This window comes from Pontibacter cellulosilyticus (genome assembly GCF_014306105.1).
GTDB classification, from domain to species: Bacteria; Bacteroidota; Bacteroidia; order Cytophagales; family Hymenobacteraceae; genus Pontibacter; species Pontibacter cellulosilyticus.
In genome coordinates, this window is the sequence record NZ_JACRVF010000001.1 from 1,217,454 (window position 1) to 1,275,124 (window position 57,671).

41 protein-coding genes (2 of these 41 cut by a window edge) are annotated in these 57,671 nt (G+C 46.6%); 17 read left to right on the forward strand and 24 right to left on the reverse strand.

Features of this window, described 5'->3' with window-relative positions; genetic code table 11:
- Positions 1 to 353 carry the 5' end (the start) of a PAS domain-containing sensor histidine kinase gene (locus tag H8S84_RS05275; protein ID WP_187066197.1) on the reverse strand. 1,915 nt of this gene lie to the left of the window's left edge, so only the first 353 of its 2,268 coding nucleotides appear in the window; it begins with the start codon at positions 351 to 353; its stop codon lies off the left edge, out of view.
- A gap of 402 nt (positions 354 to 755) precedes the next feature.
- Complete coding sequence (locus H8S84_RS05280) at positions 756 to 1,676, reverse strand: lytic transglycosylase domain-containing protein (RefSeq protein WP_187066198.1); 921 nt, start codon at positions 1,674 to 1,676, stop codon at positions 756 to 758.
- Between the two features lie 502 nt (positions 1,677 to 2,178).
- Here H8S84_RS05280 and H8S84_RS20085 point away from each other — a divergent pair.
- The gene (locus H8S84_RS20085; protein WP_230407046.1) at positions 2,179 to 4,041 is read left to right on the forward strand and encodes a DNA/RNA non-specific endonuclease; all 1,863 of its coding nucleotides are present in this window, start codon (positions 2,179 to 2,181) and stop codon (positions 4,039 to 4,041) included.
- A 101-nt stretch (positions 4,042 to 4,142) separates the two neighbouring features.
- On the opposite strand, the gene H8S84_RS05290 is transcribed toward H8S84_RS20085, so the two are convergent.
- The 3 genes from H8S84_RS05290 to H8S84_RS05300 form a co-directional block, all read right to left on the reverse strand.
- Positions 4,143 to 4,688, reverse strand: coding sequence for a serine acetyltransferase (locus tag H8S84_RS05290; RefSeq protein WP_187066199.1), 546 nt, complete (start codon positions 4,686 to 4,688; stop codon positions 4,143 to 4,145).
- Positions 4,689 to 4,809: 121 nt separating this feature from the next.
- Entirely contained in the window at positions 4,810 to 6,360 is a 1,551-nt protein-coding gene (locus tag H8S84_RS05295; protein WP_394367990.1) for a malate:quinone oxidoreductase, read from the reverse strand.
- Between the two features lie 143 nt (positions 6,361 to 6,503).
- Positions 6,504 to 7,418, reverse strand: a complete 915-nt coding sequence (locus tag H8S84_RS05300; RefSeq protein WP_187066200.1) for a pirin family protein — start codon at positions 7,416 to 7,418, stop codon at positions 6,504 to 6,506.
- Between the two features lie 146 nt (positions 7,419 to 7,564).
- Here H8S84_RS05300 and H8S84_RS05305 point away from each other — a divergent pair, with 146 nt between their 5' ends.
- Complete coding sequence (locus tag H8S84_RS05305) at positions 7,565 to 9,163, forward strand: hypothetical protein (RefSeq protein WP_187066201.1); 1,599 nt, start codon at positions 7,565 to 7,567, stop codon at positions 9,161 to 9,163.
- Between the two features lie 71 nt (positions 9,164 to 9,234).
- Here H8S84_RS05305 and H8S84_RS05310 read toward each other — a convergent pair whose 3' ends face one another.
- Positions 9,235 to 10,335 (reverse strand): porin, encoded by a 1,101-nt coding sequence (locus H8S84_RS05310; RefSeq protein ID WP_187066202.1) that lies wholly within the window; start codon positions 10,333 to 10,335, stop codon positions 9,235 to 9,237.
- Positions 10,336 to 10,484: 149 nt separating this feature from the next.
- Positions 10,485 to 11,531, reverse strand: a complete 1,047-nt coding sequence (locus H8S84_RS05315) for a chemotaxis protein CheB (protein WP_187066203.1) — start codon at positions 11,529 to 11,531, stop codon at positions 10,485 to 10,487.
- Positions 11,532 to 11,765: 234 nt separating this feature from the next.
- Here H8S84_RS05315 and H8S84_RS05320 point away from each other — a divergent pair, with 234 nt between their 5' ends.
- Complete coding sequence (locus tag H8S84_RS05320) at positions 11,766 to 15,725, forward strand: chemotaxis protein CheB (RefSeq protein ID WP_187066204.1); 3,960 nt, start codon at positions 11,766 to 11,768, stop codon at positions 15,723 to 15,725.
- Positions 15,726 to 16,036: 311 nt separating this feature from the next.
- Positions 16,037 to 16,342, forward strand: a complete 306-nt coding sequence (locus tag H8S84_RS05325) for a hypothetical protein (RefSeq protein WP_187066205.1) — start codon at positions 16,037 to 16,039, stop codon at positions 16,340 to 16,342.
- 28 nt (positions 16,343 to 16,370) lie between these two features.
- On the opposite strand, the gene H8S84_RS05330 is transcribed toward H8S84_RS05325, so the two are convergent.
- From H8S84_RS05330 to H8S84_RS05360, 7 genes are all read right to left on the reverse strand, one after another.
- On the reverse strand, positions 16,371 to 17,045 hold the full coding sequence (locus tag H8S84_RS05330; RefSeq protein WP_187066206.1) for a response regulator transcription factor: 675 nt from the start codon (positions 17,043 to 17,045) through the stop codon (positions 16,371 to 16,373).
- Positions 17,046 to 17,533: 488 nt separating this feature from the next.
- Positions 17,534 to 20,701: a transglycosylase domain-containing protein gene (locus H8S84_RS05335; RefSeq protein ID WP_187066207.1), complete on the reverse strand. Its 3,168-nt coding sequence runs from the start codon at positions 20,699 to 20,701 to the stop codon at positions 17,534 to 17,536.
- A 542-nt stretch (positions 20,702 to 21,243) separates the two neighbouring features.
- Positions 21,244 to 25,347, reverse strand: a complete 4,104-nt coding sequence (locus H8S84_RS05340) for a chemotaxis protein CheB (protein ID WP_187066208.1) — start codon at positions 25,345 to 25,347, stop codon at positions 21,244 to 21,246.
- Between the two features lie 63 nt (positions 25,348 to 25,410).
- Positions 25,411 to 26,964, reverse strand: a complete 1,554-nt coding sequence (locus H8S84_RS05345; RefSeq protein ID WP_187066209.1) for a GAF domain-containing protein — start codon at positions 26,962 to 26,964, stop codon at positions 25,411 to 25,413.
- 185 nt (positions 26,965 to 27,149) lie between these two features.
- Positions 27,150 to 27,449, reverse strand: a complete 300-nt coding sequence (locus H8S84_RS05350; RefSeq protein ID WP_187066210.1) for a hypothetical protein — start codon at positions 27,447 to 27,449, stop codon at positions 27,150 to 27,152.
- 492 nt (positions 27,450 to 27,941) lie between these two features.
- The gene (locus H8S84_RS05355) at positions 27,942 to 28,583 is read right to left on the reverse strand and encodes a response regulator (RefSeq protein WP_187066211.1); all 642 of its coding nucleotides are present in this window, start codon (positions 28,581 to 28,583) and stop codon (positions 27,942 to 27,944) included.
- Positions 28,584 to 28,600: 17 nt separating this feature from the next.
- Positions 28,601 to 32,434, reverse strand: coding sequence for an ATP-binding protein (locus H8S84_RS05360; protein WP_187066212.1), 3,834 nt, complete (start codon positions 32,432 to 32,434; stop codon positions 28,601 to 28,603).
- A gap of 457 nt (positions 32,435 to 32,891) precedes the next feature.
- Between H8S84_RS05360 and H8S84_RS05365 the strand changes: the two genes are divergently transcribed.
- The 4 genes from H8S84_RS05365 (at position 32,892) to H8S84_RS05380 (ending at position 36,811) form a co-directional block, all read left to right on the forward strand.
- Positions 32,892 to 33,797: a hypothetical protein gene (locus H8S84_RS05365; protein ID WP_187066213.1), complete on the forward strand. Its 906-nt coding sequence runs from the start codon at positions 32,892 to 32,894 to the stop codon at positions 33,795 to 33,797.
- A gap of 68 nt (positions 33,798 to 33,865) precedes the next feature.
- Positions 33,866 to 34,789, forward strand: coding sequence for a hypothetical protein (locus H8S84_RS05370; RefSeq protein WP_187066214.1), 924 nt, complete (start codon positions 33,866 to 33,868; stop codon positions 34,787 to 34,789).
- 26 nt (positions 34,790 to 34,815) lie between these two features.
- Positions 34,816 to 35,490 (forward strand): response regulator transcription factor, encoded by a 675-nt coding sequence (locus H8S84_RS05375; RefSeq protein ID WP_187066215.1) that lies wholly within the window; start codon positions 34,816 to 34,818, stop codon positions 35,488 to 35,490.
- A gap of 1 nt (position 35,491) precedes the next feature.
- On the forward strand, positions 35,492 to 36,811 hold the full coding sequence (locus H8S84_RS05380; protein WP_187066216.1) for a sensor histidine kinase: 1,320 nt from the start codon (positions 35,492 to 35,494) through the stop codon (positions 36,809 to 36,811).
- A gap of 113 nt (positions 36,812 to 36,924) precedes the next feature.
- Here H8S84_RS05380 and H8S84_RS05385 read toward each other — a convergent pair whose 3' ends face one another.
- Positions 36,925 to 38,331, reverse strand: a complete 1,407-nt coding sequence (locus H8S84_RS05385; protein ID WP_187066217.1) for a S8 family peptidase — start codon at positions 38,329 to 38,331, stop codon at positions 36,925 to 36,927.
- Positions 38,332 to 38,836: 505 nt separating this feature from the next.
- Between H8S84_RS05385 and H8S84_RS05390 the strand changes: the two genes are divergently transcribed.
- The gene (locus H8S84_RS05390) at positions 38,837 to 39,049 is read left to right on the forward strand and encodes a hypothetical protein (protein ID WP_230407047.1); all 213 of its coding nucleotides are present in this window, start codon (positions 38,837 to 38,839) and stop codon (positions 39,047 to 39,049) included.
- A gap of 103 nt (positions 39,050 to 39,152) precedes the next feature.
- On the opposite strand, the gene H8S84_RS05395 is transcribed toward H8S84_RS05390, so the two are convergent.
- Positions 39,153 to 40,301, reverse strand: coding sequence for a PQQ-dependent sugar dehydrogenase (locus H8S84_RS05395; protein ID WP_187066219.1), 1,149 nt, complete (start codon positions 40,299 to 40,301; stop codon positions 39,153 to 39,155).
- Between the two features lie 299 nt (positions 40,302 to 40,600).
- Here H8S84_RS05395 and H8S84_RS05400 point away from each other — a divergent pair, with 299 nt between their 5' ends.
- Positions 40,601 to 41,533, forward strand: a complete 933-nt coding sequence (locus H8S84_RS05400) for a mechanosensitive ion channel family protein (RefSeq protein ID WP_187066220.1) — start codon at positions 40,601 to 40,603, stop codon at positions 41,531 to 41,533.
- Between the two features lie 230 nt (positions 41,534 to 41,763).
- Here the strand turns inward: H8S84_RS05400 and H8S84_RS05405 are convergent, their stop codons facing one another.
- A complete protein-coding gene (locus H8S84_RS05405) occupies positions 41,764 to 42,651 on the reverse strand; it encodes an EF-hand domain-containing protein (protein ID WP_187066221.1) in 888 nt (295 codons plus the stop codon).
- Positions 42,652 to 43,156: 505 nt separating this feature from the next.
- Positions 43,157 to 44,020, reverse strand: coding sequence for a hypothetical protein (locus tag H8S84_RS05410; RefSeq protein ID WP_187066222.1), 864 nt, complete (start codon positions 44,018 to 44,020; stop codon positions 43,157 to 43,159).
- Positions 44,021 to 44,666: 646 nt separating this feature from the next.
- Between H8S84_RS05410 and H8S84_RS05415 the strand changes: the two genes are divergently transcribed.
- A complete protein-coding gene (locus tag H8S84_RS05415) occupies positions 44,667 to 44,837 on the forward strand; it encodes a hypothetical protein (RefSeq protein ID WP_187066223.1) in 171 nt (56 codons plus the stop codon).
- 87 nt (positions 44,838 to 44,924) lie between these two features.
- Here H8S84_RS05415 and H8S84_RS05420 read toward each other — a convergent pair whose 3' ends face one another.
- Positions 44,925 to 46,295 (reverse strand): hypothetical protein, encoded by a 1,371-nt coding sequence (locus tag H8S84_RS05420; protein WP_187066224.1) that lies wholly within the window; start codon positions 46,293 to 46,295, stop codon positions 44,925 to 44,927.
- Positions 46,296 to 46,663: 368 nt separating this feature from the next.
- Here H8S84_RS05420 and H8S84_RS05425 point away from each other — a divergent pair, with 368 nt between their 5' ends.
- The gene (locus tag H8S84_RS05425) at positions 46,664 to 50,137 is read left to right on the forward strand and encodes a class I SAM-dependent DNA methyltransferase (RefSeq protein WP_187066225.1); all 3,474 of its coding nucleotides are present in this window, start codon (positions 46,664 to 46,666) and stop codon (positions 50,135 to 50,137) included.
- A gap of 20 nt (positions 50,138 to 50,157) precedes the next feature.
- Positions 50,158 to 50,961 carry a tetratricopeptide repeat protein gene (locus H8S84_RS05430; RefSeq protein WP_187066226.1) on the forward strand — a complete coding sequence of 268 codons (804 nt, stop codon included), beginning with the start codon at positions 50,158 to 50,160 and terminating at the stop codon, positions 50,959 to 50,961.
- A gap of 143 nt (positions 50,962 to 51,104) precedes the next feature.
- On the opposite strand, the gene H8S84_RS05435 is transcribed toward H8S84_RS05430, so the two are convergent.
- On the reverse strand, positions 51,105 to 51,371 hold the full coding sequence (locus H8S84_RS05435) for a hypothetical protein (protein WP_187066227.1): 267 nt from the start codon (positions 51,369 to 51,371) through the stop codon (positions 51,105 to 51,107).
- A 180-nt stretch (positions 51,372 to 51,551) separates the two neighbouring features.
- Between H8S84_RS05435 and H8S84_RS05440 the strand changes: the two genes are divergently transcribed.
- Together H8S84_RS05440 and H8S84_RS20205 are read left to right on the forward strand one after the other, a co-directional pair.
- Complete coding sequence (locus H8S84_RS05440; protein ID WP_187066228.1) at positions 51,552 to 51,923, forward strand: hypothetical protein; 372 nt, start codon at positions 51,552 to 51,554, stop codon at positions 51,921 to 51,923.
- A gap of 224 nt (positions 51,924 to 52,147) precedes the next feature.
- Positions 52,148 to 52,273: a hypothetical protein gene (locus tag H8S84_RS20205; protein WP_262890224.1), complete on the forward strand. Its 126-nt coding sequence runs from the start codon at positions 52,148 to 52,150 to the stop codon at positions 52,271 to 52,273.
- A 42-nt stretch (positions 52,274 to 52,315) separates the two neighbouring features.
- Here the strand turns inward: H8S84_RS20205 and H8S84_RS05445 are convergent, their stop codons facing one another.
- Complete coding sequence (locus H8S84_RS05445) at positions 52,316 to 52,507, reverse strand: hypothetical protein (protein WP_187066229.1); 192 nt, start codon at positions 52,505 to 52,507, stop codon at positions 52,316 to 52,318.
- 131 nt (positions 52,508 to 52,638) lie between these two features.
- Between H8S84_RS05445 and H8S84_RS05450 the strand changes: the two genes are divergently transcribed.
- Positions 52,639 to 53,640 carry an endonuclease/exonuclease/phosphatase family protein gene (locus H8S84_RS05450; RefSeq protein ID WP_187066230.1) on the forward strand — a complete coding sequence of 334 codons (1,002 nt, stop codon included), beginning with the start codon at positions 52,639 to 52,641 and terminating at the stop codon, positions 53,638 to 53,640.
- Between the two features lie 319 nt (positions 53,641 to 53,959).
- On the opposite strand, the gene H8S84_RS05455 is transcribed toward H8S84_RS05450, so the two are convergent.
- On the reverse strand, positions 53,960 to 54,784 hold the full coding sequence (locus H8S84_RS05455; protein WP_187066231.1) for a formate/nitrite transporter family protein: 825 nt from the start codon (positions 54,782 to 54,784) through the stop codon (positions 53,960 to 53,962).
- Between the two features lie 190 nt (positions 54,785 to 54,974).
- Between H8S84_RS05455 and H8S84_RS05460 the strand changes: the two genes are divergently transcribed.
- Positions 54,975 to 56,333, forward strand: coding sequence for a M24 family metallopeptidase (locus H8S84_RS05460; RefSeq protein WP_187066232.1), 1,359 nt, complete (start codon positions 54,975 to 54,977; stop codon positions 56,331 to 56,333).
- Between the two features lie 119 nt (positions 56,334 to 56,452).
- Here the strand turns inward: H8S84_RS05460 and H8S84_RS05465 are convergent, their stop codons facing one another.
- Together H8S84_RS05465 and H8S84_RS05470 are read right to left on the reverse strand one after the other, a co-directional pair.
- A complete protein-coding gene (locus tag H8S84_RS05465; RefSeq protein ID WP_187066233.1) occupies positions 56,453 to 56,737 on the reverse strand; it encodes a hypothetical protein in 285 nt (94 codons plus the stop codon).
- Positions 56,738 to 57,421: 684 nt separating this feature from the next.
- Positions 57,422 to 57,671, reverse strand: the final stretch of a protein-coding gene (locus H8S84_RS05470; RefSeq protein ID WP_187066234.1) for a DmpA family aminopeptidase. Its footprint extends 887 nt past the window's final position; only the last 250 of its 1,137 coding nucleotides appear in the window; the start codon falls outside the window, past its right edge; it ends in the stop codon at positions 57,422 to 57,424.

Here is a 57,671-nt window from a genome sequence, read left to right on the forward strand (position 1 = left end):
GCAGACCAATAACGCGCCTCAAATACACCTGCTGCATTTAGTACGTCGTAGCGAATAACAGGCATTTGGTCTGGCTGCTTCAGCTCAATCACATTGTTAAGTGATTTTTTCAGGCTGGAGGGGCCTGTTGCCTTTATCGCCTCGGGGTTCTCCGGATACACCTCAAAAACGCTTCTGCCTATTACATTCTCCCTTTTCTTATTTGTAATCCATAGCAAATCATCGCTTACGGCTACAACAGTAAAGTGCGGAGCGTCAGGTTTGAAAATGATAACATTTCCAGGCATGGCGTTCAGGATCAATTCAAAATCCACCGCTGGAGTCTGGTCTGTCTTAGGAGAAGTATAAGGCATAAAGAAAATAGTTATCGAAAGATAAGCAATGCATCGTACAATGTGTAAACAATAATGCCGAAAGTTTGGCAAACGATGCTTAAAAAAGATAAGTTACTCTAAACAAACACCTATCTGTGTTGCTAGTTTGCTAACAGCAACTTCCAAACCATCAAAATGTTTAAGCCTTAAAAACACACCTCCTACTCCAGCACACCCTGAGTTATACTTGCCAAACGTTCTGGAGCACTATATTTAAGCGTAATTACAAATAACTCAAAGCTTTTGCCATCAAACTGAATTAACTTACCACCTATATAAGAAACTTGGGAAGCCAGAGAGACAAAGAGAATGCTATTTCGCTTAATCCGTAATTAAATATTGTAAGCCAGTGCACTGGCGTACAATATTTATACTTATAGATTATTCAGGCATTTGCAGTACGTACTCTCTACCTTGTGGAACTGTTAATTTATAACCCTTTATCCAAGGGTTGTAAAAGCGTAGCGTTTTATAGTTTGTACCATTCTCCAGTGCAAATTCCGGTAAATCGGAGACAGATGCAGTAACTTTTAATGAACGGGCAGCCAGTGGCTGGTAGCCATGCTCCTCAGATAAATCAAAGCCATACTTTTGCGGATTGCCCAGCACTTCTTTCAGGGCCAGTATCCGGAACATATAGCGTGAGGTTTCATCGTTGAGGTGCAGGTCGTAGTATGAATCTACGCCTTGTCTTTCCAGGGCACGATCCAGGCCACCCATGCCTCGGTTGTACGAAGCAGCAGCATTTGTCCAGGACCCGAAGCGTTTCTTTGCTGTTTTCAGGTACCGAACAGCAGCCAGTGTTGCTTTTTCTACATGAAAGCGCTCATCCACTTCCCCGTTCACGATCAGGCCATAGCCACGGGCCGTATCGGGCATCAACTGCCAGAAGCCAGCCGCCCCGGCAGGCGATGTTACATGGCCGAAAAGACTCTCAGCCAATGCCAGGTACACAAAATCTTCCGGGATGTCGTTTTCTTTTAGCAGCGCCCTGATCTCTGGCATATAGCGTTGCATACGCTTTAGCCCGAGCAGCGTGGTAGCGTGTAAGTATGAATTTACCAACAGCTCACGATCCAGGCGTTCTGCCACATCCGGTACATGCAGCGGCACCGGCTCTCCGGCAAACGTCATGGCAGCTGGTAAAGGGGGAGAGCTGATCAGCTGCTTATTTACTTTTATGTCCACATTTTCTGCTTCGGTTGCAAAAGCTTCGTGCCTTGCCTGCTGCTGGCTACACAACTGCAATGCTACAATTATGATTAAAGTAGCCCAAACATACTTCCAGATCTGCTGTGCCATTGTCTTCTCCTTTCTGGTTAGTTTATTTTCAAATTAATAACACGCTTCGCGCCAACTTATTCTTTAAGTTAAGTAAAAATTACAAAATTAGCAGGGCTGGCATGGATATAAACAACATGTTCTTAGTATCTTATCAAAGGCAGCTATCCTATGGCTTGTATATAGATTAACGAATTTCACAGAACTTGTTCTGCATAATAAGCTATAAATCTATTTTTTAGACTCTCTTCTGTTTCTTACGCTCATTTTCTCTCCGTCAGTACTTATTTATTAAGGTGTAATCAATAAGTAAGTGTAATCATACCCCTAACTGTAGCAGTTAGTAAGGCTAGTTAATTGACTACAAACAGCAATAGGAATAAATAAGCAACTTCGTTTCATGGGAACGTCCTACCAATTCTTATAAACATACACCTAATGTTATATTTTTATTAACTATATATAACATATAAAATACTTTGCTTTTATTGCAACGCCTTACTCACCTTTAAATCAACCCAACATGAAACACAGTTACTTTATTAAATGGCTGTTTGTCTTATCAGCCTTCGTCACGTTCTCTTCCTGTAACCTGGAGCAAGAGGATATCAAGCCAAATCCAGGCCTATATGTTTCCCAATCTGCTGCTGTTACTTCCACTCTATTCGTAGAAGGATACGAAACAGCTTACAAAGGGAGCTACGCAGCTGCATCGGTAAGTTTCTCTAACGGCCCTTGGATGCTGCAGGAGGCTCTTACAGGTACCACCTCATCCGACGCAAAAAGCGGCACACAGTCTGTCCGGATCAGAGACCTGGGCAAGGCAAGTATGGAATTCGATTTACCTGACGGAGCCAAGTCTGTAACATTAAGCTACGCCAAATATGGCGGCGACAAAAACTCAAGCTTTGAGGTTTTCTATTCTACTAACGGAGGTACCAGCTGGCAGTCAGCTGGCAGTGCTGTAACTGTAAGTAAAACATCACTGCAGCAGGTTACTTTTCCGCTTAACATTTATGGCGCTATTCGCTTCGAAGTTCGTAAGATAAGCGGTGGCAGCAACCGGATTAACATCGACAACTTCTCTGTTGAGTCTAACCCTGCACCTGTTGCGGCAGACTTTCTGGAAGACTTCGAAAGCGGCTCGAAAGGAAGCTATGCAGCTGCCTCTGTAACACTTGCCTCTGGTAGCTGGTTACTGAACGAAGCCTTGATCGGCACCTTAGAATCTGACAGAAAATCAGGCACTAAATCAGTGCGTATCCGCGACTTGGGCACTCTGGAAATGCAGTTTGACCAAAACGGAGCACAAACTGTAAGTATAAGCCACGCTGTGTACGGAACTGACGGATCTAGTACCTGGGAGCTACAGTCATCTACTGACGGTGGCGCTACATGGATAAAGCAAGGCAGTACTATTACCTCCTCTTCTACTACGTTAGAAACAGTATCTTTTAGCGTTGCCATTTCTTCTTCTGTAAGGTTCAGAGTTGTAAAGCTGAGCGGCAGCGGAAATCGCATTAACATCGACGACTTTACCATCAGCGGTACCAGCACTGGCACCGGAGGCAGCACAGGCGGAGGTTCTGACGATGGCGGAACTGGTGGCAGTACAGGTGGCGATACCGGCAACACGTCAGGTTCTGTTCACCTAACAATGGGTAACCCATCGGGTGCCATCACAGATGTAAATGCGCCAAACAATTACCTGCTGCTGAAGAATCAGTTTGTAATGTCGTATAGCCGCGACAAAGGAACGGCAAACTGGGTAAGCTGGCACCTGGACGAATCGTGGTTGGGCAGCACACCGCGCCAGGACGACTTCCGTGCCGATAACACCTTGCCATCTGGCTGGTACCAGGTAAGCGCAACAGATTATTCTTACAGCGGTTTTGACCGAGGCCATATGTGCCCATCTGCAGACAGAACCCTAACTGTAACAGATAACTCGATGACCTTCCTGATGACGAACATGATTCCGCAGGCACCTAACAACAATCGTTTGGGTTGGGCAAGTTTAGAGAGCTACTGCCGCTCGTTGCTTTCAGGTGGTTATGAGATATACATTATCTCTGGTGGCTATGGTGTGGGCGGTACAGGCTCTAACGGTTATGCAACTACTATCGCTAACGGTAAAGTAACAGTTCCGGCATCTACCTGGAAAGTTATACTTATCATACCTGACGGCGACAACGATGCAAGCCGTGTAACTACAAGTGCCAGAGTAATTGCAGTGGACATGCCAAACGACAATAGTGTATCCTCAGACTGGAAGCTGTATAAAACTTCTGTAGACGCTATAGAAGCGAAGACAGGCTATGATTTCTTTAGCCTGGTAGCCGATGATGTAGAAACTATTATCGAGGCAACAGTAGATAATCAGTAAATAAAGTATAACTTATCTCGTGAGTAAGGCAAAAGAGGCACGCTAGTCACAGCGTGCCTCTTTCTTTTTGTGGCTTATACTTCAGTTTATACCTGGCTGGATCAACCAGGCTCACAGGCTAGTTGCTCCTGAACTACTTTCTGCCCTATCGGCTGTAGTTGCTTTATCACACGTGCTGGGTTTCCGACGGCAATTGAGTTATCCGGAATATCTTTTACTACCACAGATCCGGCACCGATCCTGACGTTGTTTCCTACCCTTATTTCCCCAATAATACACACATTGGAACCCAGCTCTACGTTGTTTCCGATTACAGGAGAACCAGAGTAAGAACCATCCTCGCGGCGGATGTTACCCAAGGTGGTGGAGTGCCTGAAAAAGCAATTCTCCCCGATAACAGTACAGCCGTTTACTACCAGTGCATGACCATGCCCCAGGTAAAAATTCTTGCCTACTTTAGTCCAGTGGGGCAGTTCGATGCACATAAACCACTCCACAAATACCTTATAAAAAGCCAGGTAGGGTAACCAGATCACCCTGAGCAACGGATGGAGAGAAGCAGGTCGGGCAAGCCGGAACAGCACCATTACCAGGCGGCCTTTCAGGTTACCTTTGTTCGCATCCCAATCCTGAAAAATATATGACATAAATTTATACTTGCGTTTGTGTTTCGGTGTGGCTTTACGGCGAGGCTATACCTGGCGTTGCACAACCATAGTTTATAATAGCCACCTGGCTGCACCTAATTTAATTGTATTTACTATTGGTTTATTTCCTGATTTGCTGCACCGACTCCAGCTCGAGCACCTCCGATGTATAAGCTCTTACTTCGTGAAGCAATGCCTCGTTCTCAGCCAAAGACTGCCCATAAGAAGGTATCATCTCGCGCAGCTTGTTCGTCCATTCCGGTGTTCGCACTTTTTCGGGGAAGCACTTTTCGAGCAGGCTCAGCATGATGGACACTGCCGTAGAGGCACCCGGCGATGCGCCCAGCAAGGCTGCCAGTGTGCCATCCGCAGAACTGATCACCTCTGTTCCGAACTCCAATACGCCCACATGGTCGGGATGCTTTTTGATAACCTGCACTCGCTTGCCTGCATGTTCCAATACCCAGTCTTCCTGTTTTGCTTGAGGCATGTACTCACGCAGCGACACCATTCTGTCTTCGGGTGTCTGGAGCACCTGGTTTACAAGATACTTTGTAAGCGGAATATTACGCAGGCCAGCCGCCACCATCGGACGCAGGTTGCCCAGCTTTACGGACATAGGCAAATCTAGGAAAGAGCCCTGCTTTAGGAACCTGGTGGTAAAGCCGGCATAAGGTCCAAAAAGCAACTCTCTTTTGCCGTTGATAAAACGCGAATCCAGGTGCGGCACCGACATTGGCGGAGAACCCACTGCTGCCTTACCGTATACTTTGCCATAATGTTTTTCGATCACCTCAGGGTTTGTGCACTTTAGCCACTGGCCGCTTACCGGAAATCCGCCGTAGCCCTCCCCTTCCGGTATGCCCGACTTCATGAGCAAAGGCAACGCACCGCCGCCAGCACCAATAAACACAAAGCGGGTACGTACTTTTATACTTTCATCTGTGTTAACATTTCTGATCTTCAGGCGCCAGCTCGAATCGCTTTTCTGGCGCAGCTTGCGCACCTCGTGGCAGAAATGCAGTGTAACTCCCGGCTGCTGCTGTAGATACCGGATCATGCCACGGGTAAGAGCTCCGAAGTTAACGTCTGTACCGATGGGCATGTAAGTGGCAGCAACTTTCTCGGTTATGGTACGGCCATCCATGATCAGGGGCATCCAACGCAACAACTGCTGCGGGTCTTCGGAATATTGCATGCCTCTGAAGAGGTGGCTCTGCTGCATTGCCTCGTAACGTTTCCTAAGGAAGTCTACGTTTTTGTCTCCCCACACAAAGCTCATGTGCGGAACACTGTTGATGAAATCCAAGGGCAGGTTTATTAGGTGGTTCCCCACCATATGTGCCCAGAACTGCCTCGAAATATCAAATGATTCTGAGATCCGGATGGCTTTAGAGATATCAATGCTACCGTCGGCCTGCTCGGGGGTGTAGTTGAGTTCGCAAAATGCTGCGTGCCCTGTACCTGCGTTGTTCCAGGCATCAGAACTTTCTGCGGCTGCCTCATCCAAACGCTCATATATCTCAATAGTAAGGGTGGGGTCCAGTTGCTTGAGCAGCATACCAAGCGTTGCACTCATTATACCGGCTCCTATCAATACTACATCAGGTTCTTTGTCTTTGCTTTTTCCGAACATACTATAAACTTTATTCAGGTAATGAAATGCTGCCATACTTAAGCAGGTACTAACAGCAATTTCATCAGGGTTAAACACGCATATATTTCTGCCACTTAAGCTATACTTCAGCAGGCTTAAATGGATTGTTTGATAAAACGTAGATTTTACCTTTTAGGTGGATGTTTTTCGTTTAATTCTCAGGATAGCGCTTGCGGAGGCGGGTCTCCGGCAGGCTTGGTTTTGTCTTCGGGCAGCGGCACGAACTCTTCATTGTCAGTGGGTGGAAGTATGATCCGGCCTTCCTTCCAGTCGGCCTTTGCCTGCTCAATCCGCTCCTTCCGCGACGAGACGAAATTCCACCAGATATACCGTTCGCCCAGCGGCTCGCCACCCAGCAGCATCAGCGTGGCTTTCTCTTTTGCACGGATAACCGGGTGCGCGTTTTTATTGAAGACCAGCATTTGCCCGGCTGAATAGGTTTTGCCAGAAACTTCGATGCTGCCTTTTACTACATAGATACCTCGCTCTGTGTGTTCTTTGGGTAAGCCAAATTTTGCACCTTGGTCCAGCACTACATGCAGGTAAAACAACGGAGAGTGCGTCTTCACGTTGCTCACCAGGCCGTAGGCGTCTCCGGCTATTAGTCTCATCCAGACCCCGGTGTCGGTAAAAACGTGGAGTTGCTCGGGCTTGTAATTGTTAAAAGTAGGCGCAGCTTCTTCTTCTTTTTCCGGGAGTGCCACCCAGGTCTGTATCATCTCCAGTGATCCGCCGGCCAGCGTAGCCGGGTCTTCAAATCGTTCGGAATGTGCTATGCCGCTGCCAGCTGTCATCCAGTTTACCTCGCCAGGGCGAATAACCTGCTGCACACCCAGGCTGTCGCGGTGCGTTACCTGCCCCTCAAATAGATAGCTTACCGTAGACAAGCCAATGTGCGGGTGCGGCAGCACATCCATCGAGTACAGTTCCTGTGGCTGCACCTCCACCGGGCCGGCGTGGTCCATAAAAATAAAAGGGCCTACCATCCTGCGCAGCCGGAAAGGAAGTATCCGCTTTACACTCATTCCCGGGCCTATGGATGCCTTCCGGGCTTCAATCACTAAATCAAGCATAGCAAACAGTTAAGGTGTTATACTAAAGCTAAAACGGATTATACATGTAAGCGGCTATTCCCTGACACGATTTTACATCGGTCTGTTTGCCGCCGCTATATAAAGCTTTGGGTATACTTTCTAAAAGCAGTTGCGTTTAAGGAGAGATGCACCTGAAACTCTATAAGCTGATATCATTCATTCGCCCTGCGTACACACTCCCGCTGCTGTTAGTTATACTTATAGGCTGCGCCACGAAAAACTTTTACGCAGAGACGCAGGTGGCTGATCCGGCGGTTTATCAGCAGTTATTGCAGGACCCAACCTCAGTAGACAGTGTAACAGTGAAAGCTGGTAAACACTACCAGCGAGGCCAATTCTATAGGCTGCTGTGGGGCACTCGCCACCGCAATGCCTGGACAGCGCCCGTTATTGTCCCTATCCTGAGATTAGATACAGTGAAGGGTGGCCTGAAAGTAGAGAGAATCGGGGGAGGTATGCAAACGATCAGTGCTACAATGGTAGGAGCTGATGGCATGGTTTACGCACTCCGAACGGTAGACAAACGGCCACAGGTAATGTTGCCCCCCATACTTCAAAACACCATTTTTGCAGATCTGGTACGTGATCAAACGTCGGCCCTTAACCCCTATGGAGCCCTTGTTGTAGCACCGCTTGCCAGAGCAGTCGGAGTACATACGTCTACTCCAACGCTTGTATACATAACACCAAATGAAGATCGCCTGAAAGAACATAAAAAACTATTAAGTGACAGACTTTACCTGCTGGAAGAAAAGTTTAATGACAAACGTAGCCTGGTAGGTGAGCTTTCAGAAGCGTATGATATTTTGAACACCGACGAGGTGCTGGCAAACCGCTACAAGTACAATAATCATGTGATAGACCAACTGGAATTCGCGAAGGCCAGGCTCCTGGACCTGCTCATCGGCGACCGTGACAGGCATGAAGAACAATGGGAATGGGCTGTATTTAAAGAGAACGGACAGCATATTTACCGGCCTCTACCGAAAGACAGAGACAATGCTTTTTTCCGTTACGACGACGGTATACTCTCCTGGCTTATCAGCCGCAAATGGACCAACCGTAAGTTCGAGACTTTTGACAAAAAGTATAAGGACGTAAAAGCGCTGATGATCAAATCTGAATTTATTGATGCACGGGCAATGCCGGATGTGACAGCATACCAGTTCGATTCTCTAGCCAATGATATGAAACAGCGCCTTACCGATCAGGTAATTGCACAGGCCGTCCAAAAGCTTCCGGATTCTGTTTATGAACTGCAGGGAGAAACATTGGAGCAAAATCTCAGAAGCAGAAGAGACAACTTAGATAAAGCTGCCAGAAAATTTTATGAGGTACTCTCAGAAAAAGTGCTAGTGATAGGCACCGACCAGCCAGACGTTTTTAAGGTAAACCGGCTGAATGATAATGAAACCGAAGTAACAGTAAGCAGGTTATCTGATGGCACAAAGATTTACCACCGAATCTTTAACAGAGCTGAAACAGATGCGATTACACTCCATGACCTTGGCGGCGATGACACTATTGAGGTTACTGGAACAGTAGGAAAAGGCATACAAATTTCCTTAATGGAGGGCCCGGGAAAGAACAAGGTAATCAACACCTCCAGCGTGGGCGGATGGGGGAAAAAATTTGAAGTGCAGCAAAGCAAGATGAAGAAAGACAAAGCTGGTAAAGGTTCAGGCAAAAAGGATAAGCAACCGGTGCAGGCCACCGTCCGGTGAGAAACATACCAAATTTCAGCATCTTTTAGCTGTACTCATACTTTTACATTTTTAACAAACATCGATGTGTATTACAGCTTAACGGCAAACGATGTTACCAGCAGCAGGTTGTCATATTGGGCACCGTCCTCTCCTACAAAAACACGATCCTCAGAAGTATAGCCACGCACCTCTGCCCGCCATTTAAAGTTCGGAGTTGGCATATAGTCCAGGTTAAGTGAGGCGCTGGAAGTCTGGAAGCCTTCAGGTGTGTTGGTCGTAATGATGATCTGATGTCTGTCGTTGTAATGTTCTACGCGCCCCGCCACAGCAAATTTGCTGCTTAACCGGTAGCGCGCCAGAAGTAATCCTGCATACCAGCTACCCTTTTCATTGCTATCCCAAAGCTCCTGCCGGCCATAGTCTATACTTCCGGCTACGTTAAACCTTTCGGAGAAAGTATAGCCAACATACACATTATGGAAGTAGCGCCGCTTTGCATCTACACCGGTGGGTGCCTCGTTGCCGTAATAGTTGTTGTAGCTAAGTATAAGTTCGTTGGTGGGTGCATAGCTGATGCCGAAACCCAGTGACTTGGCATCATTCGTTTCCTGTATATTCTGCCATCCGTTAAGTACCAGGAATTTGAGGGTTATACTTTCAGAAACGTTTGCGGTAAGTTGTGCACCGGTTTCAAAGTATGGCGAGTTTTCGGCCATCAGGGCGCGGGTGTAAATTTCGTTGTTGATGGAGAACGTACTTTCGTAGCCAATGTGCGAAGGAAGTATACCCATATCCAGCCACACCCCCTCTGCCAGTTTTACTCCTGCGTTTGCCTGTGCGATCAGCCGTGTCAGTTCGTTGGTTTCAGCAGCATAGTTTGCCTGTACATAAGTACCCGTATGTAAAGCCAGTGTGCCCCGAACCCTTGCTGCGTTGTAATCGGCCTGTATAAAGCCCCAGTTCAGGTTAAATTCGTTGTGCCGGAACGCTTGTGTGGTAAACAGCCTGTCTTTGGAGAATGGCTCTGAAAAATCGTAGGCGTAGTATACATCCACGCCTGCAGTAAGCTTAAAGGGTTTTTCAGGCTCCTCTATGCCAAGCGAATCCGTGGATTGTGCGTTGGCGGCAACAGCGGCAAAGGCTAAGAGAAAAAAAACAATGCGTTGTGTTATAAGGTAAAGTTGTTTCATCGCATCAAATTACGCCAGAAAATTATCTGCACTAATGCCGTGTTCAGGTAGGCGCCCCTGCAGAAACTATAAACTGCAGCAGCCACGATATTTTACCCACAGCTCCACAGTCAGTACAAGACAACAGAGAATGATTCCCCGAGCAGGATTCAACCCGTCTCTCCCATTTGCTCCTCATCCTTTGAGGCAGATCGTGAAAGAAGCTCCCGTAGGCGCTCAATGTGTACTTTCATTTCTTCAGCCCGGGTTTCCTGTATACTTGCCCAGCGGTGGTTACCTTTTGTTGTTTCTCCGCGCGACATACTCTGTAAGATGTTCCGCCGTTCCTCCAGCGTGCGCAGCGCTACCCAAAGTGTTTCTTCAAGCGCGTTCGACATACCATCCAATAGCGAGTCCTCGGAAAATGCATGCCCGGAATGGCACCTGAAACGCTTGATTGTTCCCTCCTGCGACAGCTCCCATAAGCCACCACCACACTCGGGGCAAGAATAGACAGTGCGGTCGCCTGCCTTATCTAATTCATCAATATTGGTTAATGTGCTGTTAGTCATAACACGTTCTGCTATTTGGGCTTCCTGCCAGATATCGGATGGCACCGTAACCGAGCTCTGCGACGGTTGTTGCCGGCTTACCTCTTCAAGTATACTGCTCATCTCCTCCAGCGCCACTACATGGTCTATGTTTACCTGCCTTATCACGTTCTCCGGCAGCACAGGGAACTCAGCGTCGTCAGGGTGCTGCACAACAGCAACTCCGCCGCTTCTTTTAATAGACTCCATGCCAATCACTCCATCACTCATAAAGCCGGTTAAAACCACCCCGATAGTGCTGGCGCCATGGTACGCGGCAGCTGAACGAAACAACGGATCAATGGCAGGCCTGAACTGGTTTTCGCGTGGCCCCGTTACCACCAGCATTTCCTTTTTGCTCAGGAGCAAGTGTTTATCGGCAGGTGCAAAGTATACTGTACCAGGTTCAAACTCCTGCTGATGCTCTGCCACTTTACAGGTTAAGCTTGTGAACTGATTAAGCCTGTTTACCAGGAAAGCTGCAGAAGAGTCGGCACTCAGGTGCTGTACAATGAATATGGAGGCTGGCAGATCTTCCGGCAGCCCTGCCAGCAGCTTTATCAGCGCCTGCATACCCCCGGCAGATGTCCCGATTACGATGATCTTGTTATACTTTGTTTCTGGCATTTAGCTTAGTTATTCATACTTTCCCGGAGACGTAACAGCCCAGGAATAATAAAAATCTTATGTACGGCCCATACTTCGAAGTGTTAAAACTGCAAAGTATAAACTTGTGCAAATAAGCTGCTTATACTTTGGGTGGTTGCCTGCATTTAATGCACTGTCGTAATTATATAGTATAAATTGATAAATTAGCGAGAAGGATGAGGAGGTAATGATCCTTGGGTAAAGCAAACAAGAATGACAAAAGCAGCGAAACAGGCTAAAAACAACAAAATAGAGGGGGGGGGGAAGGAAGTATACGTAATCGGAATCGGAGCCTCTGCTGGTGGCCTGCAGGCGCTTGAATCATTGTTCAGCACTGTGCCCCAGGATAAGGTAGCTTACGTAATTGTGCAGCATATCTCCTCGGAATATCGCAGCCTGCTAACGGAGCTACTGGAGCAGTATTCTGCCTTAAAGGTGACGGAAGCGGTGCAGGACACGCCGGTGCTGCCGAACAGGGTTTACGTGATACCCAATACCAAAGAGCTGACAATAAAAGACAATCACTTAAGGCTAAGAGATAAAACGGTTGCAAACCGCACCCAGACCATAGATACCTTCTTTACCTCCCTTGCCGAAGACAAAAAGCAGCGCGCCATTGGCATTGTTTTATCGGGTACCGGTACAGACGGCACCGTAGGAATAGAGGCGATAAAAAAAGCTGGCGGCCTGGTGCTGGTGCAGGACCCCACCACAGCAAAGTTCGACGGCATGCCGCGCAGCGCCATTAACTCCGGCTATGCAGATTATATACTTCCTCCGGAGCTGATGTCGGCTGAGATATTCGACTACATTAAAACAGGGCCACTAAGAAAAGACCTGACAGAGCTTTCGGACAGTGAAGCGGAAGCAATGTTCTTCAACATCCTGGATATGGTGCATGAGCGCACCGGCATCGACTTCAGCAACTATAAGCGGCCCACGATCATCAGGCGCATCAGCCGGCGCATGAACGTACTAAACCTCGACAGCTTTGCCGATTACCTGGACTACCTGAACCAGCACAAAGAAGAACTGGAAACGCTGGGCAAGGAATTCCTGATAGGTGTTACCAAATTCTTCCGGGATGAGGAGGCGTATGAAATGCTGGCAAGCAAAGTTATCCCCGAAATTATAGACAGGAAAAAGATTGATGAGCAACTCCGGGTGTGGGTGGCTGGTTGCTCTACCGGCGAGGAGGCCTACTCTATCGCCATACTTATCAGGGAGTACCTGGATAAAGTAAAAAAAGAACTGGAGGTAAAGATCTTTGCTTCCGACATAGACCGCGAGGCCCTCGATTTTGCTGGCAAAGGTTTGTATCCGCAGAGCAGCGTCTCAGAAGTATCTGAGGAAAGGCTTGGCGAGTATTTTGTTAATGAAGACGGCAAATACCGGATTACCCAGCGGGTACGCCGGATGGTGATCTTCTCCCCGCATAACGTTGCTAACGACCCACCATTTAGCAGGATAGACCTGGTAAGCTGCCGCAACATGCTCATTTACCTGAACCCGCTGCTGCAGAAGAAAGTAATCGATAAATTCCACTATGCGTTAACAATGCATGGCTACCTGTTCCTGGGTTCCAGCGAAAGTATAGGCGAGCTAAGGAACTTTGAGGAGGTAAGCAAAAAATGGAAGATCTACCGCAACACAGAGCCTTCCAGGTCGCTGGGTATGGCAGATACATACTCTGGCCACTTAAGCAAACGCCCTGCATCAACTCCAACGCCTAGTTTCTCCCGCGACCTGTCGGCAAAGCAGGTGCTGCAGCATAACTTTAACGAGCTGCTGAGCGAGACCATGCTGGAAGAAGCTGGCTATGCTGCCGTGTATGTTGATGAAAGCTACGATGTGTTGCACGGTGCTGGCAAGTATAAAAAATTCCTGGAGCTGCCTGACCATAGCTTTACCTATAACCTGCTTAAACTGGTTCCGCAGGATCTGGCGGTAAGTTTAGGCGCCATGCTGCGCAAAGCAGTAATCGAAAAAGAAAAAGTTACCGCCTACAATGTGCAGGTGCGCGACGGGGAAGAGCTGCGACATATAAACATCGTGGTTAAGCCATACCTTTCCGATAAAAAGCTGTTCCAGAAATTTATACTTATACTGTTCTCCGAAGACCAGCCGCGTATTGCGCTGGAGCCAAGCCAGGTGGTAGTGTTTAGCGAAAACCAGTATGAAAACCGGGTGCACGAGCTGGAGCTGGAACTGCAGTATACAAAAGACGACCTGCAGGCGGTAGTAGAAGAGCTGGAAACCGCTAACGAGGAACTGCAAAGTACCAACGAGGAGCTACTCTCTTCTAACGAGGAGCTGCAGAGCACCAACGAGGAACTGCAGTCGCTGAACGAAGAGCTCCATACCATCAACACCGAGCATCAGTACAAAATAAAGGCGCTAGTAGAGCTAGACGATGACCTGAACAACTATTTCCGTAGTACAGACATAGGGCAGATCTTCGTGGACCGGAAAATGATCATCCGGAAGTATACCCCGGCCGCTACCAGTCTTATAAACCTGATCGAAAGCGATATTGGCCGCTCTATAAACCATATCTCCAACAACCTGCGCTACGACAAGCTGACAGAAGATGTACGGCATGTTATCGGCAGCAATAAGGTGATAGAAAAAGAGGTGCAGGATAAGAACGGCGTTTGGTACCAGATGCGCATACTGCCCTACATTACGCAGGAGCGGAAAATAGACGGCGCCATCATCATCTTTATCCAGATAAACGAGCTCAAGAATATGCAACTGCTGCATGCAGGCATTCTGCAAAGCTCTCCAAATGCCATCATGGCTTTAAAGTCTCTTCGCAACACATCAAACCAGATCATAGATTTCAGCATAAACATTATTAACCGCAAAGCTGAGACTATATTTGACAGGCCGGGAGATAAGCTGATAAACAGAACGCTCTGGAATGAGTATCCGCAGTTGATGGAGCAGGGTATGTTTAAGCGCTTTATTAACGTTGTGGAAACTGGCGAGCCGCTGGATACAGAACTGTGCCAGGTTTTCAACCAAAAGCCGCTCTGGCTGCACATAGTAGCCGTTAAGTTTGATGATGGCTTAGTGCTTACCATGCAGGATATTACGGAGCGTAGACTAAACGAGCAGGCCCTGATAGAGCAAAAGGAGGAGTCAAAGCAAAGTGCCGAAAAATTCCGGACACTGCTGGAGGCCGTACCACACATCACCTGGACGAACCTGCCTAGCGGTGAGAACGACAGCTTTAACAGCCTTTGGTACGAATACACCGGCATGACACTGGAAGAATCAGTTGGTTGGGGCTGGCAAAAAGCCTATCACTCGGATGACCTAGAAACTAAATTGCCGGAGTACAAGCGAAGCCTGCAAACCGGCGAGGTGTTTAGTACACAGGCGCGCATACTTCGCGGTGCGGATAATTCGTACCGCTGGCACCTGCTAAAGAATGTACCTATCCGGAACGAGGCAGGCGAAATACTACTCTGGATCGGAACGGCCACAGACATACAGGATCAGAAAAATGCCGAGGATGCCACTATCAGGCTAAGGTTATCGCAACAGCGCGAAATGCTTAGCAGTGTGCTTCAGGCACAGGAAGAGGAGCGCAGCCGTATTTCGGAGGCCCTGCACAATGGATTGGGCCAGGTGCTCTACGCGGCCAAACTTAACCTGGACGGACTTAATACTTCTTCGGCGCAGCAAAAAAAGCAGAAAGAGCAGGTAGACAAGTTCCTGCAGGAAAGTATAAAAATAACCCGTGATATTTCGTATGAGCTTACCCCTACTGTTTTAAAGGAATTTGGCATTAAGACAGCCGTAGAGGAAATCATTCACAGATTGCAAAGCCCTAAACAAAAATTCACGTTTAACATGAGCGGCTCTGAGGAGCAGTTGAGCTATGCCACCTCCTTGTCTTTATACCGCATTATACAGGAGCTCCTGAACAATGTAGTAAAGCATTCGGGCGCAACCAAAGCAGAGGTAGACTTAGCCATTGGGGAAAGTAACTTAGTGCTTCGAGTTCGGGATAATGGCAAAGGCATGACCGATAAAGACCTTAGCAGGATAAAAGGAGTTGGCCTGCGCGGCATAAAAAACAGGATAGAGCTACTTGAGGGGGAGATAAGAATAGAATCCTCAAAAGACAACGGCTGCCTCATCGAGATCAAAAGTAAAGTATAAAACTCATCCCTGGTTATAGGTAAATGCCGCAAATAGTTCTGACATACTATTTGCGGCATTTACTTTTATCCAATCCTTACCGGAAGTGCGCACGACAACTGCAGCATTATACTTACACCTCTCTTAATTCCGGTGCTTTTGAGAGGCGGCGCATGTGCAAAAACGACATTTATACTTAGTTGATATTAAGTATTGATACTGATGTAAGCCCACTTTCTTTTTCTCACATTTGAGTACAGATTGGAAAAGTGTACAGACAGATTTACAGGGTTAGTATTTGCCAGATTTAACTAACCACAATAACGGGTTTTATGTCAGAGAAAGTGCAAGCAGCACTGCAGGATTACGAGGACAAGCTTACTGCGGGGAGTATAAAAACGTTTAATATAAAGATAACTGCTTTAGGTTTATTACTGCAGTCTACGCCTGATGGCGTGGTAGAATCACAAAGTATACTTCTTAGCCCGGACCTGCACCATTCGCTGCAGATCTTCTTCTCAGGCATAGATGCCATCGAATACGGCTCCTTTGATTATACAACCTTTAAGAGCTTGCTTAACGCACACTGTACCCTGGAGCGCATGGCAAACAGGACAGGTAACAAAGAAAGAAAGTAATGCTCTGCCTTCTCTGAACTTAGCGCCCTTACTCCGGCATTTCCAGATCTATTAGCTTATGCCCAATAGCATACTTAATAAGATTGGCGGTGTTCTTGGCTCCTGTTTTCTCCAGTATATTTTGCCGGTGTGTTTCGATGGTGCGCTTACTTGTAAACAGCTTGTCTGCAATCTCTGCGTTTGTATAACCTTCTGCAATCAGCGTAAGCACCTCTATTTCACGTTTCGACAACCCTGATTCATTCTTTGCTTCTCCCTCAGCTGGCCCGGTCATATACTTGTCAGTCAGTATGTTCATCGAGAGTTCGCTGCAGATATAGTTTGTACCCCCTGCCACCAGTTTTATAGCAGACTTCAACTCATCTTTGCCCGTAGTTTTTAAAAGGTAACCGGAAGCCCCCTGCTGCAGCATTTTCTGAACATAGGGCAGGTTGTTGAGCATAGACAGCGCAATAACTTTTGTTTCAGGGTAGTTTTTTACGACTTGTTCTGTCGCCTCTACCCCACTCATCACAGGCATGTTTATATCCATCAGTACCACATCAACCTGATTATCGGCGAGCAGGTCTAGCAGTTCCTGTCCGTTTCCTGCCTCTCCTACCACTTCTATTTCACTGTCTTCTTCCAACAGCATCCTCAGCCCCTGTCGTAATATGATGTGATCTTCCGCAATAATAACCCTAACAAGCTTTTGCTCTTCCATTTATTAATAGACCGTAAGTTGAGATGCCCTAAAGCAACGTCTTACTTTATTTTACTCCATTCTTAGATTTATGATACAGTAGCCCTGGCATTTTACACTCGGTTCCTGCCAAAAGCGAAAAAGACTGGAGAGAACCATCCTCAGCACCCAATTAGGTATGGCTCTCTCAGTCTTTATGGGCAAATGCGACATGCATAATTACGTATCGCATGTTATTGTATGTAAATACACTTCTATTTACGAAGCTTATAGTCTGTAAACCAACCAACCTGCTGTAAATACAGGATTCACACATACAAATACAGTTTACCCGCAATAACTACGTATTTATACCATGCCACCCTAGCATGCACCAGCAGTTACGGTAGTGTACATTGCAGTGTGAGCTAAGAAAGTTAACAGGTGAAATAGATGCATAAATGCCGAGGCTGTAACTGGTTGTTACAGCCTTGGCATTTATGAAATTACCTGATGCGGAAAATTATCCCTTAATTCTGGGGCAGCAACGCTGCATTCACAGCAGTATTAGCCTTTGGTGTTGTTTTGTCTTCTGCCAGGATAATAGGTGGTTCCTTTTCGGTAGGCACTTCTGGTAATTGGTTGTTTAAATTAACCTTCTTGTCTAGGTATGGCTCCAGGATAGGCGCCATGCCGCGCAGCACCTGCACCGGCAACGACGATGTAAAATGGAAGTCGGCGGCATCACGGCCAGGCACAAAGGCTGTAACTGTTCCAAAATGACTATCTCCCAAAAAGAAGACAAATGTTGCCGTACGGTTTACAGCACGGGACGCCAACCTGTACCCTCTGGAGCTAACGGTTACAGAACGGTTATCGCCTGTTCCGGTTTTACCTCCCATACTTAAAGGCGTGCCGTTGGTCAGTTTAAAACCACCTTGCAGACGGCGCGCAGTACCTACATCCACTACCTCGCTTAATGCCTCTCTTACTACTTTGGCTACTGCCGGCTCCATTACCTGTTCTTTTTCCAGCGGTTTCCATTTAAGGGATGTTTCGAAGGGTGTGAGTGCCGCAAAATGGATCTGCTCTATTCTTACGGTGCGCTGCCTTTCGCCATTGCTCATGATAATGCCCATCAACTCGGCAAGTGCCTCAGGACGGTCGCCGGAGGAACCAAGAGCCGTAGCCAGGGAAGGCACTAAATTCTTGAACGGGTAGCCCAGGCGCTCCCAACGTTTTTGGATAGATTCGTAAGCATCGATCTCAAGTATGGTACGGATGCGTGAGTCCCGCGCTCTTTTATACTTGGTACGGAACAACCACTTATAGATATCCTGTCTTTGCTGTTCACAGGCATCCACTAGTTCCGTCCATTTTGCCTCAGGGTGCTCTCGTAAATAAGCGAGCATCCAAAGCTCCAACGGATGGCGACGAGACAGGTACCCCTGGTCTGACAGATTATAGGAGTCGGGGCCATAGCGTTCGTACAGTTCTACTACCCTGTCCTCTTTTATTTTTTCACCGGGCAGATGCTGGCGCAGAAATTTGTTAAATGTGTCGTAGTCTTTTTCGGGGTACAGGTAACGGTGTACAACAGCCAGACGCACTTCATTTTTATGAATGCTGTTCAGTAGCCTTTTAAAACGATCGTCCGCAGAAAGGCCGTTATACTTGTTCCAAAAACGCCTTAAGTATACTTTGCCCTCGCGATCTGCGAAACGCTTCAGGTACTCCTGGCGGCGCGGATCTCCTGCATCGCCCAATAACTTGCCCGGGTTACCTACCTGCTCATACATGGTGTAGCTTACTATATCCCGCATCAAGCGCACAAATGGCAGGTTGATTGACTTCTGAAATGCCTCGCGAACCGTTGGCCTGCTGTAGTTGTCGTCGTTGTTAAAGTTATGGAAGTAGTGCCTACCGCCTCCTGTAAAAAAGGCCTCACCGGGGTTTGCTGAGTAACGACGTTCCAGGGCAGCCATCAGTGTCGCCTCCAGGCTTTTGTCTTTTTCCCTGCCCAGGTAGTGCAGCACCCACTCGCTTATGTTATCATGCGGTTCCTGTAACTGTTTTCTTAATTCTGCCTGCGATAGCCCTGCAAATTGTTTATGTGCTTCTGCCACCAACTCCAGGTAAGTGATCAGTACCCGCAGCTTGGCTGTAGAGCCCAACTCCAGCTTGCTGCCTTCGTTCATGTCAAACGGCTGGTCTGTATTGTCTGTCTGTACCCGCACCAGGTTGCCGTATGGAGTACGCTCAAACAAGGTAAAGCTGTAGAGCACCGACTCGGTACGGCTCGGTGAAAGCATCCGCTCTCCAAACACACCCACCGACTTAGCAAACTCCTGATCGTTCAGGCGATGCAGGTATGTGCTTATCTGCTCCTGCAACTCATGCTCCAGTGTAGTGGTGGCGGCCATATCCATTCGGTCCAGGTCGTAAAGCGTTTTGCCCAGCAGCTCTGAAAGGTGCGTTCTGGCAACCAGTGCGCCTTTGTCTGTTGTTCTGGGCGCTACGGCAGGGTTATTGCCAAAGTCTCTGAACGTAACTTCCTGGGCCAGGCCCGCATCGCGTAGCTCCGGCGAAATGTAGCCACTGCTTGCTAACAAGCGCAGGTATCCTCCGGTAAGGTTGTTTAACTCTTCGCGCCCCTGCTCCCCTAAATAAAAAGTAGGACGGCGCTGGGCAATCATCAGAGACAGCACCTGGCGCAGGGCCTGCCCTTTGGCAAGCAGCGTGTCGCCTTTCGCATCGTCCAGGGTAAGCAAGCGGTTCACTTTACTTATATCCGAATCAAACCAGACTTTTAGCCCGTCGCCTATGCCATGTACCTCGCCATAACCCGGAGCACCCGAAAGCGGAACCGTATTTATATAAGAGAGTACAAGGTCTTTTCGGACAGGTAAAGTTTGCGGACCGGCACGGTATGCGCGCACACTTGCCGATATCATTTGCTTTATTTTTTCACGCGCATCTACTGTTATCCCACCCGGCGAGTGCCGGAACTTTTCTATCTGTGTGGCAAGGGTGCTGCCGCCTATGGTTTTATACTCTAAGCCGATCATATTACCCGCCTCGTGCAGCGATGCTTTTGTAAAGCGCATCCAGTCTACTGCCGGATTCATAAAAAGCTTGGAGGTATCCAGCAGTTCACGGTTCTCAATAAACAGCAGGGAGTTGACCATTAAGGCCGGAATAGAATCAAACGAAGTATAAATCTGGCTTGGGTAGCTATACTTGTACACCGGCGAACCGTTGCTGTCCAGAATGTTCAGCCCTGTCTGTGTCTTTTCGGGGTAAGGAGTAAAGAAACCGCGGGAGGCATAATCTAATAGCTTCGGAGAGAACTGCGCCTGTGATTCAATCAGCATCCCCTGCGATTGCACGCGCTCGAGCATCTTAGGCAGCTGTGCATACCCTAATCGTAAATCGAATGGTCCTTTTTCAGGATAGACAATTGCATCACTAGGCCCCTCTTCTACCTTATATGTTAATGTTGAGGCAAACTCAGAAAACTGTTCTGCCTGAATGCGAGAAGTATGGACCTCGTAGATAACAACGGTAACAGCAACGCAAATGCTGAGAAACAAAATACCAAATAAAGTCCACTTAATTATGTTCTTAACTCTGGGCTTATTTCTCGCTTTTTCCTGGCTATCATCCTGAAGGTCCGGACGGTAATTATTGACTACCATCTCTGGATTATTTTAAGTGTTTGTAAATGTCTTTCACTATGTGTTACGTGTACTTGTCTTTTTTGGTGACTAAAACATACAAAAATATAAGTATAAGCGTAAATAGCTCAGGCTTAGGTTATCAGCGTTTTCAAAAGCTGCAAAAAAGCCGTAATTAATTAATAATCTACTATTTACATTATTTACCAAAACTTAATACTTAGTACACAAGCATTACTTATTTGTAATTTACAAAGCAATTTTAAGTATAAACCAGTACAATAAAATTAGTAAAACAGTAACAGGACCATCTCACTATTAAGAGTCATTTTTTGGATTTTAGAAGTATAGCCTGTTTGATACTTAGGGAGGGGCCATAACCCTGCTGTCAATGAAAAAGAAGGGTGTACAGGGTGTTACTAAAGGCAGCTGAAAACCTGAGGAAAAGGTAGTATAAAGGAATAGAAAGCGTAATAGTTGTAGGGGGAAAAAAAGCACTGCTGCCTCTGCTGTAAGTTTCGTGAGAACAGCAAAGGCAGCAGCACTGGAGCATCTATATCAGGTCAGGATTCTTTAAAGTATAACTCAAAGATAGTTCCTTCGCCTTCCTTGCTCTTTACTTTAATAAAACCTCCGGCATTGTCTATCATGCGCTTTACAATGTATAGCCCCATTCCTGTTCCGTCTACATGTGAATGGAAGCGTTTGAAAAGGGTAAACAGCTTGGGTTGGTTATCACGGCTGATGCCAAGTCCATTATCGGCAACAGACAACAAGACATAACCATCCACCCGATCAGTTCTGAGCGATACCTTAGGCACCCGGTCTTCTGACCTGTACTTAATGGAGTTGGTTACCAGGTTGTAAAGCACACTGTACAGGTTCTTCTTAGAGAAGGTAACATGCGGCGCTTTTTCAAAGTCAACAGACAATTCTACCTGCTCGCTCTCCAGCAACTCCTTAATATTGCCTTCCATTTCTTTAAACACCTCCTTCACCTCTACCTGTTCAGGTTCCCCGTCGATATCACGCTGCACCTTGGCTATGTCTGTCAGGTCTTTAATAACGTTTTTAAAGCGACTGATTGAGTCTTTCATCATATCAAACACAGGTTGAGTAGGCTCCCCGGGTATTGGCCCGGCAGAAATTATCTGCTCTTCCAGCAGCAGCATCAAACCTTCTATGTTAGCTATCGGTGCTTTAAGATCGTGAGAGGCAGTGTACACAAATGTATCCAGGTCTTCGATTACGCGAAGCAGGTGATCGTTGGTTTCCACCAGTTTTTCTTGGGTCATTTTTAGGTCGGTCAGGTCTATAAATGATCCAAGCACCCGGAAAGGCATCTGGTATTCGTTGTGCATGATATGCGCCCTATTCGACACATAAGCATAAGACTCATCTTTCTTGGCCAGTCTGTACTCGCCCGCCCACTGCTCTTCGCCGGAGTTGATAGCCTTATTTATACTTTTGCATATGTCTTCTCTGTCGTTCGGGTGAATGAGTTTTAGCCAACCTTCGATGCCATTGCCCATTTCATTCGCCTCAAAGCCAAGCATAGTCTGTAAGCTGTCGCTCCACCAGATATCGTTGTTTACAATGTCCCAATCCCAGATCACATCGTTGGTAGCCATCGATACCATCCGGAACCGCTCCTCACTGGAGGCAAGCTCACGGGTACGCTCTGCCACCCTTTTCTCCAGCTCGTTGTTCAGTTTGATCAGGTTTTCTTCGGCCAGTTTAAGCTCCTCATAGGCCATCAGCACCTTATCCTCGCTGTTCTTCTTCTCGGTAATGTCGGCCATGGTTACGGTAATCCCGTCTCCCATTTTAACGGCGGCAATTTCATACCATATCTTCTGGCCGTTTACATCCAGCTGCTGTTCTATGTGCATGGCATGCTCTGTCTCCACCACATTCACAAACTTCCGGAACAAACCAGACTTTTTCAGGAACGACATTCCCGACAGCACACTGGAACCAATCAGCTCGGCCTGTGATTGCCCTACCATCTTCTCGGTATTCCTGTTTAGCAATGTCCAGTTGAAATCTGTAATTACCTGTTTCTCGTCTCGCACTGACCGCAAGGCCATGATACTGTTCAGTGAGCTGTTTAGTACCCCTTGCACTACATTGCTGAGTGTTTTAAGGGTAGTTACATCCACAAAACTCACTACTACGCCATCTTTGTTGCCGTCGTGCTTTAAGTATGGGATAATGCGCATCAGGTAGTACTTGCCGTCACGGGTCTCTAACTCTTGCTCTACTTCTGCAGAGGTATTGTTTACCTCTTTTATATCCTCTATCAGGCGGGAGTACTTCAGGTTATGCGACAGGTGATGAATAGGTCTGCCCAGATCGCTGTCTATAATATTGATAAGGCCATCAATAGCAGGCGTAAATTTCCGGATTACCAGGTGGTGGTCTACAAACAGCTGCCCTATATTGGAGCTCCTGAAGTAATTATCCATGTCCTCGTTCAGCTCCTGAAGTTCTTTTATCTTAAGCTGGTGCTCCGAGTTTACGGTATGCAGCTCTTCGTTCAGCGACTGCATTTCCTCATTAGAACTCTGCAGCTCCTCGTTCGACGACATCAGCTCCTCGTTCGTGCTTTGCAGTTCTTCGTTTGCAGTGCTCAGGTCCTGCACGGTTAGCTGCAGTCCTTCCCGGGCTTCCTTAAGTTCTGCCTCCAGGGCAGTAAGCTGCTGGTAGTAATCTGAGTCAGATACAAACGACAGGTCCGATACTTTTGGCAGCGGTGTTACCTCCCCCATCTCCTGCAGCAGCACCAGTATTACCTGCGGGTTGCCTTTATCCAGGGTAAGCGGACGGATGGAAACATGCACCATCTGCTCCTTTTTACCGAGTTTAACAGCTACCTGCCTGGCCACTACTTTGCGGTTCTGCTTTAACGCCTTCCGTATGCCAACACTTAACGTTACCGCCAACTCTTCGGGCACCATTTTGATGAGGTTGAAGTGCAGGCGCTTGTCCGGGAATTTTAGAAAACGGTTAATATCACCAATGCCGTGCAGCAGCTGGTAATTCTCATCTACGTAGAGGCCGGTTACTTTAAAGTCTTCGGAAACAGCATCCATAAAAGAGTTGCTGTAATGAGCCTCTGGCGTAACTTTATTATTCGACAGCTGCCCTACATGGCCATTGTTCTGGCTGGAATAATCGGTGATGCCATAGCTCTGCCTGATGCTTCTGCTCTCTTTTATCTTGCGGAAGATCTTCCATTTCCTGTTCTCTTCAGAGAAAAAAGATTTCATGGACCCAATATGCTCGCTGGAGCCGAGATACAAGTAGCCTCCCAGATTAAGGGCATATGGAAAAAGGGCCATCACCTTGTCCTGCAGGCTCTGGTTTAAATAGATCAGCATGTTACGGCACGAGATCAGGTCGATGTGGCTGTAGGGCGGGTCTTTCTGCAGGTCGTGCTGTGCGAACACCACCAGTTTCCGGATGTCTTCGTTTACAAAGTATCGGTTACCCTTCTGGTGAAAGAAACGCGCCAGCCGTTCTGCTGATACGTGCTTGGCAATTGAGGCAGGATAGCTCCCTTTAGAAGCTTGTGTGATAGCCTGCTGATCAATATCGGTGGCAAAAATTTTAACATGAGGATCCCTGCCTAATTTCTCATAAGCCTCTCTAAAAAGTATAGCCAGCGAATAGGCTTCTTCGCCGGTGCTGCACGCTGCCACCCATACTTTTATTGGATCGTTGGTTGTTTTGGAGGCAATTATTTTAGGAATGTACTCCTGCTCCAGGGAGTCGAATGCCTCCGTGTCGCGGAAGAAGTTGGTTACATTGATAAAGAACTCCTGACACAGCTTTTTTATTTCTGCCGGATTCTCATGCAGGTAAGTCAGGTAACCTGAAAGATTCTTCACTTTCAGGTGGTCCATCCTTTTCCGGATGCGGCGGTTTATCGTAGCCTCCTTGTAGTTTGTAAAGTCGGTCTGCGTATGGGTACATATCAGGTCCAGGATCTCCTTTAAAATCAGTTCATCCTCTCCCTGTTCGTTTTGCTCAATTAAACTGTTCACCAACGGAATTTTACGGGTGTATTCGATAATCTCCTCCGGCATCTGCTCCGGTGGTAATATAAAATCAACAAAACCGGCATCGATGGCGCTGCGTGGCATGCCGTCGAACTTTGCAGTATCAGGAGCTTGTACCACTACCATACCCCCGGCTCTTTTTATTGCTTTAGCGCCTTTGGTACCGTCGCTTCCTGTGCCCGATAAAACTATCCCTATAGCATACTTCCCCCTGCTTCTGGCCATCGACTCAAAAAACAGATCAATGGCAAAGTTGGGCTCGCGGCTCCTGGCTTTGTCCTCGAGACGGAGGCGGCCATGCTCCATGGTAAGCTGTTTGCCGCTTGGCAGCACATAGATACAGTTAGGCTTTGTAAACATATTATCCTCGGCCACCTGCACCTGCATCTGCGTGTGCTTGCTAAGCAGTTCCGCCATCAGGCTTTTATGGTCCGGCGAAAGATGCTGTATAATTACAAATGAGAAGCTCGAGTTATTCGGAAAATGGTCGAACAGTTTATGAATAGCCTCTAAGCCACCCGCAGATGCGCCAATACCCACCAGGTAATGATCTGTGGCAGGTTTAGTGATAGTCTGTTTAGGGTCTGATTTAGCTGATAACATATACGTGTGTCGTGTCCGGTACTATACTTAAGATTAAAGGCAGTAAACTGTGATGGGAAAAGGTTAATACCGTTCCTTTATCAGCTTTTCTAATACAGCGCTGCGTAAGGCTTCGGCTGCTTCCAACTCCTCGGGTTGCCATGGCAGTGAAGTATGCTTTACCGTTTCCTGGTAGGTAGCAAAGGAGTTACGCGGATGATACGTCTTGCCGTCAGGTTCCATTTGGATGGCATTGTCTGGATTGCCTCCCCAACTCACTGTTTGGAGTACCTCGGGCCTGAACCCAAGTATAAACTCTCCCTGATCGGCATTAACCGGAATTGATATCAACCCACTGGCTATTTCTTTAAAGCTTCTACTGTTCGGGTACAACTGCGGCAGAGTATCGGTGGCAAACAAGCCATTGTTCTTATTGCGTCGCAGCCAGGAGGCCAGCTCCTTCAGCTCCTGTTTGCCCGGTGTGCTGCCGTTCGTCCAGATGTTGCCTTCGTATACTACGGCTGCACCACTAAGAGAAAGCAGGTCCTGTATTCCAGTGGCACCATCCAGCAACCCATCAGCAAAGTGCGTGGTGTTGTAGAGCTGTTCTACCAGCTTAATATGAATATTACGAAGGGTAACCCGAAGGGACATGTGCTCTTCGCGTTGCTTTGCCTCGAGTTGTGCCGAAAGTATACCGGCAAGCAGTTCCATAGCAGAGCGCATTTCGTAGCCAGGGTATTTAGCTGTTTTATGATGACAAGAGATCAGGCCCCACAGCTGGTTATCGATAATAATAGGCAGCGACATGGAAGCGGTGATCTTCAGGTTGGTCAGGTACTCCAGGTGCACGTTGGCAACACTCCGAAGGCTACTCTCTGATAGGTCTGTGAAGCGCTGGGTTAGTGGGTTTATTATTGGCACAAGGCGCACAGGCGTATAATCGCGTGTCGGGATAAGGCGGTACGGGTTTTTAAAGTATAAGTCGCGTGCCTGCCTCGGTACATCCGAAGCCGGAAACCGAAGACCCATGTAGTCATCCATATCATCTTCCTTTGCCTGGGCCACTACAATACCGTTCCATTGCGGGTCGAACTGGTATACCAGTACCCTGTCAAACCCACTGAACTGCTTCAACTCATCAGCTGCCCGCTGAGAGATTTCCTGGCAAGTACCTGCCTGCTTTAAGAGCGAGGTGATGTACTTGATATGCTGGTACAGTCGCACAAAAGATTCTTCCGGCGTTGATTTGTTCTCTTCGAGCTCTACCAGCACGTAATCCTGCTGCGGAAGTATAAGCGCCAGCAAAGAAATTTCCTGGTCGTTTACCTTAAAGTTTAAGGTGAACGGAATTTTTTCCTGGCCATCCTGTATGTTCAGTTTCTTAAGAATTTCTTTATACTGCCCCTCCTGCAGGAAATTGGAGAGCGGCTGCTCCAGCAGTTTTTCGGCAGGAACGGACAGGAAGTCGGCTACATTATCTGTGGTTTGCAGAATGCGCAACTCCTTTTTATCCAGTACCAGTAGCACACCATGCGGTTGAATCAGGTTGACCAGGTGCAGGGGTATACTTCCGCAAAACTCTGAGTCGTAATTTTTTTCAATAGTAAGGTTGATGGGTGCTGTGCTTTCGCTCATAAAGGATACTGTAAGTTTGGGTGATATACTTGCTGCTGATGTCAGTTACACAGATCAAAACAGCGAGTTTGTCCACTTGTTTATAAAATTCCGTACGTGGCCACAATCAGTTGTCCACAAGATAGCACTTTTACGTTAGTTTACCGCCAATAACCATAATACTGGCGGAAAACAGTTGTTTTATTCTAACGCTTGGCTTCGTTTGCAGGATCTGTCACACTTGGGGTCAAAGGCCTGTTCTCCCCCAAGAATTGAACCGCTTCTTCTCTAGTGATGAAGTAACTGAAATTTACCTGCTTGTTAAGCGCTTTCTCCATTTCCTCGCCAATCTTAAAACCAAAGCTGTTAGCCTTGGAAACGTGCAGTATTTGCTTTAGCCCCATAGCAGTCATTTTGGGTACCCAGATCCGGGAGAGCCAGTTTATGGAGTCACCCCAGATGGATAGTATGTTGCTGCAGTCGTTTATAATTGTGTCACTGGGCATTTGCTTAACACAGGTTTCCAGCCACAGCATCACAGTCTCTACCTGCAATTTTGTCGTATACCCACGCCAAGTCAACACCAGGGTATTAAACCCGTTCAAATGGTTGACTTTACAATAAGCCTTCCCGAATTCATTTTCAAACTCCTTTTCCATTACTCTAACGAATGTGTTGGCAGCTATTGATTGGGGATTCTCTATATGCTTTAGATTAAAAGATGATGTTATAATTTACAAGCAGCTTAATATGAAGCATATGTGCTACTCCCCAAAACTACCATACTGTAAAGCAATGCGATGATTAGGAGCCATGCGATGGTAAAGCGCCTTTGATGACAACCCATTGTCGTACTTTTACAAAGATAAGCTTAATAAGAAGATAAAGGCCGCTAGCGGGCCCGTTGTTATGAGGTGGACACTATGATTTTTGTGTCGTATTTTTTACGACAGACGAGCAAAAGGAAAGAAAAAAGTACAGCTTTTTCTTTAAAATTCTTAGTCTACCCACACCAGGTTGTTTGTGAGGCAATAGCGAATGAGCTCTGCATTAGAAGTAAAGCCCATTTTATCAAAAATGCGGTTGCGGTATGTATTTACCGTGCTAAGGGTCAGGGTCAGGCTTTCTGCTATATTTTTAATTGATTCGCCCTCGCCTATCTTGCACATGATCTGGAACTCCCTGTCTGATAGTTTTTCATGTGGCTCTCCAGCCTGGTTATCATTCGCAACAGACTCAACGAGCAGTTCGGCCAGCGAGGCAGAAATATACTTATGTCCGGCCCATACTTTATGAATAGCAGAGACCAATTCATCAGCCGCACTCTCTTTAGAAAGATAGCCTGCAGCTCCAGCCTTAAGAGAGCGCATGGCATAGGTTTTTTCTGGATACATGCTAAGCATAAGTACAGGCACATGCGGATGTAGCCGCTTCATATCCAGCAGCACGTCAAGCCCGCTTTTAACAGGCATGTTAATATCCAGCACTACAAAATTGGCCTGACTTTTCTCCAGTTTCTTCATAACTTCGGCACCGTTTACAGCCTCCGCCACAACAGCTATTTCGGGTTCATCTTTCAGTACTTTTTTAAGCCCTTCCCTTATTAGCAGATAGTCATCTGCGATGAGTAAATTGATCATAACCTCTTTTATTGAATTCAAATGGAAATGTGCTGCATTTGACCTAGTGGCACATCCAGTCTTACTTTTGTTCCTGTTTCCGGGCTGGAGTCAAATAACAGGTTTGCACCAATACGGGCTGCCCTTTCGTGCATACCCAACAGGCCAAATGTTCTCATATCGGTCAGGCTATCAGGCGCCATTCCTTTGCCATTATCCGATATAGTAAAGCAGAAATGAGCTTCGCTTTTTGTAACATCTATTGTTACTGCTGTTGCACCTGCATGCCTAGCCACGTTGGTCAACGTCTCCTGAATAATCCTGAATATTTCTATAGAGATCTCCCTGTCAAGGGCGATGTAATCTAATTCGGCGTTTACCTCCACGGCAATAGTGGTACGCTTTTGAAAATCCTGCGCCTGCGACTCAACTTCGGATAACAAGCCAAAGTTATCCAGCACGGCAGGCCTTAAAGCAGCCACAATATCGCGCACGGATTTGATAGAACCGTTGATGGTTTTCTGCATATTTTCGAGCTCCTCCTGCAACAGCTTCTGCTCCACATTGCCGGTGGCCAATTTTTTGAGCAACAGCACAACATCAATTTTAAGAGCGGTAAAGGCTTGGCCCAGTTCGTCGTGCAGTTCACGGGCAATGTATTTGCGCTCTTCTTCGCGCATTACCTGCAGGTGAGATGTAAGTGCCCGAAGTTGCTCATGCGACCGGGACAAGGATGCCTGTGCTTTCTTTTTAGAAGCGATCTCTTCCTGCAGCATTGTGTTCGCAAACTGCAATGCCTGTGTACGTTCTGCTACTTTTTCTTCCAAGTCGCGGTTATACTTGCTTAGCAGATCTTCGGCCCATTTACGCTTGGTTATATCCACGGAGGCACCAATATAGCCGGCAAAGCTACCGTCGGGCATAAACCTCGGAACACCATGGTTTAGGAACCAGTGATAGGCTCCATCAGCTCCAAGCAGGCGCAGCTCCATTTCGTATGGCTTATGTGTTCGAAGGGCAGCTTTGTAGTTATCCAGCAGGAGTGCCTGGTCGTCGGGGTGCACCCCCTGCAGCCAACCATTTTGCTGCTCCTGCTCCAGCGAGCGGCCCCTGAACTTAAGCCAGCTCTTATTAAAATATATGGGTTCATTGCCAAACTCTGAGATCCAAATCAATACCGGTGCTGCATCTGCCATTACTTTAAAGCGCATTTCCAGCTCCTGCCGTGCCTGCTCCTCCATTTTCCGCACGGTTGTATTACATATGTACATCGAGAGTCCCTGCTTGTAAGGATACACCTTCACATCAAACCAGGCATTAAGAGTTGGATACTCCATGTCAAATTGTACCTCCTGCCCTGTTTGCTTCGCCTCCAGCACCTTGTCATAAAAAATGGTGCCTTCAAGCTCCGGGAACACATCCCAGATCACGTTGCCGATAAAGTCTACCTCGGTGCGGTTGGTGAATTTTCCAGCGTTGTCGTTGATATATGTATAGCGCAGGTCCTTATCCAGTACAATAAAGGCATCGCTCATATTTGCCAGTATATCCGTCAGTTCGGCTTTCAGTTCCTGCGATTCCAGCAGTAGCCTGTGTTCCCGTTGCAGCGCGTTTTTACGTAACTCAGCGATCTGTAGCTGAGATTTAATGCGTACAAGTAATTCGCGGGCACTGAATGGCTTGGTCATATAATCATCAGCACCGAGGCCCAGTCCCCGGAGCTTTTCTTCCTCTCCTGCCTGAGCTGACAGAAGTATGACCGGCAGTGCACTGAGCTTTGGCTGTTTTCTTATCTCCTGCAGCAATGCTATCCCGTCCATTACTGGCATCATACTATCGCTTAGCACCACATCCACAGCTTCTGACCTTAGATGTGCCAGCGCTTCCTGACCGTTGGATGAGGTCAAAACCCGGTACGAAGGTTCCAGCACACGCTTGATGTAAGCCAACATGTCCTGGTTATCATCTGTGAGCAACACTGTAGACTTTAGCTGTCCTGCTTCTGTATTGTTTGTTTGATCGCTGTAACCAGTAGTGTCATCATTCGTCGCCAGCCAGGAGCCAGCCTCTATTAGGTATGGATTTGCCCCTTCTTTCCCAGATACCTGATAGGTCCTGGCATCAGAAGATATTATACTTTCAAAAGGCAGGTGTTCTTTTCCTTTTTTGAGTACAACCGAAAAGGAACTTCCCTTACCGGGCGCACTATCTACGGTTATACTTCCATGGTGCATTTTTACCAGTTCGGCCACCATCGACAAACCTATGCCTGAGCCTTCGTAAGAGCGGCCGCAGTTATTCTGTATCTTATGGAAACGGTTAAAGATCTGGGGTAATTCGTCTGGAGCTATGCCTACGCCTGTATCCTGTACCTGCAGTTCCACCTCTTCGCTGTGGTCAATCAGTCTCAACGTAACTTCACCCTCCAGTGTAAACTTAAAGGCGTTAGACAGTAAGTTGTAAATTATCTTTTCCCACATTTCAGGGTCTACATAGAAAGGCTCTGTAACAGCATCGCAATTGATACTGTACTTGAGGCCTGCCCGCTCCATGACGGAGGTAAATGTGCTGCCTAGTTCCTTCGTGAAAGAGGCCAGATCTACTGCACAGAAGCCGGCCTTTGCCTTACCCGATTCTATACTTGAGAAGTTGAGCAAGTAATTTACCTGTTTCAGTAAGCGCAGCCCGTTGCGCCTGATCATTTCGAGCTGTTGCTTTTCCTGCTCGCTACGAAACGCCTCTTGCTCCAGCAGGCTCTCCACCGGCCCTAACATTAGTGTAATTGGGGTACGGAATTCGTGGCTGATGTTGCTAAAGAAAGCTGTCTTGGCATCGTTAAGCTCCAGTAGCTTTCTGTTACGTTCTTTTTCCTGCTCCACAACTCTAACATTAGAGCATAAAGCATTTACATGTGTATGCAGCAGGTTCAGGAAGTTAACGTACTGCTCGTCGTACTCCAGCAACGGGCTTATACCTATTATAAGCCAGCCAGACAGTTGCTCCCGCCCGGAGCCAACGATTGGCAATGCCAAAGCACGCTGCGGTAACATCTGATGGTCTGGCAGCACTAAGTGAGGAAGAAGTGCGGAAAGATCTTCCAGAAGAACGGGGGCAACCATTTTAGCATACTGCTGTAGCGGCCATGCAGCACCACTGGCAAGTGCAGGTATCAGTTTAAGTTCCTTCGCAAAAGAGACCTGAGTATAGTTTGATAAGGCAAGGGAGTTATTTACACAATTGTATAGCAGGGCAAACGGCGTATCTCTTTTACTTGCACCCAATATGCTGCACAACTCCGAACTTACATCTGCTATGCTTCCGCTTTTAACACTCACGGCACCAATTTGTCGCAGCGTTTCCAGCCTGCGTTCACTCAGCACCTGCCTTGTCTCTTCGGAGCTTGTACAGAAAATACCTCCCACCGAACCGTCTTCCTGTATAATGGGGCTGCAGGAGAATGTAAAGTAAGCTTCTTCTTTAAAGCCTTTGCGCTCATTATAAAGCAGTAGCTTATCCGCAAACCAGGCTTCACCCGTGTCCAGCACTTTATTAAACATAGGGCCTACCACCTCCCAGATATCAGCCCACATTAACTTTGCAGGCTTCCCCAACGACGCTTGCTGCCGGTTGCCCATAAAATGCATGTAAGCATCATTGTTGAGCATGATCATATCCCTGCCCCACCAGATGGCCATCGGGTAGTCGGAACCTAGCATTATATGCACAGCGGTTCTCAGGCTTTGGGGCCAGGAGCTGATTGGTCCTAATAATGATTCCTCCCAGGCGAAGTCCCGTATTTGCTGGTGCATTTGACTGCTGCCAAGAAAGCCGGTATCGGAAGTGGGTTGTGGAGCAAAGGTACTTTCTTTCATAGAGCAGTGGTAAGGTAAGAGGTAATGCCTTCCAAAACATCCGGCGCCTTTGGCAGATTAATTACCGGAAAGCTTTACAAAAATCATAAAAAATTATGACCTGTAATCGAAATCAACAAAGCGGTTTAAATAATAGTTGCCTCTAATATTAAAGCAGCTACAACCTGTACAGCAAAGCAGCAGGTTGTGCATAAGTATAAAAATGAAGTGTTGGTAAAGGTACAATCCGGAATGAAATATAAGTTAAAGCTGTTGATTAACCCGTTCTTGGTGCTGCAGGGACACATTTGAAACATTAAGCAGGTCTATCATCATTAAGTCTGGAAGTTGATTTTAGAAGAACTAAGGCGGCCTCAGGAAAAAACTGAAAAAAAATTTAAAATTTTTTCCTTCTTCATGTTGTCTTCATCTTGACATTATAGTTTTGATGCATAAATTAATTAAACCGATAAAGACAATGAAAAAGATAACACTATTGGTTGCCGCGCTTTTAAGCACTGCAACAGTATTCGCCCAGACAAACACTACTTCTGTAAAAGCCAAAAAAAGCACTACTACCGAGGTTGCTGCTGACGAGAACGGCAAAAAAGTTAAGACAAATAACAGAGCCGATGTAGATGCATCCTCTTCTACTGAAACAGAAGAAGGCAAAGCAGAAGGAAAAGCCAAGGTAAACGGATCGGTGTCTGTTAAGGCTAAGAAGAACAAAGAAAAGCAGACAGAAACCGAAGCTACTCCAAAAGAGAATCACGGACAGGTTGTATCGGAAACAGCACACAGCCTGAAAGCAACAGCTACAGCAGAAGGTGAGAAAACAACACAGCGCGGACAGGCAGTAGCCGAGGTTGCACAGAGCAATGCAACTGCAGTGGCGGCCAAAGGAAAAGAAACAGCTGTAACAGGAGAAGAGGTTGCCGTAGAGGTAGCGCAGCAGTCTGAAGCTACGGTTAAAGTACAAGGCAAAAAAACTGAGGAGACAAGCAAAGCACAGGCAACAACTGCGCAGGCACATGGCAAAGCTGTAGTAGAAACTGCACAGGGCACGCAGGAACAAGGCAAGAACAAAGGCCAGGAAGTGAAAGAGGTTGCAACAGCAAAAGCCAAGGAAAAACCAGCACAGGTAGAAGCCAAAGGCAAGGCAGCTGCACAAACTAAAGTAAGAGGCGGTGCCAGCCGCGCGGCAGGTGTTACAAGAGCAGCAGGCGCTGCCAAAGTTGGCACAAATGCAGGCGCTACAGTAGGCGGTGCTGTAAACAAGACTACCAAAGTGGTTACACCAGGCAAGTCTAACAGACCGGTGCAGGTAGGCGGAGCTGTAAACGTAGGCGTTGGCTCTAAAATAAAAGTAGGAAGCAACAAATAGTTTTGTGGTAAGTATAAGCCCGGTAGCCTTTGCAATTGCAGAGGCTACCGGGCATTAACGATTTATAGATGAAGAGAATTTGGATATGGACCTGGCTGTTTTTGCTGCTTCCTGCTTTTGCGTTTGCAAACCTACAGGCGGCCGAGACAGACACAACCAAGACAAACTGGTGGGTGGTTGGCGTAGAGACATCTAATAACTCGTCTTTTTTTGGCCGAAACACAGCCACGCGCTACCCCTATATTGCCCCCACTGTAACCTATGTGCACCACACCGGCATTTGGGCCTCTGCTACGGCTCACCAGCTTTTTGGCACCGAAGACTTTATTGACGAAACCGACCTGTCTGTTGGCTATAGCTTTAAGGTGCGCAAGCGCCTGGAGGTGGACCTGAGCTACTCGCATTTTATATTCGGCAAAAACACTCCGCTGGTAAATGCCAGCACCACAGATGCACTTTCGGCCAGAACTGCCTACGACTGGAAATACCTTTACACTGCTCTTACAGGCAGCTATATTATTGGCAGTGGCAACGATATTTTCACGGTGCTGGAGAACTCGAGGTACGTGCCGTTAAATCCTCTGTGGCAAGGCAACATACCTGTAGGGCTGGACCCTAAAATCAGTGTAACAGCCGGTACACAGCATTTTTACGACACCCACACCACTACCACTACCAAAAAGACAAGCACCGGTGGTGGCACTACCGGCAGCGGCCCCATAGGCGGTATACTTGATCCGCTAAAGCCCGGCGGAGGCAATGGCAGCAACAACGGCGGCACCACAACAGAAGAGACGACCACAACCACCACTACCACTAATGTAAGCAGGTTCCGGGTGCTGAACTATGATCTTAAAATACCAGTGGTAGTATACTATGGCAATTTTGAATTTGAGCCCTCATGGCGTTACTCCATACCAGTTAACAAACTGGAGGGTGATGAGTCAAGGGCGCAGTCATTTTATACTTTAAGCGTTAAGTACACGTTCTAGCATACAACATATATCTCACCTTTATTATGCACGTACTCATTGTAGAAGATGAGGTAAGCCTGGCAAACGAGTTAAAACACTTTTTAACCCAGGAACATTACCTCTGCGACTGGGCCTTTACGGGACGTGAGGCATCAGAGAAAATCGCTGTTAACCGCTACGACTTTATACTCCTCGACTTGGGCCTGCCTGATTACGAAGGGCTGGACCTGTTAAAAGAAACAAGGCAACTGGAGCATGAACCAGCCATTATTATACTTACAGCACGCGGAGCACTCGAAGACCGCATCGAGGGCCTTGGCCTGGGAGCTGACGACTACCTGCCTAAACCATTCTCGTTGCTGGAGCTGCAGGCACGCATGCAAGCCATACTTCGCCGTAAGTTCCAGGTTAAGTCTACTGTGCTGGAGTTTCGCGGCATTGAACTAGATAGCGCTGCCCGCACTGTACATTACAAAGGCAAGGAAATAGCACTCACTAAAAAGGAGTTCGACCTGCTGCACTACATGCTGCTGCACCGCAAGCGCATACTTACCCGCCTGCAGTTAACAGAGCATATCTGGGGCAATATTTTAGAAGATAATTACGACTCCAATTACATAGATGTGCATATCAAAAACCTGCGCAAAAAACTGTCTGAGTACATCCCAAGCGATTGGCTCGAGACGGTGCGCGGCGTGGGCTACAGGTTAGTAGCATAACATGAGGCTACAGTCTAAATTAACGCTGTTTAGCGCAGCATCCAAAATAATCATATTGCTGCTGTTGGTGATGGTACTGCCACCTGTTATCAACCGTATTGCATTATTAAGTACAGATCAGCGCCTGCTCCAGAAAAAGGAGCAGGTGTTTGACATTATAGAGGAGCAGGGTATTGAGTCTTTTTTAACAGGAGACGAAGACAGTGCCTACGGCAGTTACAACCTCCTGAAGGAAGAGTTTATTTCGATGGAGCCGATTGACCCCTCGCAGATAAACAACCGGATAGAGAACACCCTCCGCAAAGTTGAAGGCGAAATTGTGGAGTACCGGGTGCTTAGCCTCGCCTTTGAACTGCACGGCGAAACGTACCTGTTGGAGATTGGCCGCAGCCTCGATACAATCCGCGAAACAAGTAATACGCTACAACGCTACGCTTTATACTTTCTGGTGGGTGTGGTGTTGTTTACTGTTTTCATAGACCTGGTTTTTCTGAAGGTGCTGCTTCGCCCCATGCGTCTTATCCTGCGTAAGCTAAAGCGCATTGGCCATCCCGACAAGTTTAAACCAACTCCCCTCCCCACCACTACCAGTGATTTTATTTACCTGAACGACACCATCAACAACATGATGGGCCAGGTGCAGGACGCTTTCCGGAAAGAAAAGGAATTTATCGGCAATGTATCGCATGAGCTCCTGACACCGGTATCGATCCTGCAAAACCGCCTAGAGAACCTGATGGCTGACCCTATTGTGCCGGACGAGGTGCTGCCCAAACTGGCGGAAAGCCAGAAGACACTGTATCGTCTTAAAAGTATAATCCAGGCGCTACTGCTTATCTCCCGCATCGAAAACGAACAATACCTTAAGAACGAATCCGTAAACCTAAGGGCGCTGGTACAGGATGTGGTAGAGGAAATAGGAGACAGAGCCGAGATGAAAGAGGTTACTATCAGCACATCGCTGCACGACAACCTGGTGCTGCCAAACGCAAATCACTCGCTGCTGTTCACGATGCTGTTCAACGTGGTAAACAATGCCATCAAGTATAACAAGGAGGGCGGAAGTATAAGTATAAACGGCTCGGGCCTGGGCAATAAGTATAAGCTTACGGTTACAGATACCGGCACAGGTATAGCCGAAGACCAATTGCCTAAGATTTTCCGCCGGTTTAAAAGAGCACACGCCACTGACGGCGAAAGCTATGGCTTAGGATTAGCTATTGTAAATACGGTTGCGAAGTTTCATAAAATAAAACTGGATGTATCTTCTAAGCTTAACGAAGGTACCACGTTCGCATTTGTGTTTCCGAAGAGTTCATAAGAAGAGAACGCAGTGCAGTATACTGGTAAGCTGTAAAGCTTAAATAAGAAAAAGCCGCTCCATACAATCAGGAGCGGCCTTCTGCTTAATCTATTAACCTAAAATCTATTCTGTTAGAAGCCGCTTACATTTAAGCGGCCACCTGTTACGCACCTGCCCGAAAGCGAAGCAGTTGGCAATGCGCTGCTCATAATAGCATTCTTGATGGCTGCTGCCGAGGAACCCGGATGCGAAGCCGCATAAAGCGCCACACCACCTGTTACGTGCGGAGTTGCCATAGAAGTACCGTTGTAAGAAGACAGCATGTTGTAGGCCGTAGTAGACCAGATTCCAGAACCAGGAGCACCGATATCTACAGTAGTGGCACCATAATTAGAGAACGATGACTTAGCACCGGAAGAAGTAATAGACGCAACCGCGATGATGTTATCCAGTGTGTAGTTAGACGGATAGCTAGCAACATTATCGTTGTCATCGCCAACACCATCGCTGCCACCGTTACCTGCCGCAGCCACAAACAGGATATCTTTTGCCTGCGAACGGGCAATAGCATCATACAAGGCCTGAGAGTAGCCACCGCCACCCCAGGAGTTGTTGCTGGCCACGATGTTCATACCATGTCTATTTTTCAGGTCTGTCAGGTAATCAACTGCTTTGATAGCGTTTGATGTAGTACCGCCTCTGCGACCCAGGAACTTCAATGAGATCATGGTTACGTTCCAGTTAACGCCAACCACGCCTTTGCCATTGTTTTCTGCGCCAATAGTACCGGCTACGTGTGTGCCGTGGTCGTCAAGCATACCCCTGCTGCCGCCATCATACACCTGGTTATCGTTGCCGTCAAAGTCCCAACCATTCACGTCGTCAACGTAACCGTTGCCATCATTGTCTACGCCGTCCACCGGATCGTAAGGATTGGTCCAGATGTTGCCAGCCAGGTCGGCATGGTCTACCTGTATACCTTCGTCAATAATACCTACAACCACCGAAGCAGAACCGGTATTACCGGTAGCCCATGCCTCTCCAGCCTGGCTGCCGTACTGGTTGGCAGGTGATGTGTTATCGCCGTACATGCCCCACAAAGATCCATCTGTATAATAAGGATCAGAGGTAGCGGCACTGTGGGTGTAAATATAGTTCGGCTCGGCATACTCAATTTCGCCGGCGCCTTTCATTTTACTAATGGCCTCAAGTGCAGCCATTGGGGTGTGCACGAGCGTAACCCCTTCTCTGTCTCCAAAACGCTCCATGGTCTTTGTAAGGATACGCTCCTTAACTTTACCGCCGATACGCTCCAGAACGGCTGCTTTTGCACTTGCAGAGGTACCTGCCTTAAACTTAACCAGTACCTCATTTGGCATCATCTGCTGCCCCTGCTGCCTCATGGCCTGTGCCTCATCGGATAAAGCAAAAGCCTCATCTTCCATCATAGATTCCTGCTCGCAGCTTGTTAAAAAGGCCGTAGACACAAATGCCATTGCCAAAGCAAATCTTCCCGCTCTAAAATAATTTTTCTTCATGTACTTAAATGTTTTAAGGTGAGAAATAAGTTAGAAGCTCAAGAGCGGAAAAAAATAAGCTATTTCAAAGGAAGGTTTACATGGAAAAGTAACATTGATATCAAAGCTTAAAACAGAAGATAAACAGCCTCCAATACATTAATTATCAATATCAAGACCTAAATCTATGTTCAAACAACATAAAAAGGTAACACAAGGCATACAAATAAAATATCCAATATATTTTGTTTGGCAAATATAGCAGGTGCACCTGAAAAAACAACACCTCTCCCGTTGTAAAAATTTAGTGGTGTATCTCTGACTTCTAGTAACTTACTATGCTGCTTTTTAGGAGTGGCCTTACACTTTAAAACCTCTCACAAATTGAACTTATACAAGCATAAACAAGCACAAAACACTCCTTTTAAACCTTTTATTATACTTTAAACGTAATAAAACAAAGCAGAAAACTTATAAAAGCAGTGTAGGTTTGTTACTTATTAATGTAGAACTAAAGAATAATACTATGAAAAAGATATTTTTTGCAGGCGCTATTGTGTTAGGCACAATGGGTATGTTTGCCTGCGATAACAATAATAACGAAGCTGTGACAGAAGACGAAGGTGTAGTGGTAGACCGTGACTCTGTAGCTACAGAGTATGAAGTGACAGAGACAGTTGTAGAATACGACACCACTACCCGAACTAAAACAGTGGATGTTGACGAAGAACAGAACTAACACTTAATAAAGAGTATAAACAAAAAGGAGCCGGCTTATGTCGGCTCCTTTTTGTTTATACCTGCTGCTACTTAACCTGCAACAGTTATACTTTTTGTATGTGCTACTTTAACGGTTTCAGGTGAAGTATTTTACCGTTGCTCTGGTCTGTAAGCACATAGATGGTACCGTCTGGTGCCTGTTCCACATCACGTACCCGCACATTTAACGGTATACGCTCTACCTCTTCTGCTTTCTCACCTTTTACCTGTACCCGTACAATACCAGAACTGGTAAGCCCGCCAATAAGGCCACTGCCCTGCCAAGCCGGAAAAGTTTTGCCGGTATAAAAAATCATTCCTGAAGGAGAAATGGTAGGAGTCCAGTGTATGACCGCATCGGCAAACTCTGGGCGGGTAGGCGGATTGGGAATATCAGAGCCATCATAGTTATCGCCCCAGCTAACTACAGGCCAGCCGTAGTTACGGCCTGCTACCGGCTGGTTTAGTTCATCTCCTCCCATCGGTCCCATTTCTACAATCCAGAGTTTCTTGGAAGAAGGATCAATGGCGGCGGCTTCGATATTGCGATGACCATAAGACCATATCTCGTCTTCTGCGTTCTGCTGTTTTACAAATGGATTGTCTTTAGGTATAGAGCCATCTGGGTTTATGCGCACAATAGTACCCAGGTGGTTCGATAGATTTTGTGCCGGTTCAAACTTAAATCGCTCTCCCAAAGTCAGGAATACGTGTCCGTCAGGTGAAAACACGATACGGCCGCCGAAGTGGTTCGGCCCTTCTACTTTTGGCTTTTGACTAAAGATGACTTTAAAATCCTTTAGCTCGTTGCCCTCCAGTTTACCACGGCCCAAGGCAGTAGAAGCCGTACCGTTTTCTCCGGGCTCGGCAAACGAAAGATACACCAGGCGGTTCTGCTTAAAATTGGGGTCTAGTGCAACATCTAACATGCCACCTTGCCCTTGAGAAAACACCTCTGGCGTTCCTGTTAACGGCTCCGAAAGTTTATTATTCTTATCTAGTATGCGAAGAGTGCCTTGCCGCTCTGTTACAAGCAAACGGCCATCTGGCAAAAAAGCCATTCCCCAAGGGTGATTCAGGTTATCAGCTAAGGTTTCTACTTTAATATCGCCGGCTTTTGTACGAACTGTAGACTTCTGTGCACTGACCTGACCTACTAAAAGTAAGAAAGCGATTACACTCAATGTTAGCCGAAGAAAGCTAGTAAAAGAGGTATGATAAATTGTTTTCATAGTCATTCTGATTGAAGTTATACTTATAAAAGTAACGAAGTTGGGGCCTTGATGTTTGAGCCGATCAGAAAAGGCGCATAGTTTCAGATAAGACTTCTATTACTTTTAAGAAAAGACTTAGCTCAGACTTAAGCAGTTCATGGTTAACTGTTGCCAGTTAAATCAGCGTAGTTTTAAACCGAGTCAGTGCTTCTGTATACCTATACCGCTTGCCACACGTACCAATAACATTCTTGCTGTAGGCGCAGCAAACATACTCGCTCAACTACGGTTACTCATACATACAAAAAGGAAATGCTATGCAAGAATCTAAACAGTTTGAGTTCAGCAACGCCACCTCAGACCTGGTACGGGTTGTAAACGAGTACTGGGAAAAGTTTATCTTTCTGCTGCCAAACATACTCATTGCCCTCCTCATCTTCTTCGTGTTTCTCTGGCTGGCTTCGAAGGTAAGAGCTATCATGCAAAGCAGGCTTAACAGCAAGTCCAAGGATCAGATAACAGCCGATTACCTGGCATTGATATCGAAATGGATTGTGCTGATAGTCGGTATTCTGTTGGTGTTGCAGACGCTGGGACTAAGCGCTGTGGCAGGCGGCATACTGGCCGGCGCTGGCGTATCGGCGCTGGTTATAGGATTCGCTTTCAAAGACATTGCGGAAAACTTCCTGGCTGGGCTTATCCTCGCCTTCAATCGCCCCTTCGAATTAGGCGACTCCATTGAGGTGACTGAAATAGTGGGTAAAGTAAAGGCACTAAACCTGCGCACCACCCACATCAGAACCTTCGACAGCCGAGATGTTTTCATCCCTAACGGCACTATCCTTACCTCCAATGTTGTAAACTTAACTGCTAACGGACTTATTCGCAGTGACTTTGTGGTTGGGATAGACTATAACGACAACATACAGGATGCTATTGATCTTATTGAGCGCATAGCCAAAAGTGTGGAGGGTGTACTGCAAAAAGACCCTCCATATGCCACTGTGGATGAACTAGGTGTAAGTACCGTAAACATCAAAGTGTTCTTTTGGGCTGAAACAGATGATTATAAGAAAGGCCTAGTGCTATTAAAAGGACGCGTAATGCAGGAAGTAACCAAGGCATTACTCGGCAACGGTTTCGGTTTGCCAGCCGACATACAGGAGCTGAAACTGTACGACTACCAAAAGACCTTGCCGGTAGAATTAGTTAACGGCCCCAAAGAGCAGCATCCGGCGCAGGACGCTTAGACTTTAGATATAACTTAATAGCTGTACCTCCTACTATTTGTTAATAGTAGCAGGAATTTGATGGCAAAGCTTAGAAATATAAACCAAACTCGTCTTTTGATTAACAACAACTTGATGGGGAGCTTTCACATACCTCTTCCCCTGCTTTTTGAAGAGCCATTAATTTACATTGCTGTCTTTCTAGAGGTTATTTACCTCGGTCATTTTATGGGATATCAGGTATACAATAACTATCGATACAGATAGGTGTAGAACTTCTCCTGATACTCTTCTGTGCTCAGCATATTGTCTTTATTAAGATCCCAACGGGTAAATATTCCAGCCGCCATCTCATCGAAATAAACCTCTTTATTTTGGTTTTTATCCCAGTCATTAAAAAATTTTAGGCTGCTTATCCCGTTCTGAAATTCTTTAATATTCAAATTTCCATTACCGTTCTCGTCCCACTTACCCCAAGACTGATTCTGTACATCAAAGTCAGCAATAAACTTACTCCATTCAGCTTCAGAAATATCAGATCCGTTATCCGTGTTTACCATTAGATACAAAATAGTGTTAAGCCATGGTTCATCAAACGAATATCCGTAAAACCAATCGTTATAGTTAAAGCCTAACTTATGCATGGCATCACTAAATATTGGGTTATACAATGCATTGGTGAAAGGTTGTGCAAATGCTGTACTGTTTATATCCAACGCATACACATAAAAAGTCGCAGAATCTTTTGCTATATTCTTTCCATAGTCTTTTGCTTCAACCATCACGGTATATTTTCCTGTAGCGGCATGTTTGGGGATAAGATATTTCATACCGAACTGGTAGTTCCGAGCATCAATGTATGGATCAACATCAACATCTGATAAACTCCGGGTGCTACCATTAGGCTCAGTTAAGACAACCCGCACATTATCAACCCTTACATTATCAGTAATATCAGCAAACACAGAAATTACATCTATAAATAGTAAAGAGTCATTTGTTGCAGGCGCAAATAAGTTTACCTGCGGAGCCACAGTATCAGCAGAAATGGGAACCGGCGTAGAATCATAATTATCACCATCGCATGACATGAAAGAGACGGAGAAGAGAAATAGGGAAGCCAAATAAATTGTTTTCATAGCCATAGAATTATCAAAGAGAAAGACCATATACAACATAAACAGCCTTTGGCAGGGACTACTGGTGGCATTTAGTAGAGGGGGAGATGTTCTGATGCTGTAAACATCTTTTCGAAATACAAAGAGTTAAAAAGCCTCAAATCAGGTATCCTGCACGGATAGGAATTTTGAAAATGCTCAAAATTGAATAGATGTGTCACTCCCGTTGATGATGGTGTACAAACTTTGAATTGCACAAGACCTGAAGGAATAAAAACAAAAAGAATATTGAATTACACGAAACAATCAAATCATAAAACATTATCACACAACCTATTGCAACAAGGTCTATCATAAACCCTGATTTGGACAAACCCCAGTGACGATCCAGAAGTCGCGACTTGCTCTTATGAAAAGGTTTGCTGATTTAATAGCTCCGTGAGCAACTAACAAACAACTTTGAGTGCTAAATTCTATTTTAAAACAGCTCCCATTTCAAGAAACAGCTGACAGTTATGTATACTAATTAGCGATACAGGTAAGTATAGAACTTCTCCAGGTATTCTTCCCTGTTCAGCATATTATCTTTATCGAAATCCCAATGGCCAAAGACTCCATTTGCAATTTCTTCTTCATTGATTATAGCATTTTTGTTCGAATCCCATTCATTAAATAAGTTTAGGCTCACTATTCCTTTTTGGAACTCAGCCTCATTTAAAGATCCATCAGTGTTTTCATCCCACATAGCCCAGGTCTGGTTTTTTATTCCGAAGTCTGCCATGAACGTATTCCATTCTGCTTCGGAAATAGGATATTGATCATCTTTAGATATCATGAAATACAAAACTTGGCTTAACCAAAAGCTGTCGAATGCAATCCCCCTGTCATGAACGTTATAGCCAAACCAATCCAAGGGCTCATAATACATTGAAAACCTACGACTGAAGGCCCTGCCAAATTCAGACTTGCCTAACGCCGGTGCATGCATTGTAAACGTAAGGGAATCTTTTGACGCATTTTCCGCATGATCTCCCGCTTCTACCACTACCGTATAGTTACCTGTGGCAGCACGTTTCTCAATGGGTAAGCTTATAGTCAAATCTATGAAAGCACGTCTTTTGAAACTTATAACTTGCTCAAAAACCAAGTTTCTGGTACCATCAGGACTGGCTAGGTTAATCCGTGCATATTTAAGTCCTCTGTTGTCTTTTATTATAGCACTTATTTGAACCCATTCAATTATTAAAAAAGTATCAGCGTCTGAAGTGGTCGTAACATTTAACACAGGGCTCTCTTTGTCTAACTCAGGCTCAACAATATCATCGTCACCATCGCATGATATAAAGGAGACGGAGAGGAGAAAAAGGGAAGCCAAATAAATTATTTTCATAGCCATAGAATTATGAAAGAGAAAGACCACATATAACATAAACAGCCTTTTGCAGGAGCATTAAAAGAAGAGAAGGTTTGCAGATGCGGTACACAGCTTTCAAAGGTACAACTAACAAAAGCTCTCAAATCAGGTATCCAGCATGGATAGGAATTTTGAAACAGCTCAAAATTGTGTGGAAGTATAACTCTGATCAGGCTCGCACCTCGCCTCTACAGAAGTACAAACAAGATAAAAGTATAGTAACTTATACGTTAACGACTAAAGTATAAATCACTAATAATCAGCACATAGCTTATATATTTATGGTATAAGCTATTTTAGAGGGCCTATGTAAACTAATTTTGAGCGAAGTATAGAAAGGTAAGCTATAGCTACTGAGCATCCTGTTCATCTATTAATCTTGATTCTGATAATTTTCTCGTGCACGATTCGGACAAGTCGCAACCTGGCTACCAGAGGATTAACTTTCCCCTATACTTTCTCCCCAAATTTTGCTAAACTGCAACAGCAAAACCATACTTGACTAGAAGACAAACAATGCCCCATACCCCTACCCCTGCCGTCACCCACTTCATCACCCTCTGGTGCTTCGGAACGTGCTAACTACCAGCTGTTTTTAACGGAACTGTGCGAGCTGTTGGGCTTGGAGAAGCCGCAGCTGGCTACCGACAAGGTGCACGAGGCGAGTTATAATTTTGAGCGGCCCGTGGTGTTTGATGACGGCGAGGGAAAGACCAGCACCGACTTCATCGTTCTTAAAGATAGATACATTCTCTTATCAACAAAAAGGTACTACAAACTCAGAATGCCATAGACTATAGTATATGCCTGCATTTATAGTCTATGGCATTCTGAGTTTTTAATTCTACTGCTTTCTTAAGCAGCTTTACTTAGTTATTATTTAGCGTCCTGTAGTAGATCCCGCATTAAGATTCTCATCTGCCGGTTGGCTCATCATCATCATTCTGGATGAAGAAACTACCAGTTCAGCAGCAATCGGAGTAACATCGATCTTAGCAACCCCAGCAAGTACGCGAGTGTTTGATTTGTCGTAAAACAAAGCGTAATCATCAGGTCCAGGTTCAATAACAGATGCACAAGCCATTGTTAGATCTGTAATACCCTCCGTAATTGGATGCTGACGAATAGAGGCCGTTGGCAAAACATTAAGACCACAATCAACTGCTCCACCCGTATTACGAAGAACAGCACCAAGACTAATCAACAACTCATTCTCAACTGTTAACCCTGTAGCTGTATAAAACCCTTCATGTTCACCAATAAATACGATGCGGCCGCCTTCTGCAGCAAACTGTTTCAGTGCATTAACTTCAGCTACAGTATAAGACAACGTGGGTAACCATAGGAAAAGTGTTTTTACATTACTTGGTATATTTATAAGTGTACCTACCGAACTCGATACATTAGTTAATGTAAGACCATGCGATTGAATGCGTGAACGCAATACATTGAATGTTGTACTATTTACTGATCCACTGCAGCCACCATTATATGCAGTATTATGTCCGCAGTCAAACCAGACTTCTGTGCCAGAGTTCCTAGGGCCGGCAGTTGTAAAGTTAACCAGGTTATCTATTAACCGTATGTTATTTGGATTGGCCATTGATAGATCAGAAAAAATATTCACATCATTAAACACTACTATATCACGGCCTGGCACCTGCACCCCATCATCATTTTTCTCTATTCTGAATTTGATTGGTAACGTTTGCCCTGCAACCAGTGCCATTACACCTGGAGCTACTGCTTTAGCCTGAGCACCGGTACTAACAACTGCAACATCAAAATAGCCCATTATTTGCTCTTCTACTTTAACACTAACTCTATATGTCTGACCTGCTACAGCTCCCGATTCCTTAGTATTCCAATTAACTATATAGTGTTCGTTCTCCATGTCTATTCTTACTTTCTCAGCACCACTACCATCTACAGTAAACAGAGTGTGTAACGGCGGCTCACAGGCAGGTGTAGCACAGATTTCTACAACAGGTGAAAGACTTGCATCAAACGTCCCACTATAGGACGCACTTTCAACAATTGGCGCAAGGAAAAATAAGCCTTCCTCCTCAGTTACTTCGCCGATTTTAACTACTAAGGTTTCTGCTCTTGCATCTAAGTCCGGAGAAACCTCGTGATCACTATCATTCTGGCAACTGACAACTGTAAAAGCTGTACATATTGCTAATAAAAATAAAAGAAACGGGCCAATTGCCAGTTTACTAGTTTGCATACTTTTTTTAATCATTTTCATAATGTTTAGGTTTTGGGTTAAAATGGTTTATGTACAATTGATTGAAAAAAATCATTAATAGAAAAATGATTAAATCATATGCAGTTGCTATGATAAATCCTTTACCTGGAGCATGATCAGTACAGTATTCTCTTTAAGTAAGCTTGACAAATATTTTGATTGATACGAAATTATATAACTATAGTAATAATAATTTATATTAAAAACATAAATTTAAATGTTAAAACATGATAACATGATGTATATATATGTTTATTATTAGTTAAGGAATATTCATATTTTTAATTTCATATTGTAAGCCCTATATTTTCTCACCAAATTTTGCTAAACTGCAACAGTAAAATCATACTTGATTCAGAAAGCAAACAATGCCGCATACCCCTACCCCTGCCGTTACAAACTTCATCACCCGCTGGAAAGCTTCCGGGGCTTCGGAACGTGCTAACTACCAGCTGTTTTTAACCGAGCTGTGCGAGCTGCTGGGCGTGGAGAAGCCACAGCCGGCCACCGACAAGGTGCACGAGGCGAGCTATACTTTTGAGCGGCCTGTGGTGTTTGATGATGGCGAGGGAAAGACCAGCACCAACTTTATTGACCTCTACAAAAAAGATTGCTTTGTGCTGGAGGCCAAGCAGGGCTCCGACAAGGCAAGTATAAGTGAGGCCGAAATCCTGGGTGCGGAACGAGCAAAAACCAAGACCGGCACCGCTACCCGCGACACCCGTACCTGGGAGCGTGAAATGAAAAAGGCCAAGGAACAGGCCCTGCGTTACGCTCGCTCTTTGCCAACCACCGAAGGCTGGCCGCCCTTCCTGGCGGTGGTGGATGTGGGCTACTGCATTGATCTGTATGCTGACTTTGCGCGGCAGGGAAAGACCTATGTACCTTTTCCGGACCCGCAGAACTATAGAATTACCTTAGCCGACCTTGAAAAAGAGGAAGTGCGCGAGCGCCTGCGTTTGCTCTTTACCGAGCCGCTGGAACTGGACCCAAGCCGCCGTGCTGCCCGCGTAACGCGTGCGCTGGCCGAGCGACTGGCGAAGCTGGCAGCCTCTCTGGAGGCGGCGGGGCACACGCCGGAGCAGGTGTCGGGTTTCCTGATGCGCTGCCTCTTTACCATGTTTGCCGAAGACGTGCAGCTGCTGCCCGACAACTCCTTTACCAAACTGCTGCAGGACTACCGCCAAAGTATAAGCTACTTCCCGCACGCGCTGCAGGCGCTCTGGCAAAGTATGGACAAAGGCGGTTTCGACCCTGCGCTTAAAACCATCATCCCGCAGTTTAACGGCTACCTGTTTAAAGAGCCCGAAGCGCTGCCCATCACCGAGGCGCAATTAGACCTGCTTATACTTGCCGCCGAAGCCGACTGGGCCGATGTGGAGCCTGCCATTTTTGGTACGCTGCTGGAGCGGGCTTTGCAGCCGCGCGAGCGCCACAAACTGGGTGCCCACTACACGCCCCGCGCCTACGTGGAGCGCCTGGTAATGCCTACCGTTATCGAGCCGCTGCGCGAAGAGTGGGAAGCGGCCCGCACTGCCTCGGCCATACTTGAAGACAACGGCGACGAAGCCGGAGCCCGCAAAGAGATAGAAGCCTTCCACCGCCGGTTGTGCTCGGTGCGCGTGCTGGACCCGGCCTGCGGCAGCGGCAACTTTTTGTACGTCACCCTGGAGCACCTCAAAAGGCTGGAGGGCGAGGTAACCGAGTACCTCGACCACTTCCCGGGGCAGAAAACCCTCGACATGACGGGCGGTTATACCGTAACGCCGGCGCAGCTGCTGGGCCTGGAGGTAAACCCACGGGCAGCGGCCATCGCCGACGTGGTGCTCTGGATCGGCTACCTGCAATGGCACTTCCGGGCGCACGGTTCGGCCACCCGCCTGAGCAACCCCATCCTGCGCGAGTACGGCAACATAAAGCAGCAGGACGCGGTGCTTAGCTACTCCGAACGCCAGCCGCGCCTCGACGCCAACAACCAGCCCGTTACCCGCTGGGACGGCCACAGCACCAAACCGCACCCGGTTACCGGACAGGAAGTGCCCGACGAAACCGCCCGCACCATCACCTACGATTACCTCGATCCCAAGCCCGCCACCTGGCCCGAAGCCGATTTTATAGTGGGCAACCCGCCGTTTGTGGGTAATAAGCGCATGCGCGATGCTTTGGGAGATGGTTATACCGAAGCGTTGAGAAAAGCTTACAAAGGTGCTGTGCCCGATAGTGCAGACTTTGTGATGTACTGGTGGTATAAAGCTGCTGAGATTTTGGCAGCTGATAAAACTGAACATTTCGGCTTCATCACAACCAATAGTATAACGCAGTCTTTCAATCGTAAAATATTACAGGCTTTTATGGAAGCCAAAGAACCAATTTCCATCACCTATGCTATATCTGACCATCCTTGGGTAGATAGTGCTGATGGTGCAGCAGTTAGAATCGCTATGACTGCGGCGGAAAAAGGCTCAAAACCGGGTAGACTCAATCTCATAGTTGAAGAAAAAGAAACTGGTGAGTTAGGCAAAGAAGTTATACTTCGTGAAAGGACAGGAACAATACATTCTGATATAAGCATAGGTGCTGCAGTCAACACAGCTAAACCTTTGAAATCAAATTCGAAGATTAGTGGTAGAGGTGTTATACCTCATGGAAGTGGTTTTTTAGTCACACTTGATGAAGCGCAAAAATTAGGATATAAGTCCAACCCTGAACTCGACAAACATATACGACCTTATAGAAACGGGAAGGACACAACTGCTGTACCACGAGGCTTATATGTTATTGACTTTTACGGCTATACTGAGAAGCAGCTGATGCAAACATACCCAGAAGTATACCAGCATCTTCTCCAAACAGTAAAGCCTCATCGAGCTCAAAATAAAAGAGCCTCGCGTAGAGATAACTGGTGGATATTCGCAGAGAATCAACCAGCTTTACGTAAAGCGATATCTAAAATTGACAGGTATATTATTACGGTTCAAACGTCTAAGTATAAGCCATTCATATTCTTAGACAACAGCTTCTTACCAGATGATAAACTAATAGCTATTGGTTTAGATGATGCTTACTTTTTAGGTGTACTTTCATCAAATATTCATTCTGTTTGGTCCTTAGCTGCGGGTGGAAGATTAGAAGATAGACCCGTATATGATAAAACTACTTGCTTCGACCCCTTCCCCTTCCCAGCCGCCACCGAAGCGCAGCAGGAGCAGATCCGAAGTATAGCCGAGCAGCTGGACGCGCACCGCAAGCAGCGGCAGGCGCAGCACCCCACGCTCACCATCACCGACATGTATAACGTGCTGGAGAAACTGCGGTCGGGCCAGGCGCTAACACCCAAAGAGCAGAAAACCCACGAGCAGGGGCTGGTAAGTATACTGCTGCAACTGCACCAGGAGCTGGATGCCGCCGTAGCCGCCGCCTATGGCTGGCCCGCCAACCTGCCCGAAGAAGAGATACTCGAGCGCCTCGTGGCCCTGAACAAGGAACGCGCCGCCGAAGAAGCACGCGGCCACATCCGCTGGCTCCGCCCCGAGTACCAGAACCCGCAAGGCACCCAGCAAGGCGACTTGGGTATAGAAAGCAAAAAGGCAGGCAAAACCGCCGCAGCCACTGTTAAAGAGCAGCTGGCCTGGCCTAAAAACCTGTCGGAGCAGGCGCAAGCCGTGCAACGCGCCCTGCAAATGCACGAGCGCCCCGCCACCGCGCAGGAACTTATACTTCAGTTCAAGCCCGTCGCCAAGTCCCAACAGCCCCAGCGCCTCCAGCAAATCGACAGCCTGCTGCAAACGCTTCATGGATTGGGCTTATTAAGAAAAACGGAGCAGGAGCAGTATGTGAAATAACCCATTGCAGATTTATACTTATGAGAACTTACCTGTACCTACTCGTGGCTGCTTTGCTTGTATCCTGTACTGCAGGCAAAAACAGCCCTTCTGCTCCCGTCGCTGGCAGCACAGCCGACAATGGCAAAACCATTACAGAAACGGATGCACAAAACAACCTTGTCTCGTCCACCTCTTCGGCAAACGCTGCTGACAAAACAGCATCGGGCAAAATTATTTTTGAGGGCAGCAACAATCTTTACGAGCTCATAGACCACAACACAGCTTACTTCGACCAAGGCTATGATGTGATCATTATCAAAGGCAACGGCAACCTGATCAGGCTCTATCATACAAGGCTATTAAACCAGCATAAAGGCGCTGACACACTGGTAATGGTCGGGAACAAAGAGAAATATGTGATGGCTTTCGGGTCTCATCCCGGATTCTTACCCGAGCCTGCCACGGCAGACACCATTCAACTCAAAACGCAGCCCTTCTCAACCGATCCGTTTACGCAGGGTCTGGAAGAGGGCAGCCTGGGCCAAAAGATCGTTAGCAACCTGCTCGCCGAAATGGAGAACGGCAATACAGAAGCTTACCATGCCTTGGGAGATGTATATAATTTTGGCACCAATGGAGTCGCGATTTCTACTGTTAAAGCCGTTTCGCTTTATGAGTATGCGGCCACAAGAGGTTTTGCAGCCTCCATCGGTCGCCTCGGCGACATCTGGTACTACGGCACTTTCGACTTTAAGCCCCAAAAGGCAAAGGGCCTGTTTTACTATAGGTTAGGGGCTAAGATGGGAGACGAGTACTGCCAAAGAGCTTTAGCCGGCCTGTAAAGCCAGTGCTAAACCAGCCTTGCCTGCTCCTACAAAATGCTCGCAACTGAAAAGCTGTATACTGCAAGCGCTTTATACTTTGGGTGTAAGATAAGGAACCGGGCAGAAGCAGTTTACCGCTGCACCTAAGCTTTTGCCTACCGTTATTTAGAAAGTTGTTCGATGAGCTTGCGTTTTATACCACGCTCTATTTCGCGCTCCACATTTATCGTATCAGCCGAACCGATCTTTGTAGCCAGTGAGTCTATACCAGTATGTCGCTCTAGCTCTTTGTTTGCGGCCTGGTGCAGCGAATCAATGGCCATAGTGGCACCAGACTCTGCTACGTTGTAAAGGGTGTCTTGCAGGTTGTTATCTGTGGAGCAGGCTGTAGCACTTAAGGCTATGGCTACATAAAGTAATTTCTTCATTTTGTGAATTATTAGTCAGGGCTAAGATACCACTCTAACCTGCAGGAACCATACCAACTTACGTTATAAGACCGTATCCAGGAATTTTAATTTACAACATCCTTTAAAAACCATATCTAAAACATAGTATTGGTCTAATATTTGCAGCGCCATCATTAATTACACCTAAGCAATACGTCTATGAAAAAAGCCACACTACTATTCTTTATTGCCTTCGGGCTAGGCTTCTCTGCACAGGCACAGGAGCAACAACAAAACAGTCCACAAACCCAGATCGAGCAGTCGGACCAGGCGTTTGAATACATGGCCGTTACAGTGGATTTCAAGCACCGGATTAAAGGCTGGAGCGCTTACCTGAACGATAACAAAGACCCGGACAAGCAATCTCCGGTTAATGATGCAGCGGGCAACCTCCGCTCGTTCAGTTCACCCTACGATGTGATGAATTACCTGGGCAGCCAGGGCTGGGAATTTGCTGCCTACACGCCAGACCTGAATGGTAAATTAACCTGGGAAAAGTTTCTGATGAAGCGGAAGGTAAAAAAAGCATAGGCTTATAACTACCAATAGACCTCACAGCGTGCGCGGCTCCTGCAAACGTCTGACTCTGGTACTGCTGAAAACCTCCTCCCTTACCTTGTTCCTGCTGCTTTCTTATGCTGATACATTTAAAGGAAAAAATACTTGCAGCATGATAGGCAAAGACGTCTGAACATCATAGTTACCCGCACAGGTTGCCCTGGTTGTGCTGCTGTGTTTCGCCTTAAAGCAACGCTTTGCTGGCCATAATTGTAGCCTTATTGTTCGGCATCCTGATAGTCCCGGAGTTTCTGGATATAATAGACTTAGGAGAACTGGCACATAAATTAAAGATGCTGGAGGGAGCAGTTTACCTTACATGAGTTATAGAAATTTGGCTGCGCATGAAAAGCAAAGCAAGTGTTTCAAGTGTTCTGGAATTCCTCCCGCAGGCCTTTTATATTAGCATAACAAACAGGACTGCTGTTTTCGCGCGTCTCATCTGTTTCAGCTGTCTCAGAATATAACCTAACTTTATACAAAGGCACAAGCTTTACCACTACCTTCTGAAAGGCTTTGCTTATCACCAACCGCTTGCTAAGAAACCGCTGCTTCATTGTTCTCTATACGCTATAGTATGGCTCTCATAACAGCCACACTTCTGTAAAAGGTAAAAAACCTGGCATCTGTAGTATGGCACAACACCTTCCACAACCTCTTTATACCTATAGCTGTACAAGAAGATACTATGAAGACTGCCAAGAAAGTCACCTTTTACCTCACCTTGATTTTAGGAACGCTGCTGATTTTGGCAACACTTCTCTCCCTGCTCTATAACCTGCCCTACTGGTATATTAAAATGCTCGATTTCCCGAGAGAACAGATGCTGGCAGGGCTACTTCTCTGCATAATCCTGTTTGTGCCGGTTAACAACAAATGGAATTTTTCAGCTGTGGCCTTTGCAGTTGGTTTAGTGAGTGCTATTGCCATTCAATCCACCTTCATCCTGCCTTACACTTCGCTAACCGATAAAGCTGTTGCATCTGCTAAGCCCTCGGCGCAACTGGCAGATCGTACATTTAGCATACTTATAGCCAATATTTGGATGGAGAACCGGCAAGCAAAAAGGTTCTTGCAATTAGTGCAGCAGGCAGACCCTGACCTAGTGTTGGCCATGGAGACAGATGAGTGGTGGGTAGATCAACTTAGTCCGCTCCAGCAGAAGTATACGCATGTGGTATCTTACCCACTAGATAACACTTACGGCATGGTGCTGTACTCTAAGCTTCCCTTAAAAGAAACAGACATTATGTTCCTTAAGCATGAAACAGTGCCCTCTATCCATACCAATGTGGTACTGCCCAACGGAGAAGAGTTTATACTGCACGCCATGCACCCGGTACCTCCCAAACCTAGCAAACATCCCGATAACGTAGGCGAAGAAGAAGAGGCGCTACTAAAAGTAGGCAGGATGGTAAGTCAAAGCGAAATACCCAGTGTGGTAGCCGGCGACTTTAATGATGTGGCCTGGTCGCGCACGTCTCGTATGTTCAACACGCAAAGCCAGCTCCACGATGTACGGGTGGGAAGAGGAACATACAACTCTTTCGGCGCAAACAACATTTTACTGCGCTATCCGCTTGACCATGTATATGTTTCAGAAGAGTTTCAGGTACAGGTCCTAAAGCGGCTGCCAAAGTTTGGCTCCGACCATTTTCCTATTCTTGTGAAGCTAAGCTTAGTTAAATAAGTATAGTCTTGCTGATGTCCTGGCAGGTCCGCCCGGTTTAATAACTGTTCAGCAAAGACAGCAATTTCACTTTTGAACTAACGCTGGTGCTGCAAATAGAAGCAAATATTTTGTCTCGTAAAAAGCTTTAAGGTGTACAGGCAGATGTGCGGGACTGACAGCAAATATATAACCCGAACGTTGAATGGTGATAGATATTAGAGATGTTTGTAATATATCGGAAGCCGGGAAGGACAACTACATAACCCACCTCATTTGATAAGATCGACATTGAAATACAGCAGTAAAGGACAGCTAGAAAAGAATTGCGCCGAACTGACTACCCTTCTTCTCTATCTATTCCAGCGTTTATCTGCGCAAAGTTAAGTGCAGCCACGAGAATAACTCCACCTGCTATATTGCCCAGTAGCGTAGGGATGGTATAATTCCACAACACCCTGCCCCACTCCTCTTTTTGCATGGCAACTAACGTGAAGGTTTCTATAGAGCCCGCGATTACATGGCTAAAGTGCCCGATGGCAATTACATAGGTAATCAGCACAATAACCCACACGCGTGCTGTTTTAGCATAGGGCAGTAACCAGACCATAAGCGCTATAAGCCAGCCTGCAAAAATTCCTCGCATAAAGGTAGTGTAAGCACCCGGTTCCATAGCCTTCTTCCCGATCTTCTCAAACTCAGCCAGCACATGCGACGGAAAAACAGAGGTTTCAGCAGCCACAATGGAAAACAGCCATGCTCCTGCTAAGTTAGCAAATAGTACAATACCCCAGAGCCGCATCACATTCCAGAGGGTGCTAAGGTCTCTCCGTTGAAAAAGCGGCAGTACAGGTGTTAGGGTATTTTCGGTAAAAAGCTGCTGCTTGCCAAGTATAACAATTACAAAGCCCAAACTATACCCAAAGCTCGACACCAAAACACTCCACTTTGCATCGGGCAAGTACGCCTCCAGCAACCCCTCTGCCACCATCGAAAAACCCATAGAAGACCCCGCCGCTATACCAGACCAAAACAAGCCGGCACTAGGGCGGCTAAGCTCAGACTCCGCCTCTAGCGAAATAGCGTCATGTATGTCCTTAGCTGAAGGTGATGTTTCTAAGTTCGCATCCTTCTTATGTGTATCTTCAGTGGGTTGCTCCGGCATCTGATCTTTTTTATTACTCTAACCCCTAATGCTGCATTTAGTTACAGCTCAGTTATAGCCAGACCTAAATGAAACCTTTTGTAGGTGGAAAAACTAAGCCGTAGTTGTATTAATGTTCCCGCTTGTGCAAGCCAAGTATATTTTTATCTTTGTTAAGACGAACATCATGTTATCACCCACACCATACAGAATGAAAAAATTTTTACTCCTTCTGCTACTCCCCCTGCTCACTACAGCACAAACAAAAGCACAAGAGATTCCAAACATTCTACCCCTGCGCGATAGGGCTGCCGTAGAAGACGCACTGCTGCAGGAACGCCTGGAAAAGCTCCTCCCCGGCCTGATGCGCCGTGAAGGCATTGACATGTGGGTGATTGTGGCGAGGGAGTATAACGAAGACCCTGTGGCCAAAACCATGTTGCCAGCTACCTGGCTGGCCGCACGCCGCCGTACCATTATGCTCTTCCATGACAAAGGCACGGGCAAAGGAGTAGAGAAGCTAGCCGTAGCCCGTTACGACATTGGTAACCTGATGAAAGGTGCCTGGGCACCCGAACAGGAGCCTAACCAGTGGAAGCGACTGGTGCAACTGATAGCGGAGCGCAATCCCAAAAAGATAGGCCTGAACTACTCTCCCACTTACGCTCACGCCGACGGCCTTACCAAAGCTGAATATGATAGCCTGATACACTACTTACCTGCAGCTCATAAAAAAGCGGTGGTATCGGCAGAGCGCCTGGCCGTGGACTGGCTACAAACACGTACAGAGCGGGAACTGGACATTTACGAACAGATCAGCCGCATGGGGCATAAGATTATAGCTGAAGGTTTTTCGGAGAAGGTGATACAGCCTGGTGTTACCACAACTGAAGATGTAATGTGGTGGTACCGAGAACGCATTGCTGATTTGAAGCTGGATGCCTGGTTTCACCCGACTGTGGATGTGCAACGAGCAAACCCCGGCGCCGGCGATTCTCAGCGCTCTTTCTCTCAGCGCCCTGGTGTGGAAGTGATCATGCCCGGAGACCTGCTTCACGTGGACCTGGGCATCACCTACCTTGGTCTGAACACCGATGTACAACAGCTGGCTTACGTGCTGAAGCCCGGCGAGGCCGAGGCTCCCGCTTATCTGAGAAAGGCACTAGCTACTGGCAACCGCCTGCAAGACATCCTGACTTCAAAGTTTAAAGAAGGCAAAACTGGGAACCAGGTGTTGAAGGAGGCACTGGCACAGGCGCAAAAAGAGAAGATAATAGCCAGCATTTACTCCCATCCTATCGGCTATCACGGCCACGGTGCTGGCCCAGCCATTGGCATGTGGGACATGCAACAGGGTGTGCCTGGAACAGGAGATTACCCGCTGCGCCACAACACCGCCTACGCTATTGAGCTCAATGCCAAGGTAAACCTGCCAGAGTGGAATAATAAGGAAATACGCGTGATGCTGGAGGAGCAGGCAGTGCTGACACCAAATGGGGTGCGCTACATCGACGGCCGCCAAAAAGAGCTGCTGCTGATACCGCGTGTGGCTACACATTTAAAGCAATAGCTTCGGCTATTTGTTTAACCGAAGTATACTTCACGCACGAGGCTCCTGATACACTTCAGGAGCCTCGTGTTGCTTTAAAAGCTTTTGTTTTTTTATAGTGAGTTGTAAAAGAGAGGTAACTAGTATTCACTTCTCCTTTTAGCCCGTTCTTCTAAAGCTTTAAGCTCATGCTCAGCTGCTTTTAGTCGATCTTTAGCAGCTTTCTCCCGCTGATTGGCTTCTTCTGCAAAACGCTCCGCCTCACGCAGTTCTTTTTTAAGTTGATCCACTTCCCGTTGCTGTTCCGCTACTGCAGGATCGCTGGATACGCTTCCACTTCCGCCAAATGTCGAGCAACCCATCAGCAGTGGAAAGATCAGCATAATGCAAAAAGATAAAACAGATTTATGTTTAGGTGATTTCATATTATACAATTTTAGTTCTATAGCTATATACGAACATAACATCATATACGGTTCATTACATGAAACTTACACACAAGCTAGCACTTCAGCTTTTCAGAAGCTGCACAGAACAGTGCAAAACTGACACCTATTTTTGTCTGGATTTAGTAATGAACGAGTGATTCGAAATAGGCTATTGGATAAACTAGGGTGTTCAAGCCTTACCGAGTCCAACCACCCCTGCCCCTCAAAGCTATGCTCGTTAGTTTCGAACTCGCGTTCTCACTAATCTAAGTAGGGAAATTATCTACCACATCTCCCATCATTACCCCTTTTTCATCCTATAAAAGATCTCAAAGGTAAGGAGATTTAAGCAAAAGCTACAGCGCTTAACTTAAAATTCAGTAATAGCAGAAAAGTCCCCCTTTAAAGGGAATATAGGGGGATGATTACACCTGCTGAATTCCTGTTCCAGTTGAGGCTAGAGTTCAGGCTCTTCTTGCTGATGTTTTCCCTCTTCTCCCAAAATCTTTTCAAGATGATTAGAGGATGCAACTGGTTAAACTTGGGAACGATTGTCATTCCCCTACCCCCTTCAAAGGGGGACTTGAGGTCGTTAGTGAAGCCAAAGATGTTTTTCTATTGCAGGTAACTTCAGAATGCTATTCACGGTCAGCTATCCTGCTCCTGAAAAGGTGAATATCTTTATTGTTTAAGCGCGTTATGCTTCTTCATCAGCTTTAGTACCTTATCAACAGGGAGTGCCTCTACTACTCGCTGCTCTTTACCTTGAGTAGTTTCAGCCATAAAAAGGGAGTTGATAATAGCCTCTTCGGTAGCCTCGATCACAGCCATAAACAACGGTGACATTTCGTCGTTGCGCAGCAGTGTTACGGTTTGTGTTTTAGTATCGGAAGTATAAGGTATGCGCAGGTCTGGGTTGGAAGAGAAAGCG

Coding starts and splice junctions, on each gene's coding strand:
- H8S84_RS05425 (WP_187066225.1), top strand. CDS start 46,664: ATGCCGCATACCCCTACCCCTGCCGTTACAAACTTCATCACCCGCTGG.
- H8S84_RS05295 (WP_394367990.1), bottom strand. CDS start 6,360: ATGGCAGCATTTCATTACCTGAATAAAGTTTATAGTATGTTCGGAAAA.
- H8S84_RS05395 (WP_187066219.1), bottom strand. CDS start 40,301: ATGAAAACAATTTATCATACCTCTTTTACTAGCTTTCTTCGGCTAACA.
- H8S84_RS05465 (WP_187066233.1), bottom strand. CDS start 56,737: ATGAAATCACCTAAACATAAATCTGTTTTATCTTTTTGCATTATGCTG.
- H8S84_RS05355 (WP_187066211.1), bottom strand. CDS start 28,583: ATGATCAATTTACTCATCGCAGATGACTATCTGCTAATAAGGGAAGGG.
- H8S84_RS05380 (WP_187066216.1), top strand. CDS start 35,492: ATGAGGCTACAGTCTAAATTAACGCTGTTTAGCGCAGCATCCAAAATA.
- H8S84_RS05430 (WP_187066226.1), top strand. CDS start 50,158: ATGAGAACTTACCTGTACCTACTCGTGGCTGCTTTGCTTGTATCCTGT.
- H8S84_RS05405 (WP_187066221.1), bottom strand. CDS start 42,651: ATGAAAACAATTTATTTGGCTTCCCTATTTCTCTTCTCCGTCTCTTTC.
- H8S84_RS05325 (WP_187066205.1), top strand. CDS start 16,037: ATGTCAGAGAAAGTGCAAGCAGCACTGCAGGATTACGAGGACAAGCTT.
- H8S84_RS05340 (WP_187066208.1), bottom strand. CDS start 25,347: ATGTTATCAGCTAAATCAGACCCTAAACAGACTATCACTAAACCTGCC.
- H8S84_RS05280 (WP_187066198.1), bottom strand. CDS start 1,676: ATGGCACAGCAGATCTGGAAGTATGTTTGGGCTACTTTAATCATAATT.
- H8S84_RS05390 (WP_230407047.1), top strand. CDS start 38,837: ATGAAAAAGATATTTTTTGCAGGCGCTATTGTGTTAGGCACAATGGGT.
- H8S84_RS05350 (WP_187066210.1), bottom strand. CDS start 27,449: ATGCCCAGTGACACAATTATAAACGACTGCAGCAACATACTATCCATC.
- H8S84_RS05460 (WP_187066232.1), top strand. CDS start 54,975: ATGAAAAAATTTTTACTCCTTCTGCTACTCCCCCTGCTCACTACAGCA.
- H8S84_RS05320 (WP_187066204.1), top strand. CDS start 11,766: ATGACAAAAGCAGCGAAACAGGCTAAAAACAACAAAATAGAGGGGGGG.
- H8S84_RS05420 (WP_187066224.1), bottom strand. CDS start 46,295: ATGAAAATGATTAAAAAAAGTATGCAAACTAGTAAACTGGCAATTGGC.
- H8S84_RS05300 (WP_187066200.1), bottom strand. CDS start 7,418: ATGCTTGATTTAGTGATTGAAGCCCGGAAGGCATCCATAGGCCCGGGA.
- H8S84_RS05310 (WP_187066202.1), bottom strand. CDS start 10,335: ATGAAACAACTTTACCTTATAACACAACGCATTGTTTTTTTTCTCTTA.
- H8S84_RS05410 (WP_187066222.1), bottom strand. CDS start 44,020: ATGAAAATAATTTATTTGGCTTCCCTTTTTCTCCTCTCCGTCTCCTTT.
- H8S84_RS05370 (WP_187066214.1), top strand. CDS start 33,866: ATGAAGAGAATTTGGATATGGACCTGGCTGTTTTTGCTGCTTCCTGCT.
- H8S84_RS05330 (WP_187066206.1), bottom strand. CDS start 17,045: ATGGAAGAGCAAAAGCTTGTTAGGGTTATTATTGCGGAAGATCACATC.
- H8S84_RS05335 (WP_187066207.1), bottom strand. CDS start 20,701: ATGGTAGTCAATAATTACCGTCCGGACCTTCAGGATGATAGCCAGGAA.
- H8S84_RS05440 (WP_187066228.1), top strand. CDS start 51,552: ATGAAAAAAGCCACACTACTATTCTTTATTGCCTTCGGGCTAGGCTTC.
- H8S84_RS20085 (WP_230407046.1), top strand. CDS start 2,179: ATGAAACACAGTTACTTTATTAAATGGCTGTTTGTCTTATCAGCCTTC.
- H8S84_RS05290 (WP_187066199.1), bottom strand. CDS start 4,688: ATGTCATATATTTTTCAGGATTGGGATGCGAACAAAGGTAACCTGAAA.
- H8S84_RS05305 (WP_187066201.1), top strand. CDS start 7,565: ATGCACCTGAAACTCTATAAGCTGATATCATTCATTCGCCCTGCGTAC.
- H8S84_RS05445 (WP_187066229.1), bottom strand. CDS start 52,507: ATGAAGCAGCGGTTTCTTAGCAAGCGGTTGGTGATAAGCAAAGCCTTT.
- H8S84_RS05455 (WP_187066231.1), bottom strand. CDS start 54,784: ATGCCGGAGCAACCCACTGAAGATACACATAAGAAGGATGCGAACTTA.
- H8S84_RS05315 (WP_187066203.1), bottom strand. CDS start 11,531: ATGCCAGAAACAAAGTATAACAAGATCATCGTAATCGGGACATCTGCC.
- H8S84_RS05375 (WP_187066215.1), top strand. CDS start 34,816: ATGCACGTACTCATTGTAGAAGATGAGGTAAGCCTGGCAAACGAGTTA.
- H8S84_RS05435 (WP_187066227.1), bottom strand. CDS start 51,371: ATGAAGAAATTACTTTATGTAGCCATAGCCTTAAGTGCTACAGCCTGC.
- H8S84_RS05385 (WP_187066217.1), bottom strand. CDS start 38,331: ATGAAGAAAAATTATTTTAGAGCGGGAAGATTTGCTTTGGCAATGGCA.
- H8S84_RS05400 (WP_187066220.1), top strand. CDS start 40,601: ATGCAAGAATCTAAACAGTTTGAGTTCAGCAACGCCACCTCAGACCTG.
- H8S84_RS05450 (WP_187066230.1), top strand. CDS start 52,639: ATGAAGACTGCCAAGAAAGTCACCTTTTACCTCACCTTGATTTTAGGA.
- H8S84_RS05345 (WP_187066209.1), bottom strand. CDS start 26,964: ATGAGCGAAAGCACAGCACCCATCAACCTTACTATTGAAAAAAATTAC.
- H8S84_RS05360 (WP_187066212.1), bottom strand. CDS start 32,434: ATGAAAGAAAGTACCTTTGCTCCACAACCCACTTCCGATACCGGCTTT.
- H8S84_RS05365 (WP_187066213.1), top strand. CDS start 32,892: ATGAAAAAGATAACACTATTGGTTGCCGCGCTTTTAAGCACTGCAACA.